Annotated in this window: 28 protein-coding genes and 1 pseudogene (1 of these 29 running past the window's edge); 10 read left to right on the forward strand and 19 right to left on the reverse strand. The window is 32.9% G+C overall.

What is annotated here, in order from left to right; translation table 11 throughout:
* From RTP99_RS21570 to RTP99_RS21590, 5 genes are all read right to left on the reverse strand, one after another.
* On the reverse strand, positions 1-430 hold the beginning of the coding sequence (locus RTP99_RS21570) for a zinc-ribbon domain-containing protein (protein WP_312367498.1). The gene continues 581 nt to the left of window position 1, outside the view; 430 of the gene's 1,011 nt are visible here — the first part of the coding sequence; the start codon lies at positions 428-430; the stop codon falls past the left edge of the window.
* A gap of 13 nt (positions 431-443) precedes the next feature.
* Entirely contained in the window at positions 444-746 is a 303-nt protein-coding gene (locus tag RTP99_RS21575) for a hypothetical protein (protein ID WP_000263523.1), read from the reverse strand.
* 1,080 nt (positions 747-1,826) lie between these two features.
* The gene (locus RTP99_RS21580; RefSeq protein WP_046647183.1) at positions 1,827-3,671 is read right to left on the reverse strand and encodes a sensor histidine kinase; all 1,845 of its coding nucleotides are present in this window, start codon (positions 3,669-3,671) and stop codon (positions 1,827-1,829) included.
* The gene (locus RTP99_RS21585; protein ID WP_000756749.1) at positions 3,671-4,351 is read right to left on the reverse strand and encodes a response regulator transcription factor; all 681 of its coding nucleotides are present in this window, start codon (positions 4,349-4,351) and stop codon (positions 3,671-3,673) included. Before RTP99_RS21585 ends, RTP99_RS21580 begins: the two co-directional genes overlap by 1 nt.
* 28 nt (positions 4,352-4,379) lie before the next feature.
* On the reverse strand, positions 4,380-5,195 hold the full coding sequence (locus RTP99_RS21590; protein ID WP_046647181.1) for a C39 family peptidase: 816 nt from the start codon (positions 5,193-5,195) through the stop codon (positions 4,380-4,382).
* Between the two features lie 2,414 nt (positions 5,196-7,609).
* Between RTP99_RS21590 and RTP99_RS21595 the strand changes: the two genes are divergently transcribed.
* Positions 7,610-8,140, forward strand: a complete 531-nt coding sequence (locus RTP99_RS21595) for a cysteine hydrolase family protein (RefSeq protein ID WP_000589748.1) — start codon at positions 7,610-7,612, stop codon at positions 8,138-8,140.
* Positions 8,141-8,617: 477 nt separating this feature from the next.
* Positions 8,618-23,650: a beta strand repeat-containing protein gene (locus RTP99_RS21600; RefSeq protein WP_312367504.1), complete on the forward strand. Its 15,033-nt coding sequence runs from the start codon at positions 8,618-8,620 to the stop codon at positions 23,648-23,650.
* A gap of 327 nt (positions 23,651-23,977) precedes the next feature.
* Here the strand turns inward: RTP99_RS21600 and RTP99_RS21605 are convergent, their stop codons facing one another.
* The 4 genes and pseudogenes from RTP99_RS21605 to RTP99_RS21620 all read right to left on the reverse strand — a co-directional run.
* Positions 23,978-25,138, reverse strand: coding sequence for a Ger(x)C family spore germination protein (locus RTP99_RS21605; protein ID WP_000649885.1), 1,161 nt, complete (start codon positions 25,136-25,138; stop codon positions 23,978-23,980).
* Positions 25,139-25,980: 842 nt separating this feature from the next.
* On the reverse strand, positions 25,981-27,135 hold the full coding sequence (locus RTP99_RS21610) for a Ger(x)C family spore germination protein (RefSeq protein WP_071713416.1): 1,155 nt from the start codon (positions 27,133-27,135) through the stop codon (positions 25,981-25,983).
* The gene (locus RTP99_RS21615; RefSeq protein ID WP_000881732.1) at positions 27,132-27,827 is read right to left on the reverse strand and encodes a spore germination protein; all 696 of its coding nucleotides are present in this window, start codon (positions 27,825-27,827) and stop codon (positions 27,132-27,134) included. Before RTP99_RS21615 ends, RTP99_RS21610 begins: the two co-directional genes overlap by 4 nt.
* 301 nt (positions 27,828-28,128) lie before the next feature.
* Positions 28,129-28,611 (reverse strand): annotated as a pseudogene (locus tag RTP99_RS21620) (sulfotransferase family 2 domain-containing protein); the annotation flags it as partial.
* A 382-nt stretch (positions 28,612-28,993) separates the two neighbouring features.
* Between RTP99_RS21620 and RTP99_RS21625 the strand changes: the two are divergent.
* On the forward strand, positions 28,994-30,037 hold the full coding sequence (locus tag RTP99_RS21625; protein ID WP_001021543.1) for a tyrosine-type recombinase/integrase: 1,044 nt from the start codon (positions 28,994-28,996) through the stop codon (positions 30,035-30,037).
* A 138-nt stretch (positions 30,038-30,175) separates the two neighbouring features.
* Positions 30,176-30,502, forward strand: coding sequence for a helix-turn-helix transcriptional regulator (locus RTP99_RS21630; RefSeq protein WP_000019024.1), 327 nt, complete (start codon positions 30,176-30,178; stop codon positions 30,500-30,502).
* A 591-nt stretch (positions 30,503-31,093) separates the two neighbouring features.
* Here RTP99_RS21630 and RTP99_RS21635 read toward each other — a convergent pair.
* Complete coding sequence (locus RTP99_RS21635; protein WP_000843061.1) at positions 31,094-31,372, reverse strand: AbrB/MazE/SpoVT family DNA-binding domain-containing protein; 279 nt, start codon at positions 31,370-31,372, stop codon at positions 31,094-31,096.
* A gap of 67 nt (positions 31,373-31,439) precedes the next feature.
* On the reverse strand, positions 31,440-31,871 hold the full coding sequence (locus RTP99_RS21640; protein WP_000894389.1) for a hypothetical protein: 432 nt from the start codon (positions 31,869-31,871) through the stop codon (positions 31,440-31,442).
* Positions 31,872-32,261: 390 nt separating this feature from the next.
* Here RTP99_RS21640 and RTP99_RS21645 point away from each other — a divergent pair, with 390 nt between their 5' ends.
* Positions 32,262-32,456 carry a hypothetical protein gene (locus RTP99_RS21645; RefSeq protein WP_033672094.1) on the forward strand — a complete coding sequence of 65 codons (195 nt, stop codon included), beginning with the start codon at positions 32,262-32,264 and terminating at the stop codon, positions 32,454-32,456.
* Positions 32,457-32,680: 224 nt separating this feature from the next.
* Here the strand turns inward: RTP99_RS21645 and RTP99_RS21650 are convergent, their stop codons facing one another.
* The 3 genes from RTP99_RS21650 to RTP99_RS21660 all read right to left on the reverse strand — a co-directional run bounded on the left by RTP99_RS21650 (position 32,681) and on the right by RTP99_RS21660 (position 35,467).
* On the reverse strand, positions 32,681-33,280 hold the full coding sequence (locus tag RTP99_RS21650) for a YiiX/YebB-like N1pC/P60 family cysteine hydrolase (RefSeq protein WP_001110289.1): 600 nt from the start codon (positions 33,278-33,280) through the stop codon (positions 32,681-32,683).
* A 704-nt stretch (positions 33,281-33,984) separates the two neighbouring features.
* Entirely contained in the window at positions 33,985-34,743 is a 759-nt protein-coding gene (locus tag RTP99_RS21655; RefSeq protein WP_000376629.1) for a MerR family transcriptional regulator, read from the reverse strand.
* A gap of 61 nt (positions 34,744-34,804) precedes the next feature.
* Positions 34,805-35,467 (reverse strand): Fur family transcriptional regulator, encoded by a 663-nt coding sequence (locus RTP99_RS21660; protein ID WP_229132910.1) that lies wholly within the window; start codon positions 35,465-35,467, stop codon positions 34,805-34,807.
* A gap of 353 nt (positions 35,468-35,820) precedes the next feature.
* Here RTP99_RS21660 and RTP99_RS21665 point away from each other — a divergent pair, with 353 nt between their 5' ends.
* The 3 genes from RTP99_RS21665 (at position 35,821) to RTP99_RS21675 (ending at position 39,189) form a co-directional block, all read left to right on the forward strand.
* Entirely contained in the window at positions 35,821-37,086 is a 1,266-nt protein-coding gene (locus RTP99_RS21665; protein ID WP_000272570.1) for a Y-family DNA polymerase, read from the forward strand.
* Positions 37,083-37,424, forward strand: coding sequence for a YolD-like family protein (locus tag RTP99_RS21670; protein WP_001057797.1), 342 nt, complete (start codon positions 37,083-37,085; stop codon positions 37,422-37,424). The genes RTP99_RS21665 and RTP99_RS21670 overlap by 4 nt, the downstream gene beginning before the upstream one ends.
* Before the next feature lie 175 nt (positions 37,425-37,599).
* The gene (locus RTP99_RS21675; protein ID WP_000185060.1) at positions 37,600-39,189 is read left to right on the forward strand and encodes a hypothetical protein; all 1,590 of its coding nucleotides are present in this window, start codon (positions 37,600-37,602) and stop codon (positions 39,187-39,189) included.
* Positions 39,190-40,011: 822 nt separating this feature from the next.
* On the opposite strand, the gene RTP99_RS21680 is transcribed toward RTP99_RS21675, so the two are convergent.
* From RTP99_RS21680 to RTP99_RS21695, 4 genes are all read right to left on the reverse strand, one after another.
* The gene (locus RTP99_RS21680; RefSeq protein ID WP_001231516.1) at positions 40,012-41,184 is read right to left on the reverse strand and encodes a hypothetical protein; all 1,173 of its coding nucleotides are present in this window, start codon (positions 41,182-41,184) and stop codon (positions 40,012-40,014) included.
* A gap of 263 nt (positions 41,185-41,447) precedes the next feature.
* Entirely contained in the window at positions 41,448-42,584 is a 1,137-nt protein-coding gene (locus RTP99_RS21685; RefSeq protein WP_000960106.1) for a hypothetical protein, read from the reverse strand.
* Positions 42,568-43,935 carry a hypothetical protein gene (locus tag RTP99_RS21690; protein ID WP_001026031.1) on the reverse strand — a complete coding sequence of 456 codons (1,368 nt, stop codon included), beginning with the start codon at positions 43,933-43,935 and terminating at the stop codon, positions 42,568-42,570. Before RTP99_RS21690 ends, RTP99_RS21685 begins: the two co-directional genes overlap by 17 nt.
* Positions 43,932-44,441, reverse strand: coding sequence for a hypothetical protein (locus RTP99_RS21695; protein ID WP_000656864.1), 510 nt, complete (start codon positions 44,439-44,441; stop codon positions 43,932-43,934). Before RTP99_RS21695 ends, RTP99_RS21690 begins: the two co-directional genes overlap by 4 nt.
* Before the next feature lie 856 nt (positions 44,442-45,297).
* Between RTP99_RS21695 and RTP99_RS21700 the strand changes: the two genes are divergently transcribed.
* On the forward strand, positions 45,298-45,780 hold the full coding sequence (locus tag RTP99_RS21700) for a thioredoxin family protein (protein ID WP_000725580.1): 483 nt from the start codon (positions 45,298-45,300) through the stop codon (positions 45,778-45,780).
* 39 nt (positions 45,781-45,819) lie between these two features.
* Complete coding sequence (locus tag RTP99_RS21705) at positions 45,820-46,965, forward strand: DUF418 domain-containing protein (RefSeq protein WP_001186861.1); 1,146 nt, start codon at positions 45,820-45,822, stop codon at positions 46,963-46,965.
* Positions 46,966-47,575: 610 nt separating this feature from the next.
* On the opposite strand, the gene RTP99_RS21710 is transcribed toward RTP99_RS21705, so the two are convergent.
* The coding region (locus tag RTP99_RS21710) for a multimodular transpeptidase-transglycosylase / penicillin-binding protein 1A/1B (protein ID WP_312367537.1) at positions 47,576-48,162 on the reverse strand (587 nt) is incomplete at its 5' end.

Below are 48,162 nucleotides of genomic sequence, written 5' to 3' on the forward strand. Positions count from 1 at the left end.
TTTTATCATGAAGTCTACTTCTAACAGACTCCTTCCACTCATGACCCTTACCACATATCCACCATCTAACATTCCAATTCTCTTCATCAATCATCTCATTATCAGGTGTTACATCTGCATTTCTTTTGAAATTCCATTGCTTAGATAAATCTGGATCAATACATCTAAGTGATTTAGCTTCTATTTTATTAACATTGTTTAATTTATCTAGCTGCTGCTTTTTCTTCATACACTTTGGACAAAGCTCATCTTCAACTTTCAGCCTATCATTAGGAGTTGATCCCCAAACATGTCCCTCAGAGCACTCCCACCAAATATATTCGTAACTTCCATATGTAATATCTTCAGGATTCAAGTGACCATTCTTGATAGGATGCCATTCACTTAACAGCTTTTTAGAAAGACCTGTATTTATAAGTAAATTAATCATAGTATTCTCACCTCTACTTTTCTGATTCAATCCACCATTTGTCTGCGTTCAATTCTTCTGTAGTCATCTCATACTCATCTAATTTAACAATTTCATTTTCCCTATTAAAAAAGCAAGGCTTTACAAATATAGAAGCATTTCTATAACTATAACTTTCACCTTTATACGCTTCAATTTTAGAAATTTCTAGCTTATAAACATATAATGGATGTGAATATATTTGTCCAACTTTAAAAGTTTTATCACTATTGTTTTCCGAAGAAATCTCTTCAACTATCACTTTACTTGGAGTACCATGGAAATGACTATCCCACATTACGTTTCACCCTAACTTTAAATTTATTTAATTCTATTGTATCAGAATATTCACACGTGCAATTAGGAAAAAGGTATAATTTTATCATTATTTTCATCTATTATAATAAAATAAGTTAAAGATATTACTGGCTAAGTAGTTTAGAGTTTTTTGTCCTATGTTCAAAAGGTTTAGACTTTCATGTCCTGTTATTAAGACATGAAAGTACCTACAAAATTTATAATAATGGCTATTTATCAAAGATTCTTTATAAGTTTTTAGTTTAGAGTTTTTTGGAACTTGATTGGATAAGAAAATCAAGTTCCAAAACTTTATTGATATACAGAACTAAATACATGTAATCTTGTGTGAACGTATAGGCTTAAATACTACATTACTGTTATTTATAAAGAAAAGACATCCTAAGATGTCTTTCTACTCTGTAACAAATTTAAATACATAGTACATAAAAAATAGACAAGATAGATATGCTAGTCTGCCAGCAATCGATTCTCTCATAAATTTCATAAGTATGACTTTGATAAGCAAGGCTAAGAATAACGGTATAAAAAGTACCATAGTAAGTTTGATCGCTATGTCATTTATTGTTGGATTAAATGGTTCAAAATCAATTATAATATTTACTTACCTTTATGCAACTTCTTATTTATATAGTTTAATATAAATAAACTCGCTAAAATGATACCATAAAGTTCCTTTCTCTAACTGAACCACCTTAATTTTAACCGGTTCTGGTGCAAATATGCATGGCCTCTACTCCTATATGATATTACCCTTATATAACCAAAAAAAGCAACGCTATGGACGCTTTAGCCTACATATTCTTCAACTTTACTAAAGATACCATTAATAGATGGAGGGGTATAATTATAATCGTTATCAGTGAACATTAAAAAAGATGATTCCGATTGAATATCGGAACCATCTTTTCCGGGCTTGATTTTTCAGTTTTTTTTTATTAAACTGTCCATTTTAAAGGGTACATTTCAGTTGACTCCGCACCTTTTTAAAAATAATTTATATGAATGTAAATCGCCTTTAACACCACAGTAAAATCTATAATATCAATGTTACATCTTACTACTTTGTATCCCATTTTTCTAAATGGAAGTAGAACAATACCCCATCTTTTGTATTAGTTACACCGTACTTTACATTATGTAAATCTAATATATTTTTTACAATTGAAAGTCCAAGACCCGTTCCACCATATACTCTTTTTCTTGATTTATCCACTCTATAGAATTGATCCCATATTTTATCTATGTTTTCTTCTGCTATATGTGCCCCTTTATTTTCAAACCCTATATATACGTCATGTTGTTTCTCGTTTACATCTATCACAATGGTTCGATTCGCATCTGTATAGCGAATCGCGTTGGTAAACAAGTTTGTTATGACCTGTTCTAACAGATGTGTTTTACCTTTAACACAAACATTATCTATATTTAATTTGATGTGTAGTGATTTTTCTTTAATTTGAACTTGTAAATCTTTTGCTGCCTTTTGAATTAAATTCCCTATATTAACCTGCTCCATCTGTATTTGGTACGTTCCGGATTCATATTTAGCCAAATTCAACATTTCATCTATTAACACATTCATTTTCTCTATTTCTTTTTCTAATGCTTCCCAATAATATTGATTCATTTCAGGCGCGATTCCATCTTGCAGCATAGATGCAGATATTTGCATGACACTGAGTGACGTTTTTAATTCATGCGAAACGCCTGCAATGAAATCTTTTCGTGTCTGTTCTAATTTTTTCTCTTTTTCTAAGTCTGTTTTTAACTGATTGATATATCCTTCCATTCTTTCTGAGAGTTGATTAATATTAGAGGAAAGCTCACCAATTTCATTTTTTGATTTGATAGAAAGCTTATCTTGAAATTGAAATTGCATTATTTTTTTCGTTGCTTCATTAATTTTTAGTAATGGTTTGGTAATAATTCTTGAATAATATAAACATACAACCAGCGATAGAATCAGCACAAATGCTATAATATATATATAATAATCACTCATTACATCTGTCACTTTTGTAATCGGTTGTAACGAAGACAATGTATAAATGAATTCATTTACTTGTCCATTTTGCATGAGTGGTTTTATCGTTTCTAGATACTTGATTCCATCTATACTGATTTCATTCTGAACCCATTCGTCTCCTTGTAATTTCACTTTATCGCTGATCCATTCCGATTGAAATTGCAAAATACGATTTGCAAACACCTCATTACTATACAATGTATTATTCATTTTTGAATTGAAGTAAACTGGGAAATTTATCTCTGTTACAATTCCCTCTAAGAAATAATATTTCTCACTTTCTTCTTTTGAAAAAACCTTCATACCATTTTTAGCACCAGACATCATATATTTATCAATCTGATAATAAGTAGGTGCAACAAAATTTCCATCATAACCTTTTATTCTCAATGTTGTAGGAATCACTATGTCTTTATTCGATCTTTTACTTACTGTATCCATGATAGCTAGTTTAGTCGTTTTATTGAGTAAACTTGTAATTAATATACTGAAATTAGGATCCATATCTTTCTTTGCATTGATTAAATTATTAAACACAACCTTAGAGGATCGACTCGAATCATTTTTATCAACTGTTTTTATATAATGATCTCCTGATGGTAATTTCTTGATATTGGCTTCTTTATCGAGCCTAGCAATCATAATACCCTGCTGATTAGCATACGAGAGTTCCTTCCTCTGGAGTGTATTTTCATCCTGTTTATGAGCTTCATAAAATGTATAGTACCGTTGTAATTGCTTCTGAACATTTTCTTTTTCTTTATCTATATATAAGTATTTCATCACATACATTTGTCCGAAAAAGATAGCTGCGATAATCATGCAACATAGTAAAAAGGTAAGAGAAAATAACTGAAACACAATCTTCTTTCTCATCATTTTTCTACCTCAAATTTATAACCCGTACGAACAACTGTAATAATGTGTTTTGCTTTCTCACCAAGTTTTAATCGTACATTACGCATATGTGCAGTTAGTGTTTTATCATCTCCATCATAATCGTATCCCCAAATATTTGTGATTAACTGCTCTCTTGATAGTACTTGTTCCTTGTGTTGCATTAAAGAGTGTAAAATTTCATATTCTGTATGTGTAAAATCTATTTTTTGTCCATCTATTGAAACAGAACGTGCTGATTTATCTAAGCGAATACCACATAAATTAATACAGTCCTGATATTGTACTTGTTGATTTGTATCTTTGAACAAACGTTTTGCTCTCGCTAATAAAATAGACGGTTTAAATGGTTTTGTTACATAATCGTCTGCCCCAAGTTCAAATCCAAGTAACGTATCATCTTCATCACTTCGTGCCGTTAATAGGATAATAGGAACATTAGAATTCTTTCGAATACGTCTACACACTGACCATCCATCCATTAATGGGAGCATAATATCCAAAATAACTAAACTGATATTATGCTCTTGTTCAGCAAACAAATCTAGCCCAATTTGACCATCTTCCGCTGTAATTACTTCATATCCATCATGCGAGAAATAATGGGCTACAGTCTCTCGGATAATCTGTTCATCTTCAACTATTAAAACTTTTTTCATCTCTATTCTCATCCAATCTACGTTCGTTTTACATTGAAACTGTCATCGCTTGTCTTCCCATTTGAATCCAGGCTTGTTCAAAACTATTCCGATCAATTGCTCTGTGTTTGTCCTTCTTTAGTGGATCTTTAATATATACATATTGTTCATCATAATCGGTCACAACGACACTATGCTGGTGATATGTCACTTTCATTTCTCCTGCATCTGTACGCCATGTATAAAATTCATCATCAGGTAACCGTTTAAAACGGGCATTTGTTAATACCCATACAGGTTGCCCTCTGTCTATCGCCTCATATATTTGCTGAGGTTCTTTGTGACTTAGATCCTTCACTTTCTCTTCTGAAACATACTCCTTTGCCAATTCTAAAATCGGCTCTACATAAACACCTAGTCCAGGTTTATCAAATGTAGCTATATCCCCAATAAACCCTTTGTGCATATTCCCCTTTATACCCTTTCCCTGAAATGGTACAGACTTTATCTTTGCAGCGAGTTCCATCTTATCGACTTGTACACCTGAAAATTGCAACACCATAGCAAGGCTCGTTACTTCACAACCTCTCATTAATTCTGGTTTTTGTAGAATCAGCGGCACATCCAATGGCCTTACTATCACTTTTTCTTGCTCTATGGGCCTATTTTCTTTTTCAAGTACCTTTTCTGATTCTACTGATTCATTTCTCATATATTCTACTTCTGATTTTGCATTCTCCTCTTGTGGTATTGCAGGTTGTATTTTAGTAAATATAGGAATATCACCATGTGACATACCAATGTTTGTATTTAATACTGATAGTGTAAATACAAACAGGGTTGTTTTTCTAAATGGATTCATCATTATCTCTCCTCGATGCTTTATAAGGAGAGTGTAATTTGTTTATATTTAGATAAAATCATATTTATAGAAAGACAAAGTAAAATTCATATCAAGATTATATAAAGATAATTGCTTTACGTATTAATCTTATGTGCTACAAATATTGCTTTCAACAAGCAATATTTAACTTCTTTAAGTTCACGTTCTAATTTTTCGTACTTTGCAAAAAGTCCTCGAATTCTTTTCATTAAAGTATAATCTTCGAGATTTTAGGTATGTGGTTTGATTATTATTTACAAATCCTATTGCTATATGGTAATTACTATTTATCAACAATTATTTGTGAGATTTTAGTTTAGACTTTTATGTCTTTCTACACTTGTACATGGACATAAAATAGATACTTTTTAGAAGAGAAAGTATCCATTTTCATGAATATCTTTTGTTACTTATGTAGAATTAAATTTTAGTTGAATTTCACATTTAATTAGGTTTTACTATTTAGTTTTGTTTCAAATGCAGTTAAATTAGTTGAAGCCTTACTAAAATTTGGTTCAGAAAGTTGTTTAGGTCTTCGTACTTCTGTCTTCTATTGGAGCTACACCTTGTATCTCTTGTAATATAGAATTTGCTACATTTTCTCTATAAAATTCTTCAACTATATTTTTCAAATAAATACAATTTCTTTATTCCTTGAATAAAATCAATAACTCGGCATACAATACCTCTGCATCGAGCAGTTAGACTGGGCTAACTGCTCTTTTATTGAATAAATTTTTAGGGCATGTTAACAATATAGGTAATCCAAGTTTGAATACGAATAAACATTGTATTCATAGTATTTACTAGAGCAGTTAGTTTTTTCTAGCTGCCTTTTTGAGTTTTTCCGAATAAAATTCTAAATTATGTGTTCACGAGTAATAATGGTAGATAAAGAAATAGGAATTCATCATTTATTTAGTTGAGTGGATATGCAGGGGAATTTACTCCGTTATTGGATAAGGACGGAAAGTCAATGTTAAAACTATATATTCGAATAAAACAATTTATATTATTCAACTATATGGTAGCTTTAGTTTCACAAGGAAATAAACAACTTTATTATCTGTTTTGATTTCAGAAGTAAAGCTGAACTTAACTTTTTTAAAAGGAGATACTACAATTTAAGCAGTGCCTCCTTTACGTTTTTATAAGTGAGTTTTAATGACCTTATTGTTTCTATTCATTATGTCCAATGCTATAGATGGGCTGATGCAGCTTGAATTCACAGTGACTTCTTTAATTTTGTTTTTCCTTTTCTTCTAGGAATGAGCAGTTAGTTTTCTGCTGAATGCTCTTTTATATTAACTTGTTTGTCATCATATATTACGGATATGTAGCTATTAACTCATAGGGTCTTCTTTTAAAGAGCACTTGTACCTAGTGCTCTTTTTAGTTTCCTTATTTAGCTCACTTTTAATTTTACATAATATTTTTAATTCCGTTTATACTATAGTTGTAACTTTAAGTTACAACGTATTGTGGGTATCGTTATTGTTGGACAATAAAGCAGTTAGTTCATTGAGCTAGCTGCTTTATTATTTAAATAATAACAACATTAAACCTCTCCCTATAAATTGTTATTCATAACATCATTAGTTACTATATTTTAGTTTTATTTCCCACTTTTCCAGCATATTCTTTAAGAAGGGTGTTTAGCTAAAAAAGTTACCTCCTTATCGATGAGCACTCACTTATGTAGTGCTCCTTTTCATGCTGTACAATTCTGTTTTACTTGTATAATTATATATAGTTTCTTTTTTGAACCTCCCACATTCTTTTTTACAAGTTGCAATGAAACAGTTAGCTTTTTTCTAACTATCCTGTTTTTATTTTTCACTTTTTAGTTAAACGTACATATATTAACTTTGAACAATGGCCAATAGGATACTTAACCTACCTCTCTAAGAGCACATTTATATCTGTGCTCTTTTTTGAGTCACTTTAAAATAACGATTTTGTTTAGTTATCATTTGATTAATCATATTTAAAATTTTTTAACATATCTTAATTTTAATCAGGAATTACACTACCCCCCAGTAGATCTGTAGTTCCTGTAATTGAGCCTATAACTCTGATTAGAACCTGTTATAAACAACAGGTTCTATTTATGGTCATTCTTCATCCCCATCGTTGCGATAGGTAAGACTTTGAAGTTATCTCCATCTTTTGCGCCACTTAACACTGTACGTGCGAAATTCACTACATTCAAACACCTCTAGGCTACATTAAGCAATACAAACTTTATTAATGTATTCATTTCTAGCTTGAAGATAAAAAAATTCATGATTCCACATATTTATATTCTCTATCCATTTTGGATACTTTAAAAATGGATACTTATTTTATACATATTTTACTTGTATGATTTTAATCAAAATGTGAGGTGGTCGTTTATGATAAAAGGCTATGCAGCATTGCTTATTATAGATGTACAAGTGGGTTCATTTAAAGAAGAAAGAATGCTATATAAAGGAATTGAATTATTAAAAAACATTCAATTGTTAATCCATAAAGCTCGTACTGTCCAAGCGCCTATTTTTTACATGAAGTTTAATGGGAAAACAGGATCTTTATTAGAGCATGGAAATCCGGAATGGGCAATTCATGAATCTGTAGCTCCACTATCTGAAGATATCGTTCTTGAAAAAAACCACCCTGATTCATTTCATGAAACAAGTCTTCAACAAGAATTGAATAAAAGGGACATCGAACACATTGTGATTACAGGCGTTCAGTCTGAAATATGTATAGATGCGACGTGTCGACGTGCATATAGCTTAGGGTATGATGTTACTCTTGTTGAAGATGGGCATAGTACATATGACACTACATTATTATCGGCATCCCAAATTATTAAGCATCATAACGATATAATAGGTGAATGGTTTGCTGATTTGAAAAAAGCTCAGATAATTGAATTTTAATTAATCTTGAATAGGTTTTTCTTGATAGATATAGTACGAATCATTTAAATTTAGCTAAGGTATTAATCCTGTTTCCTATTATTAAATATATGTTTTACTGTATGCGATAATGTAATAATTATATTCTAATAATTAAATGCCCCTTTTAGGGCTACAGACACACCGTTATTAAGTAACAAAAAGCTTATTTTTTTCATTTTGGGGTAATTCTAAATTCTTAAGTTGATGGGCATGTGGTGCTATCCAAAAGTCAAAATAAACAAAATAGAGGAACAAATGCAGTTTTATAAATCAATGTTTGTGTCCCTGGAGTTTCCTTTAATGTTAATATTAACTGATTTAAAAATAGCCCTTGTTACTATTAAATTCCTTCCAATGATTAAGGAAGGAATTTATAGTTCAATTATACATGTTCCTTTTGATTGTTTATATGCATATCGTATTTTGACCAAAACTATATGCAAATGAGGTGAAAAAATGCCCATTACGAATCGATTTTCTACCACTACTAACGGGGCACTTGCGATTACAGGGAACACACTAGGTTTAAGTAAAATTAGTAACCAAAACCGTGCTGGTACAATCGGGGCAATTGGTGCATTCGTAACTACGAATACCGCTTTACAAGTACCTACTTTTCCTGCTGGTACAACGTTAAACTATACACAAAATAGTTCTACCGCTGTATTAAATATCCCTGCTGGTAGTACGATTCTTTACGCAGAACTCGTTTGGGGTGGAAACTATTTATCTCGTGATCAAAACATTACGAGTGTTTTAGGAAACCCTGTTTCTTTTACTACACCTGTTTCAACATACCCAATTACCCCTTCGGCTGTTACAGCTTCAAATCAAACTTTCGTTTCTGGATCTGTCACATTTGGATTCTATACACGTTCTGCAGATGTAACATCTCTCGTTCAAGCTGCTGGATCTGGCTCTTATACAACTGGCTCTGTCCCTGGACTTGTTGATCCTTTAGATGCTTCTAATGGGGCTATCAATTCTTCTGGATGGACGCTCATTGTCGCTTATCAAAATGGGACATTGCCAGCAAGAAACTTAACCATTTATGTAGCGGGTAACCGTGTTTCTGCTGATACCGGTAGTGCAGATGTAGCTGTTTCAGGATTTTTAACACCTTCCGGAGGACCTGTAAGCGGACGATTATTTTTGAGTTCTACCGAAGGGGATGCTGATTTAATTGGGGATCAGGCTCTATTCGGACCAAATTTCAGTTCATTAAACGCTTTATCCGGACCAAATAATGCCATAAATAATTTCTTCGGTTCCCAAATTAATAATGCTGCAGGAAACTTAGATACAACAGGGACATTTGGAACGCGAAATCAAAGTGCTTCTTCAGGTACAAACATCTCTGCAGGAAGACAAGGCTGGGACATTACTTCCATTGATATTTCTCCCTATTTAACAAATTCTCAAGTATCTGCCGCAATCCGTTTAACAACTAACGGAGATGCATACATGTTAAATACAGTCGGTTTACAAATTAATATAAACTCACCTAATATACAAGCAACGAAAAGCGTGAATAAAAGTGTAGCTACAATTGGAGACATTCTCACTTATACAGTTACTATCCCTAATACCGGACTTCTTCCCGCCAATAACGTTATTTTGACAGACATTCTCCCTAATGGGACTTCCTTTATACCTGGCACTGTAATGGTAGATAACATACCACAAACAAATGCAAATCCTGCCGCTGGTATATCTCTTGGAACAATCAATAATGGTGCTTCTCGTACAGTAACTTTCCAAGCGACTGTCGTTTCTCTGCCAAATCCAAATCCGATTTCTAACACTGCTAATATTACATTTCAATATACACCAATCGCCGGAGGAACGACCTTTAACGGTCTGGCAACAAGCAACTCTGCTGGAACACAAGTTAACCTGGCAGATATTAATGGTACAAAATCAGTTAACAAAATTTTTACTGATATTGGTGAAACGCTAACTTACAGTATTGCCTTAGCTAATATAGGAAATATCGCTGCAACAAATGTTATATATACGGACCCGATTCCTAGCGGGACTACTTTCATTCCAGGGAGCGTAACTGTGAACGGAGTTACCCAAGCTGGCGCAAATCCCGCTACTGGTATATCAATTGGATCTATTGCTGCTAATTCTACGACTACGGTTTCATTTCAAGTATTCGTTCCTTCTATCCCGCAAACAAATCCCATATTAAATAGTGGTACAACAACTTATCAATACATTCCTGTGCCAAATCAACCGGCAGTAAGCGGGACTGATACGACGAATATTGTCTCCACTCAAGTGAATAATGCTACTGTAACAATGACGAAAGCAGTAGATAAAAATTTTGCAGATATTGGTGATATACTAACGTACACCGTTTCCTTTACAGGTACAGGTAATACGAATGCAAACAATGTTATTTTTACAGATGTCATTCCTACTGGAACAACTTTTGTTGTAAACAGTGTAACAATTGATGGCACGACACAAGTGGGCGCAAATCCCGCTAACGGTGTGAACATTGGATCCATCCCAACTGGTACAACAAAAAATGTTTCATTTCAAGTAGTAGTAAATACAATACCCGCGTCAAACGTCGTATTTAATGGATCAAGCGCTTCTTATCAATATACCGTCAACCCTAGCCAATCACCAGTTACAAAAAACATTTCTTCTAATCTCGTTTCCACTCAAATTAATAATGCGAATGTAACATTAACAAAATCAACTAACAAACAATTTGCCACAATTGGCGAAACGATAAGTTATACAATCCTTATTACAAACAGTGGAAATACAGCTGCAACTAACGTACAGCTAACAGATTCACTTCCAAATGGAACGATATTAACACCAGGTTCGGTAACACTCAACGGTGTTTTACAAAATGTAGATTCACTCGTTTTCGTACCTATTGGTACAATACCAGGAGGAGCTACTTTCACCTTATCCTTTCAAGTAACAGTCATCAATATTACGACCCAAAATCCTATCATTAATAACGCCTTCGCTTCTTATCTATATACTGTAAATCCAAGTTTGCCACCGACTTCAAAAACAGCAAATTCTAATTCTGTTACATCAACAATTAGACTAGCAAATCTCCATGCTAATAAATCTGTAGATAAAACGTTTGCGGAAGTTGGTGATGTATTAACTTACACCTTTGCTCTTACTAACGATGGAAATGTTGCAGCGAACAATGTATTACTATCTGATTCAATTGCGAATGGAACCGCTTTTGTCCCAAACAGCGTTATAGTTAACAGTGTTACTCAGCCAGGCGTTACACCAGCTAGCATCAATATTGGTAGCATCAATGCTAATACTACAATTACAGCTTCATTCCAAGTAGTAATCACTAGCATTCCAAATCCAAACCCTATTTCAAATAGCGCTTCCATCTCCTATAACTTTATCGTTGATCCAAACACTTCACCTGTAAGTAAGAACACTACTTCAACCACTACATTTACTCAAGTAAACGATGCAAATGTCATTTCAGCCAAAACAGTGGATCGAGCGTTCGCTACCGTAGGGGATATATTAACTTATACTGTTACTTTGACGAATGCAGGAAGTGTTTCTGCTGATAGCCCTACTTTCGTAGATACGAATCCAGACGGTACTACCTTTATTCCAAATACTTTTCTTATTAATGGTGTACTTCAAAATAACGCAGATCCAAATATAGGTGTTCCACTACCTTCCATTGCTGCTAATGGCTCACTTACTGTCTCTTATCAAGTAACCGTCACCTCTTTACCAACACAAAATCCAACATTAAATTCATCTAGTACACAGTATAGCTTTATTCTAAATCCGGGCGATCCACCAACTATAGAAACATCTGTAAGTAACACTGTAAGTACACAAATTAATTTAGCAAATGTAGTGATTGTCAAAGAAGTAGATTTAACTATCGCCGATGTCGGGCAACCAATCACATATACAATTTCTTTAGCTAATCTTGGCAATACTACAGCAAATAATGTTATTGTTACCGATATAATCCCTAATGGCTCCACTATCGTACCAAATAGTATTTTTATAGGTGGTACTTTACAACAAGGTGCAGACCCTAGTACCGGTCTTCAAGTCGGCTCCATTCCTTCAGGTGGTTTTACAACGATTGTTTTTCAAATAAGTGCAAATAGTTTACCTTCACCAAATCCAGTTCAAAATAGCGCTGCACTTCAATATAGCTTTATCGCAGATCCAAGTTTACCTGCCGTTGTCAGAAACGCTACTAGCAATATAGTAACGACGCAAATTAATACTGCTAATATTGTTGCCACAAAACTAACAAGTACAAATTTCGCTGATGTTGGCGCTGTCATAACGTATGCAACAATTTTAACAAATAACGGCAATATCCCTGCTTCTAACGTAACGTTTACAGATATCATTCCAGCTGGTACCATCTTCCTTCCTAATACTGTAACGATTAACGGTGTCCCTATAGCAAATGCAAACCCTGCTAATGGCATTTTAATTGGGACGATAGGAGCGAATTCATCACGTACTGTTGCATTCCAAGTTTCTGTACCAACTATTCCTAGTCCAAATCCGATTACGAATCAATCGAGCACTACATTCCAATACACATACGACGCATCCAAATCAGTTGTAACGCAGATGGTGGCCTCTAACACCGTACAGACAACTATTAATAACGCTACGATTGCCGCTGTAAAATCGGCAGATAAACACTTTGCTAACGTAAATGATATTATTACGTATACAACTACTTTAACGAATAACGGGAACACACTTGCATCAAATGTAATTTTTACAGATGTAATTCCAAACGGAACATCATTTATTCCTAATAGTGTAACAGTAAATGGCAATACACTTCCTAATACAAACCCAGCAAGTGGAATTGCAATTGATCCAATAAACCCTAATACAAGTGCAACAATCTCATTTCAAGTAATAGTAAATTCCATTCCTAGTCCAAATCCAATCCCGAACCAAAGCAATACAGCGTACCAATATGTCATAGATCCTAACTTACCTCCAGCGTCCGCCAATGCGTTAAGTAACGTAATAACAACTCAAATTAATAACGCTACAATCGTCGCTACGAAGTCAGTGAATACACCGACAGCTGCAATTGGGGATATCGTTACTTATACGATTGCAGTTACGAACACAGGGAATATCCCTGCTAGCGCTACAGTTTTAACAGATGGACTCGGTGCAGGCGCCTCATTTGTGCCAAACTCTGTAACTATCGATAATATTCCGCAGCCAGGGTTAGATCCATCACTTGGTATTCACTTGGCAGATATTCCCCCAGGAGATACTGTATTCATTACTTTTCAAGCACAAATTTTAGCGATACCACCTAGTGGCACATTAACAAATAATGCTCTTGTAAATTATGAATATACCGTAAATCCAAACCAATCACCCGCTGTTGGTAGTACAGTTACGAATACGACGGTTACGCCAATTATTGATGCAACTCTTTCTATAAATAAAACTGTCAATTCAAGATTTGCTACTATTGGAGATACACTGACTTTCACTGCTATCATTACTAATTCCGGTAATACTACCGCAAACAATGTTATTTTTACAGATGTAATTCCAAATGGTACATCATTTATTCCAAACAGTTTTACGGTAAATGGAACAACTATTCCTAATGCAAATCCACAAAATGGTATCAATATTGGCAACTTGAATTCAAATGCATCTGCTACACTCAGTTTTCAAGTAAACATTACATCACTCCCAAATCCGAATCCAATCCCAAACCAATCATCGCTTCAATATAGCTTTATTGTAGGTATAAATGAACCGCCAGTTTCACGAACAGTTCAATCTAATAAAACTTTTACACAAGTAAATACTGCTTCCGTTATCGCAACAAAAACTGCAAGCAGTGCATTTGCTGCTGTTGGAGATACAATTACGTATACAACTACCCTCACCAATAGCGGAAATACTACCGCAAACACACCTGTTTTTATCGATATATTACCACCTGAACTTTCATTCGTTCCTGATAGCGTACAAATTAATACCATCCCACAACTTGGATTTAGACCAGATAGCGGGATTTCTTTAGACTCAATTCCAGTTGGAGGAACGACAACAATTAGCTTTCAAGCTATCGTTGGCTCAATACCAGTTACAAATCCAACTTTGAACCAGTCTAGCACGACATACTCGATCATTGTTGATCCTACCCAGCCGCCGGTGACAGAAACAGCTACAAGTAATCCAACTTTAGTTCAAATTAACGAAGCGATTATTCAAGCAACGAAAAGTGTGGATCGACTATTTTCTGACGTAGCACCTGGAAATTCATTTTTAACGTATACTGTTTTATTGGAGAATATAGGAAACACAACTGCTACGAATATCATTTTTACAGATCCGATTCCAAATAATACAGTGTTTATAGCGGATAGCGTTCGAGTAGGCGGGGTTTTATTACCTGGGGTAAATCCAGCGAATGGGATACCAATTGGGGATATTATTGCAGGAGATTTTACAAACGTTACCTTCCGTGTGCAAGTAGTTAGCATTCCAAATCCAATTTTCACAATTGGACCTGGGGGGCCAAACTCACCAGTTGTAAATGGCGCTTCTATTGATTATCAATTTATGACAGGACCTAATTTACCACTCGTTTCAAGAAGTACGACATCCAATCCGGTTTCGACACAAATAAATTCCGGAGAAATTACACTTGTTAAATCTGTAGATAAAACTTTCGCAACAATTGGCGATACAATTTCTTATACGATTACATTAAATAACCCTGGAAATGTCACTTCACAAAATATAATTTTCACAGATATTTTACCTGACGGAACGACATTCATATCTGGCACTCTTACAAACGATTCTGGTACACAGCAGATCGGAAATCCAGCTAACGGGATTCAGATTGGAAATATAAATCCAAACGGAACGGCTGTGATTACTCTCAACGTACTTGTTACAAATATTCCAAGTATAAATCCAATTTCTAATTCTAGTTCTGTACAATTTTCACATGTGGTCGACCCTAGCCAACCTTCCGTATCACAAATGAATGTATCTAATGCTGTTTCGACAACTATTAATAGTGCAATTTTAACAACCCAAAAAAGTGCTGATAAATCTATCGTTTCAGTTGGAGATACGATTACGTATACAACTACTATTACAAATACAGGAAATACAGCCGCTACGAATATTACTTTCACAAGCGCTATTCCAGCTAGCATTACCTTTATACCAAATTCATTCACGATAAATGGCGTTCAGCAGTCTGGTGCACAACCAGCACTGGGAGTAACTATACCAAATATCGCACCGGGTGAAACAGTAACTGTTACTTTCCAAGTAAATGTTATTTCTGTTCCCCCTTCAAATTCGATTATGGGTAATGACACAATTTTATATTCTTATACTGTCGATCCAAACGGAACTCCTATTACAACTTCTATTTCAACAAATATCGTTACAAACCCGGTACTAGATGCTATGATAACGATGGTGAAATCTGTAGATCAAACACTTGTAACACTAGGTGATACCATTACCTATACGACAATTTTAACGAATAGCGGTAATACAAACGCTACGAATATTACTTTCACTGACCTCATACCAGATGGTACGACGTTTATAACTGATAGCGTTACAATAGATGGCATCACACAAATCGGGCTCAACCCTAATACAGGTATTACAATTGGATTAATTGCTCCTAACAGCTCAATATCTATAGCATTTCAAGTTACCGCTACTTCTACACCAGCCCAAAATCCTATTGCCAATTCCGCTACTGCTTCTTACACATTTATCGCTGATCCTAATGCCCCTATTGTTTCAAGGACCGTTACTTCAAACACAGTGTTCACTACGATTAATACAGCTACCATTCTTTCATTAAAACAAGTCGATAAATCCTTTAGTCGTATTGGAGACACACTCACTTATACTGTCGCTTTAACAAACAATGGAAACTCATCTGCGCAAAATGTTATATTCACAGATACCGTACCGAGCGGAACAGCATTTATTGCAGACACATTTTCTATTAATGGAATTCTTCAAAGTGGTGCAAATCCAGTGAACGGTGTAAATATCGGAACTATAACAGCTGGGACTACAGTAACAATTTCGTTCCAAGTTACTGTAACGTCATTACCAACTGAAAACCCCATTGTAAATTTCTCATCAACATCGTACCAATTAGTCTCACCGCCTGATGCAGAAACTTCAATTAGCAATCCTGTTTCAACGCAAATTAAAGAAGCACTATTATCCATGACGAAAAATGAAAGTGTATCCTTTGCAGATATCGGGCAAACTGCTTTTTACACTACTTCTATTTCGAATATAGGAAATACAGATGCAACTAATATTGTATTCACAGATGTATTACCAAATGGAGTCACATTTGTTCCTAACACATTAACTGTCGATGGTGTTTTACAACCTGACGCGAATCCAAATACAGGTGTATTACTTGCAACACTTCCGCCTAATGAAATATATAGTATCGTCTTTCAAGTTACAGTGAACAGCATTCCCCCTATTAATCCAGCACCAAATACAGCATCAACAACATATGAGTTTACTGTTGATCCTGTTAATCCTCCAGTATTAAGTGCGGCTACTTCCAACACTACGCTTCTTCAAATAAACAACGCGAATATTATAAGTACAAAAACAACAGATCTTACTTTTGCGGATGTTGGTAATACAATAACATTTACACTTAACCTCCCGAATACAGGGAATGTGACTGCAACTGATGTTACCGTTATCGATACGCTTGATAGCAATTTAACTTTTGTTCCAAACAGTTTCACAGTTAATGGGCAAACCATTCCAAATGCTGATTTATCTACTGGTGTAAATATCGGTTCAATTAACGGTGGTACTGCAGCAATTATCACATTCCAAGCTACCGTTACAACCCTACCAATCAACAACCCTATTTCTAATTCAGCTCTTACCACTTATCGTTATATTGTTGATCCAGACCAGTCACCTATTACAACTTCCAATCAATCTAATACAACGACAACACAAATTAATAGTGCTATTCTTACTGCACAAAAAAATTCAAATGTGTCAACAGTAGATATTGGGCAAGATATCATCTACTCCGTTACAATTACAAATAGCGGAAATGTTAATGCAACGAATGTTATTTTTACCGACGTTATTCCAGACGGAACTTCCTTTGAACCAAATAGTTTTACACTTAATGGAACTATTATCGAAAATGCAAACACCATTACAGGTGTCCCAATTGGTGATATCGCGCCAAACGAATCTGCCATTGTAGAATTTCATATTACTTCAAATGAAATCCCGGCTATTAATCCAATTACGAATCAAGCTAGCGTTAGCTTTCAGCATATCGTTAATCCAGATAATCCTCCTGTTTCAAAAAACATTACTTCAAATAGTGTTATCACAACAATTGAAAGTGCTATTTTAACTACTACTAAAATCGGTGATAAAGCTTTTGCAACGATTGGTGATACAATTACGTATACAACTACAATTACGAATACTGGAAATATCCCTGCCAATAACGTTATTTTCTCAGACCCGATACCATCGTGGACACAATTTGTTGCCGGATCCGTTATTGTTGATGGCACTCCATTACCATCCACTTCTATTACCAGCGGTATTGGCATAAATACGATCATTCCAAATCAAACTGTAACAATCATATTCCAAGTTCAAATCGTAAGCAATCCATCAACATTCACACCTGAACTCCAAAACTTAGCATTTGTTAACTTCCAATATAACGTAGGCAATGCATTACAGGCTCAGCCTGGCAATGTGGAAACGAACGTCTTCGTTACTTCTATTCATTCAGCAATACTTTCAGCTGTAAAAACTGCTAGTACAGCCTTTGCGAATATTGGAGACACGATCACTTATACAGTTTTAATACAAAATAGCGGCAGTACAAACGCTACGAATGTAAATTTCTCAGACCTCATTCCAGCTGGAACGACCTTTATTGAAAATAGTTTTGCCGTAAATGGAAGTACCATTCCAGGTGCAAATCCAAATAACGGAGTTAATATCGGAACCGTTAGTACGAACAGTTCCTTAACCGTTACTTTCCAAGTCATAGTTACATCTACTCCGCCTTCAAACCCAATTACAAACGTTGCATCCGTTCAATACGAATTTCTTGTTGATCCGACTTCTCCTCCTGTTACAGGCACAATTACTTCTAATAGTGCTTCTACACAAATTAATAATGCTACTGTTACAACGGTTTTAGAAGCAAATCGAACAATTGTATCTATCGGAGATATAATTACGTATACAGCAACATTAACAAACACTGGAAACTTCCCTGCAAACTCGGTATTACTCATTAACGGTGTTCCTGAAGGGGCATTATTTGTTCCCAATAGTGTTACGCTTAACGGAATTTCACTTCCAGATGCAAGTCCAACTCTCGGTATTCCAGTTGGCATTATCGCACCAGGTGATTCTGCTACAATTACGTTCCAATTTCTTGCAAACTCTATTCCGCCACAAGGAGCAATTATAAATCAAGCACTTACAAGTTACACATATATTGTCGATCCAAGTCAACCTCCAGTTACAGCAACATCTTCATCTAATACGGTTAATACAGCTGTCGTTGATGCATCACTATCTGTAATTAAAAATACAGATTCCCTCGTACAGTCTACTGACGGTACAATCACTTACACTGTAGTCGTTCAAAATAACGGGAATACAACTGCAAATACAGTTACTTTAACAGATTTGGTCCCAGAGGGAACTGCATTTATTCCGGATAGTGTGACCATTAATGGTGTTTCAGCTCCAGGTACTGATCCAAACGTAGGGATCTCATTAAACTCCATTGCACCTTCGGAAATCGTCACCGTCACATTCCAAGTTATCGTTCAATCCATTCCAAGCGTGAATCCAATTTCTAATATAGCTCGTATTGACTATACTTTTATCGCTGATCCAACTGCTCCTATCATCTCTCGAACAATTACGTCTAATCCAGCTTTCACACAAATTTCGGATGCGAATGTTCTTTCTTTAAAAGCAGTCAATGCACAACAAGCAACAACAGGTGATATTTTGACCTATACGATAACGCTAGAAAATACCGGAAATATTCCAGCTACGAATCTCATATTTTCAGATACGCTTCCAGAAGGGACTACATTCGTAGACAATAGTTTTACACTTAACGGAACAACTATACTTGGTGCCAATCCAAATGTAGGTGTTACTTTGCCTAACCTAGCAGCAAACGCTACTCACCTTATTGCTTTCCAAGTTCTTATTAACGATCCATTCTCGCAACAATCGATTACAAATCAATCTAATACAACATATACAATTCAACCAGATCCAGGGCAACCGCCTATTACTGAAACATCTACAAGTAATATTGTCATTACAAATTTCGTGCAAGCACAATTAACAATTACAAAAACGTCCAATCCAATAACTGTAGATATTGGCGGAACTATACTTTATATTTCTGAAGTGAAAAATAGCGGCAATGTTGACGCAATAAATATTATTTTTACAGATTCGATTCCAGTTGGGACTACATTCGTTCTCGACAGTGTCACAATTAACGGTGTACTTCAGCCTGATGCAAATCCCGAAAACGGAATACCAATTGGAAAGATTCCACCAAACAGTTCCAAAACAATACTATTTCAAGTACAAACAAATAATCCACCTACTGAAACCGAAATTGTAAATCAATCTTCAGTAACTTACCAATATATAAGTATTCCTACAGCTCCACCAGTGAATCGCTCTGCAAATTCTAACATTGTTACAACATCACTTCAAAATGCGAATATTATTTCCGTTAAAAGCGCAGATGTAACTTTCGTCTCCATCGGGCAATTTATTACCTACACAAATACACTACAAAATATCGGAACGGTTCCAGCTAACAATACGGTGTTCATTGACAACATTCCAGAAGGGACAATATTCATTGAAGATAGCTTATCAATAAATAATGTCATTCAGCCTGGTACGAATCCTGAAAATGGAGTAACTCTCGGCACGATACAACCAGATGAAACAGTCACTATTTCATTCCAAGTACAACTTACAAATATACCTGAAGACAATACAGTCATTAACATCTCAGACACTTCATATGAATACCAAATTGACCCTAGTTCTCCAATTATTCAGCGTAGATCATTATCAAATACAGTAAACACGGAAGTCCGTACAGCAAATGTTAGTGCAATTAAATCTGCTAACAGATCCATTACACGCATCGGTCAAATTATCACATATACCATCGCAGTTACAAATGCTGGTACAGTACCTATTACAAATACTCTCCTAATTGACGCAATCGCTGCTGGCACCACATTCGTTCCAGATAGCATTCTTGTAGATGGCATACCAAGACCTAACGAAAATCCAAGTACCGGAATCTCACTTAATATTATCCTTCCAAACAATACAATTATCGTTACATTCCAAGTAAATGTAGACTCGATACCTTCTCAAAATAACATGAATAATATCGCCGTCATCCACTATGAGTATCAGCCAGACCAAAGCTTACCACCAATTTCAGAAACGACATCTTCCAATACTACAAATATACAATTTATTGATGCCATTCTTATCGCTACAAAATCCGCTAATACAGTATTAGCTAATATTGATGAAACTATTGAATATACAGTACTCATTCAAAATAACGGATCCACTACAACTAACTCCATCTTTTTTACTGATATTATAGAAGATGGAACAGTATTTATTTCGGGGAGTGTAACAGTTAACAACACTGTACTTCCTGCAGCAGATCCGAATATCGGCTTTTCCATCCCGAATATCACATCAGGTCAAGTAGCTACAATAACATTCCAAGTTTCGGTTACGAATTTACCTGCTGCAAACCCAACACCTAATACTGCAAACATCGTCTACGACTTTATTTTCAACCCTGACTTTGCACCAATTCAAAAATCGACTACTTCCAACACTACTTTCGTTCAAATTAATGATGCTGATATCGTTTCACTTAAAACTGTTGATTTGACTTCTGTAACAATTGGTGATGTTTTAACTTATACAACAACTTTAACAAATACAGGGAATACGGATGCTACTGCTCTTGTATTTACAGACAATATTCCTGGTGGAACAACCTTTATAGACGGTAGCGTTTTAGTAAATAACATTCCGCAGCTTAATGCCAATCCAAGTACCGGTATATTGTTAGGAACGATTGCTCCTAACATTTCTATCCCAGTCACATTTTCTGTTACTGTCGTAGCGCTTCCAGCTAGTGGTCGTATTCAAAATCAATCCACTTCTCGTTATACAATTAATAGCGAAGAACAAATATCAACTAGTAATATTACCTTCACTGAAGTTATTTCTGCTAATATAATTGCAACAAAAACAACGCCTATCCAATACGCTGACCTACAAACGATTATCCCTTACACTATTTCCATCACAAACAATGGGAATATACAAGTGGAAAATATTATCGTTACAGATATCATCCCAGCAAATACGAGCTTTATAGAGAATAGTGTTATTGTGAATGGAAGCGCTCGTCCAAATGATAATCCACTTAGCGGGATACAACTTGATAACATTCCGCCTAATACGACAGCAACTATTCTATTCCAAGTACGGGTTACTTCAATTCCGCAAACAAATCCAATCTCTAATACGAGTACAATTGAATACCAATACACGTTACCAAACCAGCCGCCTATTACCGAAACTATTATTTCATCAGCTGCCGTAACAACAATTAATCATGCGACTTTGAATAGTAATAAAACTGTTGACCTTGCATTTGCAACGGTTGGTGATGCGTTAACGTATACGATTACACTAAATCAAACCGGTAATGTTGCAGTAAATGATGTAATCATTCAAGATATTATTCCTCAAGGTACTACGTTTATAGAAAATAGCGTCATTGTAAACGGAGAAACTCTTCCAGGAGTGAATCCAGTAAGCGGCATACCAATTGGTACTATAATTGTAGATGGAGATGCTATCGTTTCATTCCAAGTAACTGTGACTACTATTCCAACACCAAATGAACTAAACAACAACGCAATTACTACTTTTAACTATATAGTCAACCCAAATAACGTACCCGTTACAAATACGACTACAACAAATACCGTCACAACTACTGTCCAAAATGATAATGTCATTGCCATAAAATCTGTTGATGTAACGAATGCCTTACCTGCTCAAACTTTAACGTATACAATTACGATTATGAATAGCGGTAATGTAACGATTGAAGACCTTCTTGTTATAGACACCATACCAATAGATACGACTTTTGTTGCTGGTAGTGTTACGATTAACGGAATCAATCAGCCTAATGAGAATCCGGAAAATGGTATTACGTTAGGAAATCTTGCTCATAATGACTCTGTCATTATTACGTTCCAAGTGACAATATCTTCTTCTACTCTTCAACCTACAATTAATAACGATGCTACTGTTTCCTATACCGTTATCATTGATCCAGATGAACCACCTATTACAATTACAAAGCAAACAAATACCGTTACAACAACATTAATCGAGCCAATAATTAACATTGAGAAAACAGCAGACAAATCTATCGTCGTTATAGGAGATGTTATTACATTCACATTAGAGGTATTTAATGATTCCACAATTCCGACAATTAGTACTTCTGTTATAGACACAATTCCAGCTGGTACAACATTTATAGAAAACAGCGTAACTATTAACGGTACTTCGGTTCCAAATGTTCGTCCAGACACTGGTATTAATATTGGTTCTTTATCTGCAGGTACAGTAGCAACTATAACATTTCAAGTCCTCGTAACTTCTATTCCTTCAAACAGTACAATTATAAATTCTGCAACAGTTACCGCTGCTTTTCAATTGACACCACAGGATCCAATTATTACTTTCATTGTTAATTCAAATATTGTTCGTATACCAGTTCAATTTATAACTACAACAGTCACGAAAAATGCTTCCGTCAGCTCAGCTTATTTAAATCAATATTTTGATTACACGGTACGCATTACAAATACTTCCAAAATTTCACTCTCAAATATTTCGTTACAAGATACTATTCCAGCAGGTTTACAATTTATAAACGGCACTGTCTTTATTAACGGTGAACGCTCTCCACTAGCGAATCCGAATATCGGTTTCCTAGTTGCCACTAATTTAGAGCCAAACGAAACAATTATCGTGTTATTCACAGTACAAGTAATAAGTCCACCTGTTAATAATGAGTTTAAAAATACGGCCAATATTTCGTTACAACTTCAAGTCTCGCCTACCGATCCACCAATTACAGTAACCGTTACAAGTAACGAGAACATCGTCACCTTTGTTCCAGAAAATCCAGATGAAACACTTCCAAATTTAAATTGCTTCTTTGACGGTGAACGCTTCATTCGCATTACTCCTCGAAATATAAGAAATTACCTTTGGGCTTGGATTTGGTGGCAGTAATTAAATAAAAAATAAAAAGCTTGTAATTTGGATGTTATCCAAATTACAAGCTTTTTTGACATGGTACCTCTAGTTACTTAATCTATTTCAAACCTCTGATAAAAAATTATTCAGTCAATTTTTTAGTTGAAAAGAAAATATTAAGAAAAGTAAAAGGTGAAATTGAAAGAAAAGTGTAAAAGCTTGTTCACTTATATAATTTATGTAAGAAATACAGGTAATGTATATGAAGCAATCGAAGTTATGAAAATAAAATATATAATACGGGGTATAGCTAGTATTGATATTTGGCAGCTAATATCTAATTCGGTAACCAATCAAATTAACTCATTTTACTTTCTTGGGTAAAGCTGAACCTGAATGTTCAATTATTGAATGAACATGAACATTAATTTGGGCATCACTAAAATAATTTTCGCCTTGATCCCAATTCTTACGTATTTTCTTCCATTTTTTATAATTATGCCGCTTATATACTTCTCCTAACGCTAATACATCTACCTTATATTTTTTTTGAACAAGCTTTATTGATTTTTGAATCCTTTGTTCCACCTCTTTTGAAATATCCTTCGTTAAGCGTTTTTCATTCATGAATTTTTTATGATCACTAAAATGCAACTCCGCTAAAGCACCTTCGAGAAATAGATGAATATCAAACTTCGGTTTTGTAGTATTTTCAGTAAATACCTGTATTTTTCGGTGTAGCTTATGAATTTCATATGTAATAAGCTGGTCCTTTTTACGTATGGTAAAATAACCTCCTAATTTTTCACCGATTATAAAGTTTATTCCCACTGTCTGTTCGCCGTTTAACATTCCAACACACTTGTTATCCTTCCCACGAAACAACGCAGCCCCATCCATTTCTATCCCCTGTTTTGTAGGTTTTAAGACAGGTAGTACAAAACTTCGGTTTGAAATTATCTTTTCCTGCACGTCACCAATTCTTGCTGCCTCAACCATCTGAGCATTTTTAGGAGGGTGTTCAGCTAGCATATCAATATACTGTGCCGGTAAATTTTCTGGTTTTGCATTTTGTTTCAAGATTGCTTCTGCATTTTTCTCAGAAACAAATAGACGAATATTTCTTCTCATTTCATGATCTCGAATGTATACATCTAACGTATTTTGTAAAACATTTGGATTCGATAGTAATTCTTCAGAAAAAATGATTACTTGTATATGTGGAAAAAATAAAGTACGACTAATCTTTTTAGCGATTATTCGTATTTGTTCAAACACACTATCTCCTTTTGCACTCACATCAATATAATTATTCCCTGCGCCTTTTCCACCTTCTTGCGTTAACTTACTGGGAAGTACCATTTGATACGTCCCTTTCATAATTGGATTAGATTTCTTTTCCTTAACAATATCGTAAGCGGCACCTACTACAAAGCCTCTTTCTTCTATCTCCGCTAACTCAGAGCAACCGCTGATAGCCCCAGCTATAAGCGCAATTGTTATAACTTTAAAAAGACATTTCATTTCCACCATTCCTTCATTTTATCTTATATACAATAAAAATTAGTAAAGGCGCTAACACAATAAATCTCATATCAAATCACTTAAAATCCAAATAAGCCCACTGTGTGAAAAGAAAGTTTGGATAGCGATATCTCGAGGCATAGAAGATGCACCTATACATCACTGGTTGAAGATGCCACAAAAAACAAGTTCCCAACATCTAAGTTTTTCATCTCTATACTCAAATGATTTCAATTATTTTTGCTTCTCAAGATTCATTATAGAACCTTTATTTTTTTGATTAACTTAACAATTAATCTTCATGTAATTAAAAAGATAGATTATTGATTTTTATGAAAGGAAAAGATGTTTATGACACTACATGGACGTTCAGAATATTTACTGAAAGAATGAATGAAAAAATTACACTGTAAGAATAAATTTAATTTTGTGTTTTTTGAAGACAGCAGATGCAACGGACCTGAAGGTAGCTGTTTTAAGATGGGTGGTGAATTCGAACTTTTATTACAAAGAGCAGCTAAATTAGATCCCTTGTTTATTATTCATGGAGGAGACAAGGTTTATACAGTAGAAAAGAAATATGTATAACACTAAACAAAATCATTATCCCTAAAAACAAAATATACGGATTAAATAATTATAAAGTAGACTATTTAGAAAAATAATTATATCTTACCCGGCTTAATCCTATTTTAGCAATGCATGCGCAACCTAATATAGGGGTAGCGTCAGGAAAATGCGGATTTACAACGTTAAGGAATTCAATATAAAAAAGCCTAATTTCTCGGTGTTGCAAGAGCTTAGGCCTTTTTAAAAAACTATAAATACCGTTTGAATTAATATTAGGATCCATCTTGGTACTTCAACTTTCCGGAGTTAACTAAATTAACTTTAACTTTTAAATTCTTTATACTGTGTTCATTTAAGTAAAACGAGTCTGTTTTTACTTCTTCTTTCCATTTTCTTGGATTCTGACGGTATAATGATTCACCTAATTTGTAGATATCTGCATTTATTTCTATTCCTTTTTCAAAGGATTTTAGAATTTCTAATTTGATAATATCTTCAGTTTTTGTAATCAACTCTTTATCACTAATTTCCTTGATCTTCTCATTTATTCCAGCTTGAACTTCAACTCGAATATTAAAAAGTATGGGCTTACTACTCATAATAGGGGAAGTTGTAATCTTAGGTTTCTCTATCACTACGGAAACAACAGCGCTATCATTCTCAATAATCCACACAGGAGATCGAACGTTTTTTTCATCCATCCATCTTAGACCGTTTAAATCAGTCTCAGAAAGCCATCCTTCTAGGCGATTATTCCTTACAAAGAACGCTCCATCATTTCTTAATAATGGTGCTTTTTTGGATTCTTCTTTCCAATTTTCTGTTGAAATTTTAAGTGATGGGATATAAGCAGTTTGCCCCATCGGATCACTATCTCTAATAAATTGATAAAATTGTTTAGGTTGTATGTAAGACCGTTGTTTATACCTTTCCTTTGGTTCATGGAGAATGGTAGACAACCCCGATAATGTAAAAAAGGCTTTTGTTTTAAGTATATCATCAATGGGTTCCTTTGTAGCGTATAAGAGAATATTATAGCGTATTTCTCGGTACCGATTAATAAAATCAATAGAGTCTTTAATATCTTGTCTGAGCAGTCTTTCGCTTAATATTATTGTAGATACATGTCCCCAAAAAAGTCTTTGTTGAGCATCCTTATATAATTGATTTAATGCTTCCGTAATGGTAAAACCTTCACCTCTTCCTATCCACACTGGTGGTTGTTTATCAGGTCTAGCCCCCTCTAACTTAGCAACGTTAGAAAAGTCAAGTAACTGAGCATAAGCTATATATTTTCCTTCTTTAAAATCTATACCAAGAGCTGCAACATAATAAATATCTTGAACTTCTTTAATATTCCAACATCCAGATAACATTGCACTAGTGATAAGCATCATAATTATTAGTTTTATTTTGTGCAGCTTCACTGTTTTCCTTCTCCTTCGTCCGTTTTAGAACTATCATTGGTTCGGAGATAATCAACTCTATGTCTATAACTTCTCCACGGTAAACGAAACAATCCCTTGAAAAAATCTGAACTAGATTTTGGGAAAACTAAAGCTAAGTAAGGGATTCCAAAGGAACGTAATCTTGAGATATAAAGAACGATTACGAATCCGGCAAGCATAAATCCATATAACCCCATCAAAATTGAACATAATAGTACAAACCCTCTGAGTATGGATACTGCTCCTGCTAATATTTGGTTTACTAAGGTATATCCCGCAATAGCAGATAAAGCAGTAATAACAATGACAGAAGGGGAGATAAAACCCGAACGGATTGCAGCATCCCCAATGATTAGTCCGCCTACCACTGAAAGGGTTTGACCAAGGGGGGAGGGTAATCTTTGACCGGCTTCACGGAACATCTCAAAAAGGAACAAAACAATTATAAGCTCAAGTGGTGCTGGAAATGGTAGACCTGATCTTGCAACAGTCACAGTCGCAAGAAGAGGGAAAGGAATTTGATCTTGGTGATAAGCAAGTAATGCCATCCAAAATCCGGGTAGGAAGACAGCTAAAAGAAATCCTATCCACCGATAAAAGCGTGCAAATGATACAGTTAGAAAATTAAAGTGGGAATCTTCTGCAGCTTTTATTAGGGGTACCGCCAGCATTTCGGAAAAAAACCACGCTAAGAGAATATATATAAGAAAAGAGCCAGAATTTACCCCGCTAAGAGTAAATCGGCTCTTTAATATATAAAGGATGCACAGAAAAACCTAGAGGGGTTCAGCCGAGATACTTGTAGAAATGGGTCATAATCATACATTATTTTACAAATACATCTTATCTTGAAGGTATATGGATTATATAAAGTTAAAAATATAGTGTTAAACCCAAAAAAACACCATAACAGTGTTCACGGTGTTTTCCATATTAAAAATAAGACTATTATTTAAGTACTCTGAAACTGATTCATATTGTAGAAATATCCATTTTAAGATAATGATACGCTTCAAAATCTTCATTAAATATATCTGTAACTAATTTTATAGCCTCCGTATCATAAAAGCTCTGATATGTCGGCAGCCGAGGGAAAGATGGATCTGTAATGTCAGCTTCAGCGTAGTTTCCCTTATGAATCATCTTAGGCGCCTGATGATGCCATGATCTCGTTAATGTGTCTAGTGGGATAGTCTGTAAGTTATATTTGTTTTCTATTTTTGAGATTTCATTAGAGAAATTCTCTAAATATATATAATTGGTTACAAACTCTTCTTCTCCTTGAATATATTGTTGTGAATAGTGTGGATTAAGATAGTCAGAATCTGCCCCATTCGCGTGAAGATAATGTAAAAAATGTTTAAATGATTTTTTCTTTTTGCATGTACTGTCGTTATAAATAAACTTTCTAATAGGTTCCCACTCTGGATTTTCTATACCTGGTGGAGCAATAAGGGGTCACCATACCCAAAAAAGAAAATTGTACATTTAGACAAAATTTAGACACATTTAAACTGATTCCTGTACGTTAAGGAACCGATTACTTAGTTTACTACTTTTTTTAAAGAATCAAATAGTGAAAATTTCGTGGAAATTTGCTTAACGTAAGTTTTATATCAACTATTACGTTGGAGTACAGCCAAGGTACGTGTATTATCTACTATGAAAATCAGGAATATTTAAAGTATTCTAAGAAGAAGAATTGAGTGATAAGCTACGTTAACTACTTGATATCTTAACTAAGTAAATTATGTATTTATTGTGGTATAATTAGAATCATAAAATTTTATAAAAATATATGTGTATCTTTTCATTCTATTAAAAGGTGTGTGTAAATTTGAATATTATAAATTACGAACATAATAATCAACTTGTAAAATCTAAATCGGATTTTTTTGATAGCAGTCATTTCGAAAAAATTATGGGTTTGGGTATCCGTAATATTGACTACTCCCAATTAAGTGAAGAATCATTAGTTTATTTATTTTTACATGATGAGCCTTCTTTAACGAAAAAAAGAAGTGAGCGAACTAAACAACAGTATCTGCACGATCTTTCTCATTTTCTTCGTTACATAAAAGAAACCATTGGAACCATCCAGGAGCTATCCCATAATGATATGGAAATCTACTTCTATCAACTAAGTAAGAAGTACGCGGCCACCACATTACGTCGAAAGAAAACAGTGGTTCAGCAGTTTTTAAAATATGTGTATGATAACAATGGACTCTCTGACAACTTTAGTAGTCGTCTCAAAAAAGTATCTGTAAAAAAAGAAGAGCTAGTCAATCGTGATCTCTTTCCAGAAGAAGTGAACGAAATTCTAGATACATTGAAGAAAACGAATTTCTTTATGTATTCCTTGTTTTTCCTTCTTACAACTACTGGACTCCGGATTGAGGAAGTTGCAAATGCAAAGTGGGCTGACCTTGCATTCCACCCTTCTTTAAATGTTTATCTCCTACGTGTAGTTGGTAAAGGAAATAAAACGAGAGAAGTTCGTATCTTTGAAGATGTACTTAACGATCTCTGTCGTCTTCGTCAATTACGAAAACAAACGAGTGAATTAGATGCCTCTAGTTCATCTGCCTTTCTACCTAAAGCGGATGGTTCTCATTATAGGGCCGACTACTTATCAAAATATGTAGCAGAAAAAATTGAAGAAACTAATTTACCATTTCTGCGTTACCGAAAAGATAGAATAACTCCTCATACCTGTAGACACTTCTTCGCCAATCATTTAATGGGAAAAGGAGTCGAACTTAAGAAAATACGTGACTATTTAGGACATGAGTCTATTATGACGACGGAACGTTATTTAAGAGAACGTACAAGACGTCAAAACTTGGCCACAATAGATATCGGAAATTCGTTATTTTAGTAAGTATATATATAATAGGAAGAAACTCGATTGATGTATCGTTTTCTTCCTATTTTTCTGCTCATAGAACTCTAAATATCTCTCTTTCATCATAACATTTACACTAACGTTATAAATCAGAAAGGAATAGGTAAAGATATGTCCCATTTAAGCAAACGACTTGCTGAATTGCGAAAAAAACGAGGATATACGCAAGCCGATATATCACATCGCCTAAACATCGCCCGTACTACTTATGCAAATTGGGAATATGGAAAAGCTGATCCTGATGCAGATTCGATAATGCGGATTGCAGAGCTACACAATATCTTCATAGATGAATTGTTCGGAAGAAATAATCCTCTAGAAAGTAAATTAGAATCTATTAAAGTAGCGTTAGCAGATATACCTGCTGAAAAGCAACAAGAAGCGCTGGATGTTCTTATTAATTATACATATTTCATTAAGAAGCACTTTCTATCATAAGGTAAAAAATAAGTTTGAAATTCATGAAAAGGTATGTGTTTGGATCATCTATCCATACCTTTTTGATATTTGTGAATGATAAACTCTACATAACGATCTAAATAATCTGAATTATTAAAATGAAATCCATCAGTAGCAACTAATATCTTATTTAATGCATCAAACTAATTATTCTAACAAACCTGTATAGTATAATTACATATTTATAATGCCAAAGATCTATTTCTTCTTTTGTCTGCATAGCTCATATTAACAATTAATTTTGTATTGCTCGGAAAAATAAACAGCCATACACTGCATTAACCCTAAAACAAGAACGTTTGTTCTTATTATATTCCCACTTAACTTAAATAATCAAGTCGTTTCATGAGAATACGTTCGTTTTCTAAAAGAAATTATGTATTTTTCTTGAATTTATATTCATATATATAGAATGTGTGATTATTTATGCTAAAATGAATGTGATATGAAATATTGCTAATATATTTGCCATTATAAAAGTAGTGTTTTTAGAATCATGTTGGTTTAAGACAAAGAAAAAGACATCTATAGAGATGTCTTTTTCTTTGTAATGTACTAAGAAGAATGTTGTTATTTAACCAATTGCTGTTGGATTTCCTTAATTAAAAGTTCCGCCCCTTCTGGACTAAGAACAATTTTATTATTTGCTAATGATATATTTTTTTCTGAAATATCACCAGTTATTGCACAAGCATCATAAGATTTATATTTTTGTAAAATAATCTTTTCATCTTCTACAAATATTTCTATAGGATCTTTTTCTGCAATTCCTAATGTTTTTCTTAACTCTTTCGGAAGAACAATTCGCCCTAATTTATCTACTTTTCTTGTAACACCTGTTGATTTCATGTTTAAATCCCCCCTTTATTTTTTATATTTCTAGCTACTATCTGCATGTAATACTACAATTATATATCTAAATTCCTTTGTCGCCTTTTATCTCATTTTCCCTTTCTTTAGCTTCTAAGCTAAATTTAGCGTAAGTCATTATTTTTTCTAGTTCATTTTTGGAAGCATTATAATCTTTAATATAACGTTCTTTTCTTCCAGGACTCATATATTTATTTTTTTTCATTTCGTTTATTGTTTCTATATTCATGACTTTTCGTTTTCCCTTTTTCTCATATAAAAGTTTTAGATGTATAGCTAGGCCTATACTCCAAAGAGTAAAACCAATAATGAAAGATTGTAATGGATGTGCTGAAAGAGAATGATCAATAATAATGAAATAGAGAAAATAAATAATTGAGATTGCAAACAAAAATGAATTATAGTATTTTTGTATATTTTTGTATTTATGTATTTTTATTTCGTGTTGTTTTTTTCTCATTTCAATAGTCTCTAACATGTATAAATTATCTCCTTTTAAATAGGACCAGGTGGTTATTTTTTATACTATCCCCTTTTAACACTAAATAGAAATAATAGTGAAGCCAAAGGGACTATTCCTTTGATATTGCTAGTGTTTGCGCCCCTTGTTTACTTATGTTTCACTAACAACAAATAACCTTATATATTGATTATATAATTAGAGTTAAAGACGAACAACAATAAACTTCATGAAGTTTATTGTTATTTAGTTAAATGGCTAGAAATTCAATAGTATTGCTATTATATATCTATAAATAAGTAAAAGGATGTTCAATATGACTATATGTAGCTACTTCCATTTTAATTGAAATTTCAACTATATAAAGTAACACTTTTAATATAAGTAAGGGAGCGATTACTGTTGAAAATGACAAAAGGAGATTCAATACTCCGTTTGCTGACAGAAATTAAATTAGAGCTGAAGGAAACAAAAGAAGCTATTGAAAAATTAGATGAGAGATTAGAGAAAATAGAAAAACAAACACTTTCTACAAATTCATTTAAACTTGCTCTAAATACTCGAAAAGAAAAAGATTGGAAATATCCTTCTAAGATGAAATGAATTAGATTGATATTTTTCATTTTAGAATATATAGAAACAAGTAGAACATCTAAATAGGTACCTTTAATCATTTAATATAGATATCGCAATATAAAGTACAATGAACATTGTTTTCTTTCTTACTACCACACGGAAATTGTCCCCTAGCTCATGCTAGGGCTTTTTCTAATAACCCAATATAACAAAAAAGACACTTACTTCCCATAAAGTAAGTGTCTTTTTTGTTATTCTATCTGCGCAATAGGAAGAACATGATGATCAGCAGCAATATGCTCAGGGAAGATAAATCCCTCTGAGTCAGTAAGAAACTCTACACCTATTTTTTTAAAACACTCATTTACAAACTCGGAACATATATATTCATTATTGTCTTCGTGTCTCCCTATTCCTAACCCTATCCGAGCAACAATTTGAGCAATTTCATTTTTATCGTATCCACTGTTTAATAAACTAAAGCCAACTTTAATAAGGTTTCTAATCATTTCACTATCATCGTTAACATTTTGCAATAATTCATGACGAGCAATAAATAATGAACCATTATATCTGTTGTTAGAGTTCTCATAGTTTTTTATATAATGCTCTAGCGGGACTATCCTGACTCCATCGTCCTCAACACTTTCCATAATAAGCGTATGTTCTCCCCATTTTACAATAATCCCCGTATGACTAAACATTGATTCAGAAACCTTTTTAATTAATTTACTCACCAAATAGTTACCTGAACATAAAAAAATATCTCCTGTTTTTAAAACATTGATTAAATTTTCATATTTATCAATTTTTATGTTATTAAATTTATCTGTTCCCATTACATAGTTCACAACCTCACCTATGGAAATTACTAAGAAGAGTTTCTTTAATCTATTATAAAGTTTATTATTTAAAATCAGTCATATTTTATTCGTTAATATCTCTAAAATTTTTGATTATCATATAGGCCTCACCATACCATTTCGGGAAAATTGTACGTTTAAACACAATTTGGACACATTTTAAGCGTTTCCTGTACGTTAAGAGACATCTGTCCAGAAAACCTTATGTTTATGGACAGACGATAAAACTCAATAATATCAATGCTTTCTAGCTATAATCGCGTTCATAAAGTGTGTATATAAATCAGTGTTCAATTAAACTTTGTATTTTATCTTTATGAACATATACTCATCTAAAAGAAACACTGTAATGACAAAGGTCTGTAGTCCTTAGCGTACAATTTTCCCGAAATGGTGTCGTGAGGCCTATAAGGGGAATTCCATATTGAAGGAATAATCCCTTTTAAAATCCATCGACGAAGCTCGCACGGTCTTTGCTGTATTTTGTCAGAATGGAAATTAATAGATTATATTATATGTTACCTTTATCAGTAATATATAAAAAGATTTATAAAAAGAACTCCTAATACACACAAGAGTCCTTTTTATAAATTATTCTTTTTCATTTCTTTTTCATTTCTTTTTCATTTCTTCTCACGTACTTTTTATCTTTCATTGAATATACAATTCTCATGTATTAAGAACTCAGTGAATTACACATCCGTCCCTAGCATTTTTTCAATACTTGCTAGTATTTCTTTTTTATCTACTATTAAAGGCAGCGAATACACAGCAGTATTTTCTAAATCTTCTCTTCTATATCGTATTAATGATTGTATCTTCACCTTTGGAATCCCTTGTTTCTCCAGGTATCGATACACCGATACTTTATATCGAAACTTTAAATTCAGATCATCTATACCATCTAATAAGTCTTTGAGACTATATAATCCCATAGGTAATTCGCTAACCGGAAACTCTTCAACAACTTTATTCATTAAATCTGTTTTCGAATATAGAAGACTTGTCTGCTGTAGCGCTATAGTTTCAAACATCTTTGTAGTAGTAGTTTTTTGTTCTTGTTTTTTAGCTAATCTCATCATTTTCTCCCTGGATGCGATGCTTAACTCGTCCAAGTAATACCGTTGCCGATCAACAAGCAAAACTGACTCTTTCAACAAGAATTGTTGAAACTCACTTCGCGAAAATAATTTACGTTTCGTGAACAGCTCCACATATTTACTACCCTCACAATGTGTAAATAAAGCCTTATTTGCTACAGAGTTAATATATACATGATAGATGCATGGCGCTATGTTCCTTTGTACATAGTCATAACTACAACTAAGATAATCAGCCATTTCTTCAATTGTTATATTAAAATCATCTTCTATCAATTCTAGGTATGAAGATGCTATCTCCTCCAACGAAAGCCCCTTACCAGGTATCTTAATTAAAAACTCACTATCCACTTATCTTCCACTCCCTTTAATAGTCATACACTACTTTAGAAAGAAGTTTGCTCATAACCATCTATATTGCGGGCTTAGGTGGAGTTTCCCTGAAAGTAATCCCTTTTTTAGTGATTGTACAATGGTATACATTTTCATTAACGGATTGTTTCTTACTAGCAGCAAATTTTATTTCTTCTCCAAATTCTTTCATACACATACCTAATGAAATATTAACATGTAATCTTTCTTCTAATCGGTTTCTTATTTCATCCATACACTCACCTAAAGGGACAAAATGTGGAGCTTTCAAGTCCTTTAATTTATAATTATTAATATTTCCAAATACATAAAGAAAAGGTTCATTTTTATCGTGATCAAAGCCCCCAATTAAATATGCAGCATTTACCTTAATTTCTTCTAATGGTTTCTTTTTAGAAAAGACCCTGCAAATGAAAGATTTCTTTTTGTGAAGTTCTTCCGCATATTCTTTTTTTCTGTTCATAAGCTCTTCTCGGAAAATAGACTGCGATTCTTCAACCAACTCTCCTAAACTTATATTTGGATTTTGTTGAAACACCTGCATCAGTCTCTTTTTAGATTTCACAGTTGCTTCAACATCACCTAATGCAGCTAAAACAATATGATCAGAAAGCTGAATGATTTTATTTGCCCACTCCTCTATAGAATGTGAAAATTCTTTTCCATTAAATATACTTCTCCTACGATCAGCAGAAATTTGCACATAGTTTTCAAAAATCCCTCCGATTATTACTGTCATTACTTCCTAATCCCCTTTCATTTCATTTAAGTATCACATTATATGTTTTCATCATACCAAATACAAACTATATATGTTAAGTATATAGGTAACATATATAAATTACCTTTCAAGATGACGTTAATTCAACTTAAAGATTCGATATTTCCCCAGGATACAATACCTTGTTTAGCAATTTGTTACAGCCATTAATTAATCGTGAAATTCCTTTCTATATTATAAACTTTTCTATTATATTTTAAATCCCTCTTCATAAAAGAACGTAGGTTCGTGTATAATAAGAACAGACGTTCTTTTATGAAGAGGGGGGAATCACAGTGTATGACTATTCAATCCTACCGAATAGAATCATCTTATGTGTGGATCTACGGAGTTTTTACGCTTCAGTTAGTTGCATCAAAATGGGATTAGATCCTATGCATACAAAATTGGCTGTAGTAGGTGATGTGAATAGAAATGGTTCAATCGTTCTAGCTGCAACCCCACCATTAAAAGCATTAGGTGTAAAGAAGATGGCAAGATTATACGAGATTCCTCGCAGAAAAGATATTCTTGTTGTAAATCCAATTATGAGTACTTACATTAAATGCTCCAATTACATAACAAAATTAGCTTTGCAATACGTTCCTATTGAGGATTTCCACCAATATTCCATTGATGAATTCTTCATGGATATTACGGACAGTATTCATTTATTTGCCCAAAATCCTTATGAATTCGCAATGAAATTTAAGCGTGAAATATACGATCATACACGAATTGAATGCACCATCGGAATTGCTCCTAACCCACTCATGAGTAAGGTTGCCCTAGACATTGAAGCTAAGAAGAACAAAGATGGAATTGCTTTTTGGCAGTACGAGGATATACCTACCAAACTATGGAGCATACGACCCCTTAATAAATTTTGGGGCATATCATATAAAACAGAAGAAAAGTTAAATAGAAAGGGAATATACTCTATTGGAGATTTAGCCAATTATCCCCTTAAATACTTAAAACAAAGTTTCGGCAAGATTGGAGAAGAATTACACTTACATAGCCACGGAATCGACTTTAGTCGCATTTCAGAAAAATATGTTCCTGCCACAACTTCTATTGGGAAAAGCCAAATTTTAATGCGTGACTACACAATAGAAGAATTTCCGATTATTCTACTGGAACATATAGAAGAAGTTTGTTATCGGCTTAGAAGACAAAATAAGCTTGCTAAAACCGTTCATTTTTCTGTCGGTTATAGCAAAAGTTATACCGGTGGCATTAGAAAAACGCATACTTTAAACCGCCCAACAAATCTAACAATGGATATTTATAATATCTGTACATACTTTTTGCATCAACAATATACTGGCGAACCTATTCGCAGCATAAACGTATCCTTAACAAACTTACTTCAAGAAGGAGAAGAACAAATTTCTCTTTTCGATAACGTACCAAAGAGAGAACAAGAAGTGAGGTTAACAAAAGTAATGGATGAAATACGCACAAGATTTGGGAAGAACAGTATTTTACGAGGGATTTCCTACACGCATAGCGCTACAGCTAGACATAGAAACACATTAATAGGGGGACATAGATCGTGAATAACGCTAATATGCCAAAAGGAAGAGGTATGGTCAAATGGTCTCCGTTCGCAGCAATGCCTGAACAATTTGCTGGTATCCGTGAAATCATTAAAGAGAAAAACAAAGTGACTCGGCCGATCTTAACCGCTGAAGAAAAAGAACTGATCGAGAACATATTATTATGTTCCTTATTATCTGAAGAAGAAATACTAATTACATATTATGAAGATGGTTATTTACTCTCTAGCTATATGAATGTTGTTGGTATCGACCAGCAACATAGCGCTATCACATGTACAGATGCTTTTTATAACAAGATAAACCTGCAATTTTCTAATATAATAGATGTAAAATAGAATCAATTACTACACTCACGTTTGGATCATTAATCAATAACAAAGAATCATCTTACCCTTAAATGCCCTGGAAGATGTAAGATACTCAACTATCACTGATCTCTTGTCAATAGGGACAAAGATTAGCGTCGAAATCACGTTCACAATAAAAAATCGTAAAGGGACTGCACAAATAATGACAAATTCAGAAGTTAGAACAAAATTAACACATGAAGAAACAATTAAATTCCTTAAAGATTTAATGGATAAAGATATACAAATAACTCAAAGATACTTACAAGAAAATGGATATCATAGTTATTTGAACTACATTTCAAGATATATGGGAGGTTTAACAAAAGTAAAAAAAGAAATTGGATATGTGAAAAAATCAACTAAATTACACAATGATAATGAAATTTATACACTATTAAAAAAATTAGACTCAGAAGGAATAAACATAACTTCTCGTTATCTAATTAAAAATTACAAAACACAATATGGCCACATTAGAAATAACATGGACGGCTTAACAGAAACATTAAAACAATTAGGGATAAAAACAGTAGTGAAAAGGGAAGGAATTAAAAGAACAAAAAGAAAATGGACTAAAGAAGAAGTTATTACAGAAATGAAAAAATTCATTGATAGTGGTGAAAAATTAAATTCTACAAATATAATAAATAAAAACAGTAGTTTGTATCATGCATGTGTAAATATTTTCGGTTCATATAAAAATACAATTGAATATTTGGGTATTAATTATAACTATATATCACAAGTTAAAAAACTCACTCCCGTAGACATACAAAACGAGTTAAGAAATCTATACGAAAAGGGTGAAGATATATCATCTCAAAACATGCAACAAAAATATAGAAATTTGCATGCAAGTTGCCAACGCGTTTTTGGTTCTTATAAAATTGCTATCGAATCAATAAATTTAAACTATGATGATATTAGAAAAACAAAAACATGGTCAAAAGAAAAAATTTTAAATGAAATTAAATCACTAAACGATAAAGGTGAAGATTTAACCTCCAAATACGTTTCCGAAAAATACAATGAATTACATCACGCATGTAAATGGTATTTTAATTCTTATGAAGAAGCGGTTAAACAGGCTGGAATTGACTACTACAATATTACAAAAAGAAAAGTATGGTCTAAAGAAAAAGTGAAAAATAAATTATTAGACCTTCATAATGAAGGAATCAGTTTAACGCCTATGTATTTAATTAACAATCATAGTGAAGTATATAAATCTTGTGTGAATTATTTTGGTTCATACTATAACGCTTTAAATGAATTTGGTATAGATTATACATCAATCATTATGGACAACCCACTTGAAAGAAGCAAAGGTCTAATACTAGAAAAGATTATAGAAAAAGTTTTTGATTGTTTATCAGTTACCTATATAACACAAGAAAGAACACATATAAGTGATGATGTTTGGATTATACCAGACTTTAAAATAACCAAAATGGACATGAACTTACACAACTTATTTAAGTCATCACCTAATCAAAAATTATGGATAGATTCAAAATTATCCTATTGGACATGTTTTACATCAAACACACATAACAAATACAAAGACCATTGCGAAAAGTTAGTCTTTATCTATTTAAGAGGACATGAAAAACCAGAATACATTAACGATAAAATGACAAACATATGTATATTTGAACTCTTACCATATATAAAAGATGAGGAAAAACGCCACGAAATCAACATTGAATTACTAAAATTGCTAGAAGACAACCCAAAGGAGAATAACTAAAGTAACAAAAAAATTATTTATATTTAAACTAATGTACGAAAAGGAAAATAATTTCTCACACAATAACAAAAAGTAAAAAAACAAAAACGTATTACTCGAAAAAGGTATTGATTTAGAGTTGATTAATTAAACTGTAGCATCCATAGAGGATGCTTTCTTTCTTTGCTATATAAAATTTATATAATAAATGAGAAATTAACTAAGCACACAATTGAATACTGTAACTATCATATTCAAAGCTAAAATATTTAAAACAAACGTTTGTATAATTTCCCTATACCTAATTTCATTATCGCATAAATGAAAAAAGATAAGACATTTACATCTATTCAAGAATTATAGTTAGTTATAACATAGAACTCATTTTCTTATAGTTAATTACTCTTGAATATTATTATATGTTTTTCTATAAGAATCCTACATTCTTCTCTATTTACATATGTATACACTTTTGTTGATTTATTATAATATCAACTTTGATTTAAAACTGTTTATATAAAATCAATAAATGAGATTTTTAGAGGAAGGGCGGACCTTTACTTATTAATTCACATAATTTTCAAACATTAAAACCCAGGATGTTAATATTTGTTATATAATGGAATCAAGCTGTAATCAATATGGTTTCCCCGTTATGAATAATGAGATAATTTATGTGTCCCGTGTATTCGCTTTAAAGCAAAAAGAACTTGTAGTGATTTCTACAAGTCCTTTTTTTATTTTTAAATTCAAATCAATGAAAATCCAAGATAGGTCCCCTCATTTGGCCCTTAACTAGAAAAAACATCTATTAATCCTACTAGTTGATTTTCTAAACACATGCTATTTATCAATTAACAAATTAATTGGGAACAAATTTCTTAAAACAGGGATACTCTGGATAGTTTTATCTAGTTCCTTCAAGCTTTCCTTCCTCTCATTAGGAGATACCTGCAAACCACCAACTAAACTTTTCCCTTTAAATATAATAGTATCTGTTTTTCCTTGTTTCAATTCAATTAATTGATATTCATTTTTTGACATCATATAGTGATTATTATTTATTGTAAGAGGGGATGCGAGCATTCTATTTTTATCTTTATCTAACATAACAAACTCTTTCCCGTGATATTGTACAATTGTATAATCTTCTTTTTTCTCAGCCTTTGTATATCCATATTGAAAGAAAATCCATGATGAACCTATACCAATTATAATGATTATAATCCCTTTTATTCCCCAGTTACATTGCTTCCAAATATAAGCTAATGGGTTTCTTCTATAAATAGCAACAATCCCTCTTAAACATAGCTTTAAAAGTCCATTCTTAATTATTCCTGACTTCAATTTTTTTAGGGAAAGTACAATAAATAAAAATAGTAACATTACAAGTAAAATGATAAAAAGTGCCCATACTCTAGTACTTAATAGATTAGCTACATTAAAATTATATGAATCCTTTAATACTAAAAATGGTAGATAGCTAAGGACTAGCATAAGAAAAATTCCATTTGTAATTGCATTTATAGGAGCAAACTCTTTCCTATCATAGATAGTTCCTATCACTTCCTTAAAACTACCAACTTTATTTAAATCTGTTTCAATAATTGAACTTGAAAACTCACCTATTTTCGAATAAAATTTTTCTAATTTTACTCTTATAAAAGTTTCTTTTTTAGGAGTGCTTTGCCTTGCATCCAGTATGTTTATTATAAAACTTGCGCACCAAATTAATACTCTTGAAATAAAATATAAAATACATATCCTGAGTATCAAAGAAGAAACATCATATACAGAACTAACAATTAAAGATACATCTAGATCACTTAAACTAATATCATCTATACCATAGTAATCTCTAATCCCCTTTTGAAAAGAATAAGAGAAAAAGTAGATGGCTCCTGTAAGAATTGTGATAATCCACGCAGTATCTTGTAAATAAGATGATCTATCCTTTTGTATTTGCGTATCTTCTTTTTCCATTTGATAATTTTTTCTTTTTATTCTCTTTCTCACCAATACACACCCTATCTAACTAATTCTTTTAAACACTTCTAATACCCAATAGCAACTTTACAATATATCTCTATCTTTTAATAACATTCTATCATTAGTTTTACTGTAGCAATAAAAGTTTCTGTAAAACCCTGTGCTTAGAATAAAAAGAGCAGATATCTAGCATCTACTCTTTTTTATAGGGATATCGCTATCAAGCTAACAAAACAAAACAAAACAAAAAATAAACATTTAGCATTCGGTGTTGTTTTACGGGATACCAATTAGATATTAAACATTTTCTTAAGTAATGTTTTTTTATAGAAGCTCCAACTAAATGTATTAATCCTTACGCTAGGCACTACAACAGTAGTAATAGTTAAAATGAAGGTGATTATATATAGTAAGGCCAATCCCCAAAAAACTAATTTATTTTCTGTAATTTGTTTAATGAAAGATATATTCAAAGAATTTGCCAAGAAGATTAAACCATTGATTGGAACCAAGATTATTGAAAGTAATTGTGCCACTTTTCTAGAATTATCGATAACCTTTAGTTTATTAATATTACGTATATTATTAAACTCATTAACCTTTTCTATTAGCTTCTCCTTTAAAGTAATGATGATATTCTCAACATCAGTGTTATGTACCAAAATATTCTCTTGGTCATATGTTATAAACTTTATTTTATTTTCTATCTTTATTACAGCAATCCTAAATTGCCCTTTTTTTACAAAATACACATCAAATTCTTCTGTTTTAACGGTTTCATAAAGAATTTGAGTATCTGAAACATGTTCTAGTATGTCTAGATTTAACTCTTTAAAATATTCCTTTATGGTAACGTAGTATATCTGATTAATATCTTCAGGGTCTAAACCGCTAAAAAAGTTAAAGCTTATTTGACGCTCAATATTTAATTTTTTTAATTTATTGGAGATAACAAATGAAAAAATATTTAAAGCATTATCATCGTTAATTAAAATAAACCAATGTAAATAGTACTCTAAAGTAGGAAGATAGCAAAAATGAATCGTTTGAACATCATTATCTAAAGTAGAATTAGGATCAAAGTTAACCTGTAACTCAGTGTTTATTTCATCATCTTGAGATACCATAATTAAGTTCTTTTTCTCATCATATAAGATATCATATTTATACCCTTGACTCACTAACCTTCTACTTAATATTTCTACAAAGAAATTACACCATTTCGTTATATTAAGGATTACTATTTCATTTCTAATTGTTATAAATCCTTGTAATTCAAGTTTTTCTAAATATTGGATATTTTTGTCATCTTGCTGAAATTTCAATTTATAGTCTGTTAAAGAAAAAACAATATTATTACTATTTTTCTGTAACTTATAAGAAGAAGCTATACGAGAAAGAATTTCGTATTCATAGCCCACTAGCATAATTAATCACCTGCGTTGTTGGTATTGCTGTATCTAATCTTTCCAATAAACTTTCAATATTATTCCCATTATCAGCACCTAATTTAATAAGAAAATTTAAAATCTGAGTTATTTCTTCCTTTGCAAGACTACTTATTTTGCTAAGATAAACTAAGATTTTTTCATCTAACTTATAAGTATTTTCATCAAAAGGAATAATTTTCTTCTCAAGTAAGCAGTAAAAAAAAGTATTTTGTAACAGTTTTACTATAACTTGAGTTTCATCTTTAAATGCTGTTTCAAACACTTCTCCGATTTCTTTTTTTGCTGTTGCAATTACAGCTTCCCGTTGAGGAATCGTTCCAACTGATAATCGTCTTCGAGCAAGATTTTTCATTTCTTCTTCATAAGTGTGATTTAGATAATCGTATCGGAGTAATACAGAGATTTCACTTATAAATTTATCTATATCTATAACTTGAAGGTTTTTTAATCGAGACATTATCTTACCTTCAGATCCATCTAAAATTAAACTAATCTCTTCACCCCTATTTAGTTTAACCACAGAAATGGGATAATTATCATACAAATACTTTATATCATCATGACATAGAGCATCCAAGAAACTCATTGGGTGCTTAACATCAACACTAAACTTCATTATTCCATTATCAAATCTATAGCGTGAAGGCATACTTTCATTATTAATAACTAGTAATCGCCTTAAAGTATGATCACTAAAATTATAAGGTTTAATTGGACTCCCCTGTTGGCTAGCTGCAATTCTTCTGTGAATTTCTGCAATAAATTCATTTTTTTCACCATCAGTATGAGTATATCCTGAGAAATTTGTCTGCAGAATTATATCTCTTTGAGGGTAAATTCTTAATTCAGTATGTGTTTTTTGTGATATTTTGTGATTCATGTAAGTTGTAATTTTATCAGTAGTCAATCTTATATTAATAATATCTTCTTTTGTCGTTAGGAGCGAAAATAGGTTCACATTAACATGATCTATACCTTCAAAATCTAAATCCTTTAATAAATTGTATATATTATTAATTTCAATCTTATTTATTGGAAAATAATAAAGTAGTCCATTGAAGTCACTTTTGGGAACAGAAATAATTTCGAAATATTGACTAATCTTAGCTACTAGCTCCTGTTCTTTTTCCTCTTCTTTTAAGTCAAGATATGTTTTATATAAAAACCAGTCATATTCATCTTTGCTAGCGGGTAATGTAGTTATTAATCTTTCACTAAGGCACCAATTAATAATTTCATAAGTGATTTCTGTAGATAGTTCACATATTTTCTCCCAAATACTAAATCCATCTCGAGTGAAGAAAAGTTTTTGTTCTCTTATATTCATTTTTCTAGACTACCTTCATCTTCAGATTCTGTTCCTTCATTTTCCATAATTAAATAATCCATTGCTCTAGTAATAGACGTAGTATGACTTTTACTCTGAAGCACTTCTAGCACTTTTTCAATTTCCTGAATTGAAATATTTAAAGCATCAGCTCTACCTAGCATTTTTGATATTGCCTCATCTACGTGTGCTACATTCAAAGTTTTTTTCTTTTGTTCTTTTAAGATACTATTTATTTCATACATCAAAATCACAGAAAGAAACTTTACTGAATCATGATATCTTTGAAATCCTTCCTTAGATATTCGTAAATCCAATCCATCTGAGAAAGCAACATCCCTTATTAATTCTCTTATTCTGCTTTTATACAATAAGGATTTATTTTCATCTACTAAAACTTCCTCATCGCCTAATATTTCTTCAGTATCATCACCTGAATTAGTTGTCTCATTTTCCCCAGAATTAGTCTGTTGATCCTTTAGAAACCTTTCTAACTCCTCTTTCATATAATCCCCTCCTATAATTCGTCATATATATTTTACCATATATAACCTGTGCAACTACTAGTTACCTGAGATTATCCTCTAATCTTATTATTTCAATCTAGTTGTGTAGTTCCTTAAATATAGCTAATATCACACATTAGAGGTATTTCCCTAATTATTTGCACTCTAGCAATAATATTGAAGAAGGTAGAATATTTTAAAAAGAACTATTTTAAAATTACTTACAAGAATACATCCACATTTAAAGATTACAAAGAAAAAATGAGTTTTACAAAACATACAAAATGTTAAACTCATAAAGCCCAGTAATATCGGTACCTATACATGATATTACTGCGCTTTTATTTGGATATTCAACGGCGTGTTTTACAAATTATATAAATACCTAAACTTAGTTTTACTTTTTACATATGAACATCTTAAAAAAACACTTCAAAAGGTACACCTTTAGATATAGTATATTCTTTGCAGCTTAAACTACTTCAAAAGGTATCAAAATATACTTAAGACACACTGCATAAGTACATACACTTTTTGAGATGTGTTTGTTGAATGATTTTATGCTTATTGGAGGAGGATAGTGTCCCAATCAGTTGGATACACCACAGAGCCACCTTTGTTGTAGTGTTTATTGTTTTTGATATATAATCTGGTACATGAAATTTTACAATTAAGTTATCCTTTAGTTTTTCTTTTGAAATTCTTATAGCATTCTATATGAATCTTATGTTATTATAAAGATAGAAAATTTGTTTCCAATGTTTATACTCTATTGTACGTAGCGTGAAGGACAAACCTTACGCCCTGTTAACTCGGGCGAGGTTTGTCCTTTTTTTACTTTAAGGAGGAATTTACTATGAAAAAAATCTACAAAATCGGAGCAGTTATAACAACTTTATGTGTTATTGGTATCACGATCTTTACTTTAACTAAAAATGAATCAGTCAAAACAGAAATAGTAACACCTGAAAAAACAATTGTATCTGCTGCAGATGTAAAAGGATCACCTGAAAATATAAAAGATATTTCAAAAGAAGAATTAAAGCAAAAAATACAATCCCATAAAGAGTTCATTGCGTATTACTATCAACCAACCTGTCATTATTGTAAAAAGGCTGCACCAGATATCAATCGTATGTCAAAAAAGCATGATAGAACTATCTATCGTATTGATATCTCTACCCCAGAAAATCAAAGTGCCTTTCAAGAGTTCGACATTCCAGGTACTCCAGTTATTGTAGCTTATAACAGAGGTGAAGAAGTTGAACGTTTAGAAGGAGCTGTGTCAGCTGCTACCTATGATGGATTCTTTGCAAGACGTAATTCGAGTGCTAGCTAGTATAGTGCTCGTTTTTCTTTGTACGAAAGGAGAATTAATGTGCAACAAAACGCCCGTATTCAATCTTTAGACATAATAAGAGGTATCGCCATACTTTGTATCCTTTTTGCGAATCTACCTACTATGACGGGACTAGATCCCTTTAATCAGGCAGGTTACTCCGGCACAGATAAAGCGATTCGTTTTTTAGTAGATTTGTTTATACAAGCAAAGTTCTATACTATTTTCGCATTCTTATTTGGCGTAGGGTTTTATATCTTTATGAAAAATACAGAAGCAAAAGGATACCCCATGTATAAGTTGTTTATTCGCAGACTGTGTATTTTATTAGCCTTCGGTTTACTTCACTTCACCTTTCTATGGTATGGAGATATTCTACATGCGTATGCTATAGCAGGAGTTATTCTATTGTTCTTTTATAAGCGCTCTACTAAGCTTATTTTTATAGCTGGTTGTAGTTTCCTAACGGTTAGTTATGTATTACATATTATTGTATTTTTACAAGCAAGTTCTTCTATTCTTGAAGTGCCAACTTACTATCAATATATGTTTACAGGCAACACTACCAACCACACGGTAAATCTATTTACACATTATTTATATCAAGTAAAAGCACGTTTGTTTTTTCTGATGATAGAGGAACCCCAACAACTACTAATAGGAATTCCTGAATATATAGGCTTATTTTTAATCGGCTTATGGGCTGGTAAGAAAGATATTTTTAAAAGGATACCGGGGGTAATAAAGAAAATTAAATTTTTACAGTGGAGTTCGTTATGCATTTCATGTCTTCTCTCTTGTCCTATTATCTACTATTTTATAAAAATGGATGTCTATTACTCTAAGGATATACAAATATGGATTTTATTTGGAGGGAAAACGCTAGCTATATTCTATATTTGTACCCTACTTAGAGTGTGTGAGAATAAAAAATATATAGAGTGGCTGCAACCCTTTATGAACATAGGCAAGTATGCTTTAACGAATTACATTAGCCAAAGTATACTAACTCTTGTCATTCTTTCGTTGTACTTTAAAGATGTCTCACAGGTATATTACTGGCAACTATGTATCTTCGGGATTTTAATTATCTTTGCGCAAATTATATTCAGCAAAATTTGGAGTAAATATTTCCGCTATGGTCCCATTGAATGGATATGGAGAAAAGGAATTTACAAAAAATAACCTATTTTTCACCAGTTTCATGCAATTAACCGAAAAAAATGATAAAATATTATATGAAAGATTAAAGATATATTTGTGATTGTAAAATGATGTTATTAAAATTAAAGTGGTTCAAGTCAGAGGAAGACACCTTAAGGTGTCTTTTCCTTTGTATATAAAAAATCCTAGCCATCCTATGGAAATGGCCAGGATTTTTTATGGACTACATATTATCCGATTCATCAGTTTTATTATAAACACATTTAGCTTCTCGAAAATGCTACCAGTTATCCATACCCCAACATCATGGGAAAGAATGATCGTTCCGTATGTTTGGATTTCCAGGTAATGTCGTTTACAACTTCTTTTGCTTCTTCCTGAGTTTCGTTTTTTGGGGAACAAACATTTTTTTAGTTGATGGCGATGTGATGGGAGCCCAGAATGAAATAGTATAATTTAGTTATAAGGCTCTCACATCAATTGTGAGAGCTTTTTCTATTATTAGGTACAAACTTACACTAGTAGAGTTATAGAAACGCTTATACTCATAAGATATTTGTAATTTGGAGTATCGCCATCAAACTACAACAGCAACTAATCATCCTCAAAAATAACTCATTTTCTGTCAAAGTTACCATTTTATTTTAGTTGGATTCAATTTATCAATGTATCCACGTGCTAACTTTTTTTCATTACTGTCAAAGATACCAATATCACCACTAAAATTCTCCCAATATTCTCCTAAATAGTCTTTGCTAGGTGAGTGTAAATCAACATATAATCCCATCGTTCCAAAACTTGCTACTTGTCGTGCTAATGAATCGCCTACTTCTTTTGCTTGTTCTTTCGTTGTTCCGGCTGGCATAATGGCAACAATTCTTGTTAAACTATCTTTCGCTTCAATGTGGATATCTTGCACTGGTGTCGTATATTGGATTCCATCTTTTATTGTTTGAACTCCTAATTGTGATAACTTGACATCTTTATTACGCGCCCCCTGACCTTGCGCCAGCTTCAATTGTTCTGCTTTTTCTTGTGCTTGCACTTCATTTAACCCGCTATCTTTCGCTTGTTCTGCTTCTTGCTGTTTCTTGGTCTCTTCTTCTTTCTCTTTTTCTTCTACTTCTTGTTGTTTCTTAGCTTCTTCCTGTTTCTTCTTTTCCTCTACTTCTTGTTGTTTCTTAGCTTCTTCCTGTTTCTTCTTTTCCTCTACTTCTT

The organism is Bacillus sp. (in: firmicutes), from assembly GCF_031983925.1.
GTDB lineage: Bacteria > Bacillota > Bacilli > Bacillales > Bacillaceae_G > Bacillus_A > Bacillus_A pacificus.

Coding starts and splice junctions, on each gene's coding strand:
- RTP99_RS21695 (WP_000656864.1), bottom strand. CDS start 44,441: ATGAAAGAGGAGTTAGAAAGGTTTCTAAAGGATCAACAGACTAATTCT.
- RTP99_RS21575 (WP_000263523.1), bottom strand. CDS start 746: ATGTGGGATAGTCATTTCCATGGTACTCCAAGTAAAGTGATAGTTGAA.
- RTP99_RS21700 (WP_000725580.1), top strand. CDS start 45,298: ATGAAAAAAATCTACAAAATCGGAGCAGTTATAACAACTTTATGTGTT.
- RTP99_RS21630 (WP_000019024.1), top strand. CDS start 30,176: ATGTCCCATTTAAGCAAACGACTTGCTGAATTGCGAAAAAAACGAGGA.
- RTP99_RS21580 (WP_046647183.1), bottom strand. CDS start 3,671: ATGAGAAAGAAGATTGTGTTTCAGTTATTTTCTCTTACCTTTTTACTA.
- RTP99_RS21600 (WP_312367504.1), top strand. CDS start 8,618: ATGCCCATTACGAATCGATTTTCTACCACTACTAACGGGGCACTTGCG.
- RTP99_RS21595 (WP_000589748.1), top strand. CDS start 7,610: ATGATAAAAGGCTATGCAGCATTGCTTATTATAGATGTACAAGTGGGT.
- RTP99_RS21640 (WP_000894389.1), bottom strand. CDS start 31,871: ATGTTAGAGACTATTGAAATGAGAAAAAAACAACACGAAATAAAAATA.
- RTP99_RS21585 (WP_000756749.1), bottom strand. CDS start 4,351: ATGAAAAAAGTTTTAATAGTTGAAGATGAACAGATTATCCGAGAGACT.
- RTP99_RS21675 (WP_000185060.1), top strand. CDS start 37,600: ATGACAAATTCAGAAGTTAGAACAAAATTAACACATGAAGAAACAATT.
- RTP99_RS21615 (WP_000881732.1), bottom strand. CDS start 27,827: ATGCTGGCGGTACCCCTAATAAAAGCTGCAGAAGATTCCCACTTTAAT.
- RTP99_RS21685 (WP_000960106.1), bottom strand. CDS start 42,584: ATGCTAGTGGGCTATGAATACGAAATTCTTTCTCGTATAGCTTCTTCT.
- RTP99_RS21605 (WP_000649885.1), bottom strand. CDS start 25,138: ATGAAATGTCTTTTTAAAGTTATAACAATTGCGCTTATAGCTGGGGCT.
- RTP99_RS21635 (WP_000843061.1), bottom strand. CDS start 31,372: ATGAAATCAACAGGTGTTACAAGAAAAGTAGATAAATTAGGGCGAATT.
- RTP99_RS21590 (WP_046647181.1), bottom strand. CDS start 5,195: ATGATGAATCCATTTAGAAAAACAACCCTGTTTGTATTTACACTATCA.
- RTP99_RS21645 (WP_033672094.1), top strand. CDS start 32,262: ATGACAAAAGGAGATTCAATACTCCGTTTGCTGACAGAAATTAAATTA.
- RTP99_RS21690 (WP_001026031.1), bottom strand. CDS start 43,935: ATGAATATAAGAGAACAAAAACTTTTCTTCACTCGAGATGGATTTAGT.